Annotated in this window: 46 protein-coding genes, 6 tRNA genes and 2 rRNA genes (1 of these 54 only partly in view); 10 read left to right on the forward strand and 44 right to left on the reverse strand. The window is 43.8% G+C overall.

Features of this window, described 5'->3' with window-relative positions; genetic code table 11:
* Together WDV75_RS06850 and rrf are read left to right on the forward strand one after the other, a co-directional pair.
* Positions 1–2899: ribosomal RNA gene (locus WDV75_RS06850) — 23S ribosomal RNA — on the forward strand (it extends 12 nt beyond the left edge of the window).
* Positions 2900–2988: 89 nt separating this feature from the next.
* Positions 2989–3104, forward strand: a 5S ribosomal RNA gene (gene rrf, locus WDV75_RS06855).
* A 78-nt stretch (positions 3105–3182) separates the two neighbouring features.
* Here the strand turns inward: rrf and WDV75_RS06860 are convergent.
* The 4 genes from WDV75_RS06860 to WDV75_RS06875 form a co-directional block, all read right to left on the reverse strand.
* Positions 3183–3536, reverse strand: coding sequence for a YfiM family lipoprotein (locus WDV75_RS06860; protein WP_273558193.1), 354 nt, complete (start codon positions 3534–3536; stop codon positions 3183–3185).
* Positions 3537–3652: 116 nt separating this feature from the next.
* The gene (pssA, locus tag WDV75_RS06865; RefSeq protein ID WP_273558194.1) at positions 3653–5011 is read right to left on the reverse strand and encodes a CDP-diacylglycerol--serine O-phosphatidyltransferase; all 1359 of its coding nucleotides are present in this window, start codon (positions 5009–5011) and stop codon (positions 3653–3655) included.
* A gap of 206 nt (positions 5012–5217) precedes the next feature.
* Positions 5218–7860 (reverse strand): bifunctional acetate--CoA ligase family protein/GNAT family N-acetyltransferase, encoded by a 2643-nt coding sequence (locus WDV75_RS06870; RefSeq protein WP_273558195.1) that lies wholly within the window; start codon positions 7858–7860, stop codon positions 5218–5220.
* Between the two features lie 114 nt (positions 7861–7974).
* Positions 7975–8646 (reverse strand): tRNA-uridine aminocarboxypropyltransferase, encoded by a 672-nt coding sequence (locus WDV75_RS06875; RefSeq protein WP_273558196.1) that lies wholly within the window; start codon positions 8644–8646, stop codon positions 7975–7977.
* Between the two features lie 134 nt (positions 8647–8780).
* On the opposite strand from WDV75_RS06875, the gene WDV75_RS06880 reads away from it, so the two are divergent.
* Entirely contained in the window at positions 8781–9821 is a 1041-nt protein-coding gene (locus WDV75_RS06880) for a tRNA/rRNA methyltransferase (protein WP_273558197.1), read from the forward strand.
* 654 nt (positions 9822–10475) lie between these two features.
* Positions 10476–11243, forward strand: a complete 768-nt coding sequence (gene fhuF, locus WDV75_RS06885; RefSeq protein ID WP_273558198.1) for a siderophore-iron reductase FhuF — start codon at positions 10476–10478, stop codon at positions 11241–11243.
* A gap of 107 nt (positions 11244–11350) precedes the next feature.
* Here fhuF and emrB read toward each other — a convergent pair whose 3' ends face one another.
* The 8 genes from emrB to proV all read right to left on the reverse strand — a co-directional run bounded on the left by emrB (position 11351) and on the right by proV (position 19702).
* The gene (gene emrB, locus WDV75_RS06890; RefSeq protein ID WP_273558199.1) at positions 11351–12892 is read right to left on the reverse strand and encodes a multidrug efflux MFS transporter permease subunit EmrB; all 1542 of its coding nucleotides are present in this window, start codon (positions 12890–12892) and stop codon (positions 11351–11353) included.
* Between the two features lie 9 nt (positions 12893–12901).
* Positions 12902–14104 (reverse strand): multidrug efflux MFS transporter periplasmic adaptor subunit EmrA, encoded by a 1203-nt coding sequence (gene emrA / locus WDV75_RS06895; protein WP_273558200.1) that lies wholly within the window; start codon positions 14102–14104, stop codon positions 12902–12904.
* Positions 14105–14346: 242 nt separating this feature from the next.
* Entirely contained in the window at positions 14347–14862 is a 516-nt protein-coding gene (gene mprA / locus WDV75_RS06900) for a transcriptional repressor MprA (RefSeq protein ID WP_189760990.1), read from the reverse strand.
* A 129-nt stretch (positions 14863–14991) separates the two neighbouring features.
* Positions 14992–15327 carry an L-valine transporter subunit YgaH gene (gene ygaH, locus WDV75_RS06905; RefSeq protein ID WP_189760991.1) on the reverse strand — a complete coding sequence of 112 codons (336 nt, stop codon included), beginning with the start codon at positions 15325–15327 and terminating at the stop codon, positions 14992–14994.
* Positions 15328–15371: 44 nt separating this feature from the next.
* Positions 15372–16124, reverse strand: coding sequence for an AzlC family ABC transporter permease (locus WDV75_RS06910; protein WP_273558201.1), 753 nt, complete (start codon positions 16122–16124; stop codon positions 15372–15374).
* Between the two features lie 201 nt (positions 16125–16325).
* Positions 16326–17294, reverse strand: coding sequence for a glycine betaine/L-proline ABC transporter substrate-binding protein ProX (gene proX, locus WDV75_RS06915; RefSeq protein ID WP_273558250.1), 969 nt, complete (start codon positions 17292–17294; stop codon positions 16326–16328).
* Between the two features lie 118 nt (positions 17295–17412).
* The gene (proW, locus tag WDV75_RS06920) at positions 17413–18510 is read right to left on the reverse strand and encodes a glycine betaine/L-proline ABC transporter permease ProW (protein ID WP_273558202.1); all 1098 of its coding nucleotides are present in this window, start codon (positions 18508–18510) and stop codon (positions 17413–17415) included.
* Positions 18500–19702: a glycine betaine/L-proline ABC transporter ATP-binding protein ProV gene (proV, locus tag WDV75_RS06925; protein ID WP_273558203.1), complete on the reverse strand. Its 1203-nt coding sequence runs from the start codon at positions 19700–19702 to the stop codon at positions 18500–18502. The genes proW and proV overlap by 11 nt, the downstream gene beginning before the upstream one ends.
* Before the next feature lie 1411 nt (positions 19703–21113).
* Here proV and WDV75_RS06930 point away from each other — a divergent pair.
* Together WDV75_RS06930 and cspE are read left to right on the forward strand one after the other, a co-directional pair.
* Positions 21114–21599: a methylated-DNA--[protein]-cysteine S-methyltransferase gene (locus WDV75_RS06930; protein WP_189760551.1), complete on the forward strand. Its 486-nt coding sequence runs from the start codon at positions 21114–21116 to the stop codon at positions 21597–21599.
* 189 nt (positions 21600–21788) lie between these two features.
* Positions 21789–21998 (forward strand): transcription antiterminator/RNA stability regulator CspE, encoded by a 210-nt coding sequence (gene cspE, locus WDV75_RS06935; RefSeq protein WP_047769142.1) that lies wholly within the window; start codon positions 21789–21791, stop codon positions 21996–21998.
* A gap of 154 nt (positions 21999–22152) precedes the next feature.
* Here the strand turns inward: cspE and crcB are convergent, their stop codons facing one another.
* The 3 genes from crcB to lipB form a co-directional block, all read right to left on the reverse strand.
* Entirely contained in the window at positions 22153–22527 is a 375-nt protein-coding gene (crcB, locus tag WDV75_RS06940) for a fluoride efflux transporter CrcB (protein WP_273558204.1), read from the reverse strand.
* Positions 22528–22542: 15 nt separating this feature from the next.
* Positions 22543–23508 (reverse strand): lipoyl synthase, encoded by a 966-nt coding sequence (gene lipA, locus WDV75_RS06945; protein WP_273558205.1) that lies wholly within the window; start codon positions 23506–23508, stop codon positions 22543–22545.
* Positions 23509–23626: 118 nt separating this feature from the next.
* Complete coding sequence (gene lipB, locus WDV75_RS06950) at positions 23627–24262, reverse strand: lipoyl(octanoyl) transferase LipB (protein ID WP_273558251.1); 636 nt, start codon at positions 24260–24262, stop codon at positions 23627–23629.
* Between the two features lie 182 nt (positions 24263–24444).
* On the opposite strand from lipB, the gene WDV75_RS06955 reads away from it, so the two are divergent.
* Positions 24445–25905 carry a TrkH family potassium uptake protein gene (locus tag WDV75_RS06955; RefSeq protein ID WP_273558206.1) on the forward strand — a complete coding sequence of 487 codons (1461 nt, stop codon included), beginning with the start codon at positions 24445–24447 and terminating at the stop codon, positions 25903–25905.
* A gap of 152 nt (positions 25906–26057) precedes the next feature.
* On the opposite strand, the gene ybeD is transcribed toward WDV75_RS06955, so the two are convergent.
* From ybeD to miaB, 20 genes are all read right to left on the reverse strand, one after another.
* Positions 26058–26321, reverse strand: a complete 264-nt coding sequence (gene ybeD / locus WDV75_RS06960; RefSeq protein WP_189760555.1) for a DUF493 family protein YbeD — start codon at positions 26319–26321, stop codon at positions 26058–26060.
* A gap of 213 nt (positions 26322–26534) precedes the next feature.
* Positions 26535–27743, reverse strand: coding sequence for a D-alanyl-D-alanine carboxypeptidase DacA (gene dacA / locus WDV75_RS06965; RefSeq protein ID WP_189760556.1), 1209 nt, complete (start codon positions 27741–27743; stop codon positions 26535–26537).
* A 163-nt stretch (positions 27744–27906) separates the two neighbouring features.
* Positions 27907–28824: an endolytic peptidoglycan transglycosylase RlpA gene (rlpA, locus tag WDV75_RS06970; RefSeq protein ID WP_273558207.1), complete on the reverse strand. Its 918-nt coding sequence runs from the start codon at positions 28822–28824 to the stop codon at positions 27907–27909.
* Positions 28825–28836: 12 nt separating this feature from the next.
* Positions 28837–29949, reverse strand: coding sequence for a peptidoglycan glycosyltransferase MrdB (gene mrdB / locus WDV75_RS06975; RefSeq protein WP_273558208.1), 1113 nt, complete (start codon positions 29947–29949; stop codon positions 28837–28839).
* A 12-nt stretch (positions 29950–29961) separates the two neighbouring features.
* On the reverse strand, positions 29962–31884 hold the full coding sequence (mrdA, locus tag WDV75_RS06980; RefSeq protein ID WP_273558209.1) for a peptidoglycan DD-transpeptidase MrdA: 1923 nt from the start codon (positions 31882–31884) through the stop codon (positions 29962–29964).
* Between the two features lie 36 nt (positions 31885–31920).
* Complete coding sequence (rlmH, locus tag WDV75_RS06985) at positions 31921–32391, reverse strand: 23S rRNA (pseudouridine(1915)-N(3))-methyltransferase RlmH (protein ID WP_189760560.1); 471 nt, start codon at positions 32389–32391, stop codon at positions 31921–31923.
* A 2-nt stretch (positions 32392–32393) separates the two neighbouring features.
* On the reverse strand, positions 32394–32720 hold the full coding sequence (rsfS, locus tag WDV75_RS06990) for a ribosome silencing factor (protein WP_189760561.1): 327 nt from the start codon (positions 32718–32720) through the stop codon (positions 32394–32396).
* A 95-nt stretch (positions 32721–32815) separates the two neighbouring features.
* Positions 32816–33556: a nicotinate-nucleotide adenylyltransferase gene (gene nadD, locus WDV75_RS06995; RefSeq protein ID WP_273558210.1), complete on the reverse strand. Its 741-nt coding sequence runs from the start codon at positions 33554–33556 to the stop codon at positions 32816–32818.
* Positions 33549–34580, reverse strand: a complete 1032-nt coding sequence (gene holA / locus WDV75_RS07000) for a DNA polymerase III subunit delta (RefSeq protein WP_273558211.1) — start codon at positions 34578–34580, stop codon at positions 33549–33551. Before holA ends, nadD begins: the two co-directional genes overlap by 8 nt.
* Entirely contained in the window at positions 34577–35137 is a 561-nt protein-coding gene (gene lptE, locus WDV75_RS07005; protein ID WP_273558212.1) for an LPS assembly lipoprotein LptE, read from the reverse strand. Before lptE ends, holA begins: the two co-directional genes overlap by 4 nt.
* An 18-nt stretch (positions 35138–35155) precedes the next feature.
* Positions 35156–37738: a leucine--tRNA ligase gene (leuS, locus tag WDV75_RS07010; RefSeq protein ID WP_273558213.1), complete on the reverse strand. Its 2583-nt coding sequence runs from the start codon at positions 37736–37738 to the stop codon at positions 35156–35158.
* A 198-nt stretch (positions 37739–37936) separates the two neighbouring features.
* Positions 37937–38662 (reverse strand): amino acid ABC transporter ATP-binding protein, encoded by a 726-nt coding sequence (locus WDV75_RS07015; RefSeq protein WP_086108039.1) that lies wholly within the window; start codon positions 38660–38662, stop codon positions 37937–37939.
* Entirely contained in the window at positions 38662–39336 is a 675-nt protein-coding gene (gene gltK / locus WDV75_RS07020; protein ID WP_189760786.1) for a glutamate/aspartate ABC transporter permease GltK, read from the reverse strand. Before gltK ends, WDV75_RS07015 begins: the two co-directional genes overlap by 1 nt.
* 3 nt (positions 39337–39339) lie before the next feature.
* Positions 39340–40080, reverse strand: a complete 741-nt coding sequence (locus WDV75_RS07025) for an amino acid ABC transporter permease (protein ID WP_273558214.1) — start codon at positions 40078–40080, stop codon at positions 39340–39342.
* A 119-nt stretch (positions 40081–40199) separates the two neighbouring features.
* Positions 40200–41087, reverse strand: coding sequence for a glutamate/aspartate ABC transporter substrate-binding protein (locus WDV75_RS07030; protein ID WP_420497501.1), 888 nt, complete (start codon positions 41085–41087; stop codon positions 40200–40202).
* A gap of 523 nt (positions 41088–41610) precedes the next feature.
* A complete protein-coding gene (gene lnt, locus WDV75_RS07035; protein ID WP_273558215.1) occupies positions 41611–43140 on the reverse strand; it encodes an apolipoprotein N-acyltransferase in 1530 nt (509 codons plus the stop codon).
* Between the two features lie 11 nt (positions 43141–43151).
* Positions 43152–44030: a CNNM family magnesium/cobalt transport protein CorC gene (gene corC, locus WDV75_RS07040; RefSeq protein WP_273558216.1), complete on the reverse strand. Its 879-nt coding sequence runs from the start codon at positions 44028–44030 to the stop codon at positions 43152–43154.
* Positions 44031–44100: 70 nt separating this feature from the next.
* Positions 44101–44568: an rRNA maturation RNase YbeY gene (gene ybeY, locus WDV75_RS07045; protein WP_273558217.1), complete on the reverse strand. Its 468-nt coding sequence runs from the start codon at positions 44566–44568 to the stop codon at positions 44101–44103.
* Positions 44565–45542 (reverse strand): PhoH family protein, encoded by a 978-nt coding sequence (locus tag WDV75_RS07050; RefSeq protein ID WP_420497503.1) that lies wholly within the window; start codon positions 45540–45542, stop codon positions 44565–44567. The genes ybeY and WDV75_RS07050 overlap by 4 nt, the downstream gene beginning before the upstream one ends.
* A gap of 93 nt (positions 45543–45635) precedes the next feature.
* Complete coding sequence (miaB, locus tag WDV75_RS07055) at positions 45636–47066, reverse strand: tRNA (N6-isopentenyl adenosine(37)-C2)-methylthiotransferase MiaB (protein WP_273558219.1); 1431 nt, start codon at positions 47064–47066, stop codon at positions 45636–45638.
* 203 nt (positions 47067–47269) lie between these two features.
* Between miaB and ubiF the strand changes: the two genes are divergently transcribed.
* Complete coding sequence (gene ubiF, locus WDV75_RS07060; protein WP_273558220.1) at positions 47270–48457, forward strand: 3-demethoxyubiquinol 3-hydroxylase; 1188 nt, start codon at positions 47270–47272, stop codon at positions 48455–48457.
* Positions 48458–49239: 782 nt separating this feature from the next.
* On the opposite strand, the gene WDV75_RS07065 is transcribed toward ubiF, so the two are convergent.
* The 9 genes from WDV75_RS07065 to nagB form a co-directional block, all read right to left on the reverse strand.
* Positions 49240–49314, reverse strand: a tRNA-Gln gene (locus WDV75_RS07065).
* A 14-nt stretch (positions 49315–49328) separates the two neighbouring features.
* A tRNA-Met gene (locus tag WDV75_RS07070) sits at positions 49329–49405 on the reverse strand.
* Between the two features lie 41 nt (positions 49406–49446).
* Positions 49447–49521: transfer RNA gene (locus WDV75_RS07075), tRNA-Gln, on the reverse strand.
* Positions 49522–49605: 84 nt separating this feature from the next.
* Positions 49606–49680 (reverse strand) — tRNA-Gln (locus WDV75_RS07080).
* Positions 49681–49749: 69 nt separating this feature from the next.
* A tRNA-Leu gene (locus WDV75_RS07085) sits at positions 49750–49834 on the reverse strand.
* Between the two features lie 5 nt (positions 49835–49839).
* Positions 49840–49916 (reverse strand) — tRNA-Met (locus WDV75_RS07090).
* Positions 49917–50071: 155 nt separating this feature from the next.
* On the reverse strand, positions 50072–51295 hold the full coding sequence (nagC, locus tag WDV75_RS07095; RefSeq protein WP_273558221.1) for a DNA-binding transcriptional regulator NagC: 1224 nt from the start codon (positions 51293–51295) through the stop codon (positions 50072–50074).
* Positions 51296–51307: 12 nt separating this feature from the next.
* On the reverse strand, positions 51308–52465 hold the full coding sequence (nagA, locus tag WDV75_RS07100; protein ID WP_273558222.1) for an N-acetylglucosamine-6-phosphate deacetylase: 1158 nt from the start codon (positions 52463–52465) through the stop codon (positions 51308–51310).
* A 24-nt stretch (positions 52466–52489) separates the two neighbouring features.
* Positions 52490–53296: a glucosamine-6-phosphate deaminase gene (nagB, locus tag WDV75_RS07105; protein ID WP_273558223.1), complete on the reverse strand. Its 807-nt coding sequence runs from the start codon at positions 53294–53296 to the stop codon at positions 52490–52492.
* A gap of 372 nt (positions 53297–53668) precedes the next feature.
* Between nagB and nagE the strand changes: the two genes are divergently transcribed.
* Complete coding sequence (gene nagE, locus WDV75_RS07110; protein WP_273558224.1) at positions 53669–55699, forward strand: N-acetylglucosamine-specific PTS transporter subunit IIBC; 2031 nt, start codon at positions 53669–53671, stop codon at positions 55697–55699.
* A gap of 243 nt (positions 55700–55942) precedes the next feature.
* Positions 55943–57610, forward strand: a complete 1668-nt coding sequence (glnS, locus tag WDV75_RS07115) for a glutamine--tRNA ligase (protein ID WP_273558225.1) — start codon at positions 55943–55945, stop codon at positions 57608–57610.
* Positions 57611–57671 lie beyond the last annotated feature (61 nt).

Below are 57671 nucleotides of genomic sequence, written 5' to 3' on the forward strand. Positions count from 1 at the left end.
AAGCGTACACGGTGGATGCCTAGGCAGTCAGAGGCGATGAAGGACGTGCTAATCTGCGAAAAGCGCCGGTGAGCTGATATGAAGCGCTATCAGCCGGCGATGTCCGAATGGGGAAACCCGGTGCAATCCGTTGCACCATCATTAACTGAATCCATAGGTTAATGAGGCGAACCGGGGGAACTGAAACATCTCAGTACCCCGAGGAAAAGAAATCAACCGAGATTCCCCCAGTAGCGGCGAGCGAACGGGGAGGAGCCCAGAACCAGCATCAGTGTGTGTGTCAGTGGAAGCGTCTGGAAAGGCGCACAGTAAAGGGTGATAGTCCCGTACACGAAGAGACACAGGCTGTGAGTTCGATGAGTAGGGCGGGACACGTGTTATCCTGTCTGAATGTGGGGGGACCATCCTCCAAGGCTAAATACTCCTGACTGACCGATAGTGAACCAGTACCGTGAGGGAAAGGCGAAAAGAACCCCGGCGAGGGGAGTGAAAAAGAACCTGAAACCGTGTACGTACAAGCAGTGGGAGCCTTGATTTATCAGGGTGACTGCGTACCTTTTGTATAATGGGTCAGCGACTTATATTCTGTAGCAAGGTTAACCGTATAGGGGAGCCGCAGGGAAACCGAGTCTTAACGGGGCGTTAAGTTGCAGGGTATAGACCCGAAACCCGGTGATCTAGCCATGGGCAGGTTGAAGGTTGGGTAACACTAACTGGAGGACCGAACCGACTAATGTTGAAAAATTAGCGGATGACTTGTGGCTGGGGGTGAAAGGCCAATCAAACCGGGAGATAGCTGGTTCTCCCCGAAAGCTATTTAGGTAGCGCCTCGTGAATTCATCTTCGGGGGTAGAGCACTGTTTCGGCTAGGGGGTCATCCCGACTTACCAACCCGATGCAAACTGCGAATACCGAAGAATGTTATCACGGGAGACACACGGCGGGTGCTAACGTCCGTCGTGAAGAGGGAAACAACCCAGACCGCCAGCTAAGGTCCCCAAGTCATGGTTAAGTGGGAAACGAAGTGGGAAGGCTCAGACAGCCAGGATGTTGGCTTAGAAGCAGCCATCATTTAAAGAAAGCGTAATAGCTCACTGGTCGAGTCGGCCTGCGCGGAAGATGTAACGGGGCTAAACCATGCACCGAAGCTGCGGCAGCGACACAACGTGTCGTTGGGTAGGGGAGCGTTCTGTAAGCCGTTGAAGGTCCACTGTGAGGTGGGCTGGAGGTATCAGAAGTGCGAATGCTGACATAAGTAACGATAAAGCGGGTGAAAAACCCGCTCGCCGGAAGACCAAGGGTTCCTGTCCAACGTTAATCGGGGCAGGGTGAGTCGACCCCTAAGGCGAGGCTGAAAAGCGTAGTCGATGGGAAACAGGTTAATATTCCTGTACGGGCCCGAATTGCGATGGGGGGACGGAGAAGGCTAGGCAAGCCGGGCGACGGTCGTCCCGGTTTAAGTGTGTAGGTGGGCTGACCAGGCAAATCCGGTGAGCCACAACACTGAGGCACGATGACGAGGCACTACGGTGCTGAAGTTGCTGATGCCCCGCTTCCAGGAAAAGCCCCTAAGCTTCAGATTCGGGTCCATCGTACCCCAAACCGACACAGGTGGTCAGGTAGAGAATACTCAGGCGCTTGAGAGAACTCGGGTGAAGGAACTAGGCAAAATGGTGCCGTAACTTCGGGAGAAGGCACGCTGGCGTTAGGTGAAGGAACCTGCTTCCGGAGCCGAGGCCAGTCGCAGATACCAGCTGGCTGCAACTGTTTAATAAAAACACAGCACTGTGCAAACACGAAAGTGGACGTATACGGTGTGACGCCTGCCCGGTGCTGGAAGGTTAATTGATGGGGTTATCGCCTCGGCGAGAAGCTCTTGATCGAAGCCCCAGTAAACGGCGGCCGTAACTATAACGGTCCTAAGGTAGCGAAATTCCTTGTCGGGTAAGTTCCGACCTGCACGAATGGCGTAATGATGGCCAGGCTGTCTCCACCCGAGACTCAGTGAAATTGAACTCGCTGTGAAGATGCAGTGTACCCGCGGCAAGACGGAAAGACCCCGTGAACCTTTACTATAGCTTGACACTGAACATGGAGCCTTGATGTGTAGGATAGGTGGGAGGCTGTGAAGTGTGGACGCCAGTCTGCATGGAGCCATCCTTGAAATACCACCCTTGAATGTTTGATGTTCTAACGCCGGCCCGTTATCCGGGTTGCGGACAGTGTCTGGTGGGTAGTTTGACTGGGGCGGTCTCCTCCCAAAGTGTAACGGAGGAGCACGAAGGTTAGCTAATCACGGTCGGACATCGTGAGGTTAGTGCAAAGGCATAAGCTAGCTTGACTGCGAGAGTGACGGCTCGAGCAGGTACGAAAGTAGGTCTTAGTGATCCGGTGGTTCTGCATGGAAGGGCCATCGCTCAACGGATAAAAGGTACTCCGGGGATAACAGGCTGATACCGCCCAAGAGTTCATATCGACGGCGGTGTTTGGCACCTCGATGTCGGCTCATCACATCCTGGGGCTGAAGTAGGTCCCAAGGGTATGGCTGTTCGCCATTTAAAGTGGTACGCGAGCTGGGTTTAGAACGTCGTGAGACAGTTCGGTCCCTATCTGCCGTGGGCGTTGGAAGATTGCAAGGGGCTGCTCCTAGTACGAGAGGACCGGAGTGGACGCACCACTGGTGTTCGGGTTGTCATGCCAATGGCACTGCCCGGTAGCTAAGTGCGGAAGAGATAACCGCTGAAAGCATCTAAGCGGGAAACTTGCCTTAAGATGAGTCTTCCCTTACTCCTTGAGGGTACTGAAGGAACGTTCGAGACGAGGACGTGGATAGGCCGGGTGTGTAAGCGTTGCGAGACGTTGAGCTAACCGGTACTAATGAACCGTGCGGCTTAACCTGACAACACCGAAGGGGTTTTCGGGAGTGGAAAGAGAGAGACGGGTTTCAGCGTAGAAAAGCAGCTTGTTCGGGATTGAAAACAGGATTTGTCTGGCGGCAATAGCGCGGTGGTCCCACCTGACCCCATGCCGAACTCAGCAGTGAAACGCCGTAGCGCCGATGGTAGTGTGGGGTCTCCCCATGTGAGAGTAGGACACTGCCAGACATCAATTAGTCAGAGAAGCCATCCGTCACCGGATGGCTTTTTTGCGTTTGGGTGCCTTAGAAATAGAAGATTAAAAAATTACTTCACCGATTGATATAAACTATAACCTGCTATCGCTCCAGCTATATCATAAGCAATATCATGCCAACTCCAGCCTGTTCCTGATGGGCGGCTATCATAAAGTTCTTTTGCTGCACCAATACTAACGGATAACAATACACCAAATTGTGCACTTTCACGATGATCCCAATGCTGACGATCACCATAAGCATTACCCGCAGCAGCGACAATTGCAGAAAATAAGAAATGTTGCACTTTATCTTTTCCTGTCCAGTTGTCATTTGCCTGACGAATATTGGAACAAGAAGTATTCAATAGGATAGGAGAGATTATTAATATATTTCGTATCAGAGTGATGATGTTTTTTCTCATCGTAATTTACGCCATGATTTATTTTTTTAAATCATAGCTGTTTGATAAATAAGGTACAAAAATCCCCTCCGCCAATAGCGAGAGGGGATTCAAAAAAAGATAATTATTTATCTATTTTACAATATCCTGCTGATTAATCGGTCTACCCGAATACGGCGCAAGCGTCGTATCAGTTTGCGTACCTTAACAGGATAGAGCTGGATACTTTCCAGTTCCTGATAATTGTGGATAATTTTTGTATGGGTACGGATGCAATCCAACTCCATTGCACGTTGCTCTTGCATCTCTTGGTGGGGATCATGAATAAGAATAGCATTTTCCAGATCCAATCCCCATGCGCGAGGATTCAGGTTATTACCCGTAATTAATTGCCATTTATTATCAACCCAGATCCCTTTTAAGTGATAAGTATTATCTTGATCTTTCCATAATCGGATAGTTAATTGCTGGCTATCGATAAACTTTTGCAGCCGACTGGTGAATCGACGCAAGTTAATTTCATACAGATAAGGCAATGCACCAATGATCTTAAATGGTTCTTCGGGTGGAATATAAAAATCGTTCGCTGTTTTATCTCCGATGATGATCTCAACTTGCTTTCCTTGGCGGAGTAGGCGAGATATTGCACGCACTAATACTGCTGGTAAATTGAAATATGGTGTACAAATAACCAACTTGTTTTCAGTGCAAGACATGAGATGGCAAATTGTTTTATTCAGCAGATTTTTCTTGCCTAATCCCACAAGGGGAGTTACCGCCAATTCTTCATTGGATGCTTGATTTTCAATGTGATACTCGCTATTCCTCAATGAAGCACGAAATTGACGGATCAAATTTTTAATTTCAAGGCTACGAGGGCGATTGTGGCAGGCTAAATTTTTTACGGCTCCAGCGCTAATAATACTCTCGTCAATAAATTGCTTCATGATCGAGGCAAGTTTTGCATTATGCAGCAAATGATAACGATCGTAACGGTATTTTTCATGGCGGTGCAGATAGACATCATTAATACTTGCTCCACTGTAAATAACCGTATCATCAAAGATAAAGCCTTTCAGATGCAAAACCCCCAGTGCTTCACGTGTATTCACTGGAACACCCAAGATAGAAATATTGACATCAGGGTAGCTTTCAGCCATGGCGCAATACCAGTCTGCATTTGTTGCCACAGCTTCTGCACCAATACGGCCTCGTTGAGCACGATGCCAATCAACCAGGATTTTTATATCTAACTCAGGGCGTTTCTGTTTAGCGGCATATAATGCAGTCAAAATATCTTGTCCTGCATCATCGTTTTCTAAATATAACGCGGCGATATAAATATGCTTTTTGGCCTTTGCTATACGTTCCAATAAGGTGCTGCGAAACACTTTAGATTCATAAAGTGTTGCAATATCAGCAACTGATTGTGGTAGCTTAGGCAGTTGTGCAAGGTGTTGTTGGTGTTTTGCTTGTTTAAATTTGGACAACATCACAGTGCGTTTTTCTCTTAGTCTAAATGGTGTTAATACCATCATAAGGTGTATGAATCAAAATGATCCGGCGATGATACCATTAGTTTGGTCCATTGTGAGTATGAATTAACTCTCTTGAGCTGATTGCTTTAAGACTGTGCGATCTATCACGGAGTCAGCATTTTTTTAGTGTTCATTACAAGATGTATGTTGAATTTATTTTTTACTTAGAGTTTCAACATAAGATTAACAATGCCGTCTTCTAACTGTATATCAATAGTAAATCCAAGTTTTTTCGCAAGTTGGATCATGTTACGGTTTTCAGGCATGGTAATAGCTGTTAGTGCTTGAATACCATGTTCTCTTGTATAGTTAATCAGTTTAGTCATAAGTTGATAGCCTAACGTAATTCCCTTCAGATCTGATCGGACTAATATCGCAAATTCAGCCTCGATATTATCGGGATCAGCCATGGCACGAGCGACACCAATAATTTCAGGTGTTGTTGCTGGATGGCGGATCGCTACGAATGCCATTTCTCGGTCGTAGTCAATTTGAGTCATGTTTGCAAGATCATCATGAGTAAACTCGTTAATTTCACTGAAATAGCGATAATAAAGATCTTCCTTTGTTACCTGACCGATAAATGCTTTCAGCAAAGGTTCATCTTCCGGCAGGATTGGCCGTAGCAAACATTCAACATCATCTTTGATATAGATAGTTTCTTCCAGTTCATTAGGATAAGGCCGGATAGCCAGTCTCTTGCGGGGATCGCCTGTTACTGGCATTAACTCCATTGTCACATCCAATAGCGTGAACTCATTACCTGATGCAAGCAGTGGATGGATATTCATACGAGTAATTTGCGGGCAATCGATCAGAAGATTCGATACTCTGACCAATAACTGGCTGAGAGCAAGAATATCCAGCGGCAAAAGTGAACCACCAGATTTTATTTTGCCACTCTTAATTGCCTGAATAACCAGATAGCGTGCTAGTGCCATATTAAGGGGAGGAAGAGCGACAGCCGCCTGTGTTTCATGCATCCAATCGATATCTCCCTCACCTAGCATGATTAAGGGACCAAATATCTCATCTTGCTCAATAGCAATTCTCAGCTCTTGTGTGCCGGCCCGATTAGCCATGCTTTGTACTAATAATCCATGGATCCTGGCCTGCGGGAAGTTTTGTTTAACACGTTCAATAATCGCTTGTGTTGCGGCTTTAACTTCATCAGCATTGCGTAAATAAAGCATCACTCCCTGAACCTCTGATTTATGTAGGATATCAGGGGAGCGGAGTTTTAATGCTACGGGATAGCCAATTTTTTCTGCAATATCGACCGCATCATCACTGGTATGAGCGATCCAAGTTGGTAAAGTATTTAAACCGTAAGCATCAAGAATAGGTTGTACTTCATGGGTATCCAATCGAATATTCCCGTTATCAAGTGCCTTTTGTATACACTCATGGGCTCGAGCCGTATTCGATGTGATGCCAATGGGTAAAGATGGTGTTTCTTTTAGCTGTTTTTGGTTTCGCTGATATTCCACCATATGCATAAAGGCGGTAATGGCACCTTCTGGTGTCCGATAAGTTGGAATACCAGCCTCACTGAACAGACGTCGGGCTTCCAATGAAGAGTATTCTCCGCACCAATTAGTAAAAATAGTGAGCCATTTCCCACGAGGATGTTCTTTAATGGTTTGTATAACCTGAACTGCTGTAGTTTGGCTGTGGGATATGGCACTGGGTGAGTGGATTAACAGTAAGGCATCATAATCATGACTATCCAAAAGTAACCTGAGTGCAGAAACATATCGTTCGGTAGAAGAATCATCACCGATATCCAATGGATTACGTAAAAGCAACGTGTCTGGAAGTGTGCCAGACAACCCATTGATCGTTTCCTCACTTAATATAGCGAGTTTGCCGGTTCTCCTGAATAGTTCATCCAGTGCCATTGCCGCTGGTGCTGCTCCATTACTGACGATCAATAAACGTTCTCCACGCAATGGCCGCATAAAACTCAATGTTTCCACTGCGGAGAACATTTCGTGTGTATCCTGTACACGCAGTAATCCGGCTCGTTGAATTGCTGCGTCATAAGCCGCATCAAAATTTTGTTGTTCTCCCAGCAACTTCTGGACTTGCCGGGTACGACTGCTTTTCACGACCAGAATTGGTTTATTGCGTGAAGCGCTTCGGGAAGCAGAAAGAAAACGGCGGGCATCGCTGATATGTTCGAGATGCAACAAAATGGCACTGGTTTTACTGTCTCTTGCTAAAAAGTCGAGCAGGTCATCAATATCAATATCAACACTGTCGCCCAAGGCAATAAAATACGAAAAACCAATATTGCGATGGTTAGCCCAGTCCAGAATTGTGTTGGATATTGCTGCTGATTGTGAAATAAAGGCGAGTTTACCTTTAAGAATAGGGATCGGGGAAAAACTGGCATTTAGCCCACTCCAGGGGGCTAAGATACCAAGGCTATTTGGCCCCAGAATTCTAAGATGATGTTTTTGGCTGCACAGTTTCAATTCAGTAAATTGTGATGGCGGAGAAGATAAAATAATGACAGTTTTGCATCCGTGTTGGGCCAGTTGCTCTAGTAAAGACAAATTACGACTGTGATGAGTACAGATCACAGCCAGGTCAGGCGTTAATGGTAATTTATCGATAGCAGGATAGGCTAACACACCCAGAACGGCAGATTTGTGTGGCGTTACGGGGAGAATAGGTCCTGTAAACCCACCCATTAACAAATTTCTCATCAACACTGAACTGGCTTTTTCTGGTTTTTCAGAAGCACCAATAACGGCGATAGATTTAGGGCGTAATAATGCTTCAAGTCCGCGCTGGCTCATTTCTGGGGTTCCTTATCAGCTATCACATCAATAAACAATAACAATTACCATGAATAACTTTAGCCACCATCAGTGACTTTAGCGCGGATTGTCAAGCATTACTGTGAGTTATCCCTACAGATGATTGGATTTTCCGGCCAGATATTGTTCACGAAAGTGATTGAAATGATTCAATAATGATTGTGACGCTTTAATATCCCCGGCTAATTCTAATGCCGCAGCTGCAACTTCGGCGGTACAATGTTGTTCTGTTCTGGAGGGCACCCGAAGTAAATAGTCCATTTTGGCAATATTATTAATAGACAATAGGGGAATATCATCTAAATATGGGCTTTTGCGAAACATTTTTCTTGCTTCAGGCCAAGTACCATCCAATATAATGAACAGCGGTGGTTTTTGGTTGGCGGGGAGCTGCTGATACACCGTACGAGTAGGCGTAGCATAACTGTCTGGAAAGATCAGATAAGGTTGTCGGGTTGGATCACGCACGATTTCGAGCAGTTGTTGATCAGGCTCGGTTCTAGACCAGAGAAAAGCGCATGTATCAGGCAGAATATCTGCAATCAACTTTCCCGTATTACTGGGTTTCATCGGCTCCGTATCGAACATGATGAGACAGAAGCGGCTTTCCGCATTTACAGGTGAAATCATTTCACATAGACATTTATTTTGGGGTAATAAACAATGCAGGCAACGCTGCACTCGGCACCCCCTTGCCAGAAAAGGGCGGGTAGAGCGGGCAAGGCGGTGTTGGCGAAGCTGATAAACGGCGTTGTTATTTCTCATTTAAGAACTCAAACATGTTCGTGGATAGAACCAGTAAAAAATTAGCGGATATTTTAATGGATTGTCGTTACCGGAGGTAGCTTCGGACGCGTACATCGGGTAATCTTCGCGCCATAACGCAGTTGGAGAAATAAATGAACGATTCCTATAGTGGTAAGAACGGCAAAGTCAAAGTAATGTATGTCCGTAATAATGAGGACAATAACGATAACCGTAAAGGCGGCGATCGTCGTAAAAACAGTGACAGCCGTAAGAGTGATAACCGGCCGTTTGGTAAAGGGCGCGATCAGGGTGACCGCCGTCGTGGCAATGAACGCCCAGTGCGCTCAGGCGATCGTTCTCCGTGGAGAACAATCTCCCGTCCAGAGGATGAATCTCTTAATCCAGAGCACCAGGGCATTAGCGGCAAAAGCAACATTGATCCTGAACAGCTTCGTCGTCAGCGTTTGGAAGAAACTCGCATCTATGGGGAAAATGCTTGCCAGGCAATGTTCCAGCACCGTCCTGATGCGATTGTTCGGGCCTGGTTTGTTCAATCGGTCACGCCGCGTTTTCGCGATGCCTTGAAATGGATGGCGGCAAATCGCAAAGCTTACCATGTCGTTGACGACGAAGAGCTATCCAAGGCATCAGGTACAGAGCACCACGGTGGTGTCTGTTTCCTGATTAAGAAACGTAATGGTTTGGATGTGGAAACCTATTTGCAGCAGGCGCCCGCAAAAGATTGTGTCTTGGCATTGGAAAATGTAGGTAATCCACATAATCTTGGCGCAATTATGCGTAGTTGTGCGCATTTTGGCGTACAGGGGGTCATTTTGCAGGATACAGCGCTGTTGGAATCAGGTGCCGCTGTTCGTACAGCAGAAGGCGGCGCTGAGCACATCAAAGGCATTGATGCGGATGGGTTCACGACTACGCTAAATCAATTCCGTAACCAAGGCTACACAATTGTGACGACATCAAGTCATAAAGGCAGCACAACACTGGCGCAAGCAACATTGCCAGAAAAAATGGTCTTGGTATTAGGGCAGGAAAGTGACGGACTAAGTGACAGCATTTGGGAAGATGGTGACATTCGTCTTTCTATTGGTGGAACGGGACGGGTAGAAAGTCTGAATGTTTCTGTTGCAACAGGTATTATGCTGGCGGAATGGTGGCGTCAGAATAAGGTTTAATCTATCTCTATCGCAAGTTACCATTTAGTCAAAGAATAGTGACTTGGAAATAGATAGTTTAAGTTTCATTGTTAATAAGGCCCTGTCTATTTAGTCAGGGCCTTATTTTATTTCCTGTAATTTATTAAGTTTATTTTTATTATTACACTGCAAAATCAAATAAAAACATTTGTTATTATTTTAAACGGAAGTATTGATTTAAATTTTTATTCTCTCTAAATTCGTTACTTTTCCATTATTGCTAATAACAATCATTTTCATTATCATTTGATAAAAAAGAAAAATCATATACGCATTAAACTTCAAGTTGCAATTTACAACACGATATGAAACCTGATTTCTCCCCCGTTTCGCGGGGATAAATCACACGCATCTTGAAGTTAGATTGATATATCCTTAATGAGCCAGAATAAATACCCCATTATTGGATAGTTATGTCCAGAGATTTCAGTGATATATCAAATTATCAACTAATGCTTATATATAGAAACAGGTGGAAACTATCAATCACAATATTTATATCAGATGGATATATTCTGCAAGTTTGAATTGTTTAAGTATGATGAAAGTGTGCCTGTCTGAATTGTCTGTAAGTGGATGAGCGTAAGAAGAATTTACATTTAGGGCTGATAATAGGTGTTAGGAGAATAGGGAATGACAAATAAAAGTAATCAAGGCTCCATTGAGTTGGCTTCTGAAATAACGATTGAAGATATCACTAACCTATTTGATGGGGCATTTAGCCATTTCAATTCATCAGTAAAGATCAATTCAGACAATGTGCCATCGGAAAGTATGGGGTTTTATCAATGGTCGAGTGATGAAAAATTGCCATTATTGATAAAAAGCTACCAGGATTCATATTATAGTGACAACGAATTAAAACCAAATCAGAAAGCGCTCTATTCTTTATGGACACAATGGTATTTTGGCTTAATTGTCCCACCAATGATGTTAATGTTATTAGAATATCCTCAGGCTGTTGATACGGATTATCATCTTTTTCAAATTGAATTTCATGAAACTGGCAGGCCAAATGTTGCTTATTATCAGCTAACATGGTTGGACGAATCAATATCGTTATTGGCGCGTTATCATTCTATGCTGGATCGGCATATTATACCGGTATGTGAAAAAATTGTATCCTATCGTGGAATAAATGGGCGCTTATTGTGGAATAACATTGGCTATGTTATGCATTGGTACTTAAATAATTTCAGGGAAAGAATGGAATCGGATCAGTATGATACATTAATACAAGATCTTTTCTTTACACAAACGTTGCCTGATGGCAGGGACAACCCACTTTATCGTACAGTGATTATGAAAAATAATGTAATACAACGCCGTTGTTGCTGCCAAAGAAATAAATTACCCGGAGTCGGGAATTGTCACGATTGTCCTCTTGAACCTACAGCGTAATCCTTTTAATCGTAAGTAATACTTTATGATGAGAGAATTGTGGCGAGTAGCCTTTTTTCACGGGAGCAAATACTCCCGTGAAAATCCGTATATTGAATGTAATAAGCTTAATGCGCTCCCCCGTGGTCTTTACCTCCGGCAGAGAAAGGTGGTTTTGCCAGCCAGATCAATAACGTCAAGACAAGAAATATGCCCGCTGAAAGCCAAAAGATCTCATTGGCAGAGATAATTAACCCTTGATGAGTGATCTGTTTTGCCAGATAAGCTGATATTTGTTCATCATTCATGCCCAATTGGGCTAATTGCTGATGTATTTGCTGATAATTCGGGTTATATGGGTTGATGTATTCCGTAAGGTTCGAGTGGTGTATAGATTCACGTTGTGTCCACATTGTGGTTGTGAGGGATGTCCCGATTGAACCCGACAATATACGGGTAAAGTTCGACAAGCTGGAGGCTGAGGCCATTCGTTCTGGTGCTAGCCCTGATAATGTAATGGTTGTCAACGGCATAAAGAAACATGCCATGGCAAGTCCTTGAACAAACTGAGGCCATGCAGTTGCAGCGAAATCCATGTCTGGTTCAAAGGTATATGCCCGCCAATAGAAGCAAATCGCATAAGTGATGAAACTAAATGTCACGATATAGCGCATGTCTATCTTATGGCCAAACTTGCCAATGACGGGTGACAATAACAGTGGCAGCAATCCTATCGGTGCGGCCGCAAAGCCAGCCCAGGTTGCGGTATAGCCATAAACTTCTTGTAATAGCTGCGGCAATAAAACAATTGAACCGAAGTACATCATAAAGCCGAGACTAACACTCAGTGTACCAATGGAAAAATTGCGTAGCTTAAACAGGGAAAGATCGATGATCGGATGATCATCAGTCAGTTCCCATATGATCAGAAAAATAAGTGAGATAACCGCGGTAGCAGTAAGGATAATAATCTCTGTAGAATTAAACCAATCAAGTTCCTTGCCTTGGTCAAGCATAATTTGCAGGCTGCCAATACCAATCACCAGCAAGAACAACCCAGTAACGTCAATGGGACGGATTTCTGTTTTCGTTTCTCGGCCACGCAATAGCTGCATAATAGTAAAAATAATTGCGATACCAAGGGGGATATTGATGTAAAAGATCCATCCCCAGTGGTAGTTATCACTGATATAACCGCCAAGGATAGGCCCGCAAATAGGAGCAACAACAATCATTATCGACCATAGTGCCAATGCCATATTTCGTTTTGCCAATGGATAGTTATTTAGCAATAAACTTTGGCAAAGGGGAAGTACGGGGCCGGCGGCCAATCCTTGCATCACACGGAAGAAAATTAACATACCGAGGCTATTGGAGAGGCCACATAACCAGGATGAAAGAGTAAAAATTGCGGTAGACCAGAGGAACAATTTCACCTCACCGAAACGCTTCGCTAACCAACCGGTAATAGGAATGGAAATTGCGTTTGCGACGCCGAAGGAGGTAATTACCCACGTTCCCTGTGAGCTTGACGCACCTAGATTACCCGCGATCGTCGGTATGGCGACATTGGCAATGGTAGAGTCGAGAATAAGCATGAAAGTCGCCATTGAAAGAGTAATGGTCAAAAGGGCGAGTTTCGTACCTGTAAGCGGTTCTCTTGTTACCATGGCTCCCCCTTAAATTTGGTTGCCTGAATTACTATTAATAATGTCAGTAACTATTTTGTTTGCAGGAGTCATATCTATCGTCAATGCCTTGGTTTGATAGGCCGGAAGGGGACGTTCAGTGGTTGCCAGTACAGTTCCATCAGTGTTCGTGGTGTTCACGGTGACTTTTGTTGATAACCCAATTCGCAAGGGATGTTGTTTTAATTGTTCAGGATCAAGTTCAATACGAACCGGTAAGCGTTGTACAACCTTAATCCAATTTCCACTGGCATTTTGCGCGGGCAACAGAGAAAAGGCGCTACCGGTTCCCATATCAATGCCTGCAACCTTGCCGGTATAGACAACATCGTCACCATAGAAATCGCTGATGATTGTCGCGGGTTGTCCAATCCGCATGTTTGCCAGTTGGGTTTCTTTGAAATTAGCCTCAATCCACATATTGTTAGCAGGCACGATCGCCATCAATGGTGTTCCTGAGTTGATACGGGAACCTACCTGAACGCTACGGCGAGCGACATAACCATCAACAGGGCTGACAATATTGGTTCTCTGCAAGGCGAGCCAGGCATCACGAACACCGGAAGCCGCTTTTTCGATAGCTGGCTGTTTTTCCAGTGGAGTCGTTAAAATAATGGCTTGGTTGCTTTGATATTGAGCTATAGCGACATCCAGATCCGCTTGGGCAGCAGAGACGGTTTCGCGCATATGTTGCAATTCTTCTTTGCCAATTAAATCTTGAGTTCCCAATATCTCCCTGCGGTTGAGATCATTTTGGGCTTTTCTGAGAGCAATTTTTTTCAGTTCAATGATGGCTTGATATCTTTTACTGTCGATCATGTGTTGATGAGTGAGTCGGACAGTATTGGCTAATTCATTTTTAGCTTTTTCCAGAGCCAATTCAGCGTCACGGGGATCGAGTTGAACAAGAGGCTGACTACTTTTCACCAAATCAGTATTGTCAAAATTAACAGTCACGACACTGCCTGCAATTTGCGACATGATTTGTATTTGATTACCTGTAACATAGGCATTATCGGTTTCTTGGTAGTAACGTAAAGTGAGAAACCAGTAAACGCTATAGCCAGCCCCAAGCAGAAGGAAAAATAACGTCAATAACGTAATGATATAGTGGCGTTTTTGTTTTTTAGTTTTCACCTTTGCAGGAGAGTGTTTTTCGCTAGACGGCAGTGATGCTTTCTCACTAATACTCATGGAGAGTCCCCATATTTGTTTTTAGCTTATTATTGATTGTGTGGCCCTGAACAGGACAAACACGTTTCCAGTAGTGTGCGTTTACACTACTGGAAGAGACGAACGATATGGATTTCAGTATTATCTGAAGATAATAGTCAGCCATACGAAGTATCTGATGATACAGGCTAGTAGAAAAGTTTTTTTAGATCATGTTGCTATAACATGTTTTCTTAGTTCAAAACCGTCCAGAAGAAAGGCAATCAGTTACTTAAACAATCACCAATATTATCTAATTGTCCCAAAACTTTTCTCATCAATTTTTCTAACTGTTTTTTCTCCTCTGAATCCAGGATAGACCAAAGCTTAACCAGGCACTCGTGCTGTGGTGGAAGCAAACTATTCAAGAAATTTGAACCTTTTTCTGTAAGATGGAGATGGAGACAACGACGATCATTATGGCTCTCCTTTCTCTCTATCCAGCCCTGCTTTTCTAATTCATCAGCAATTCGGGTTGCATTTGTACGGGAAGAGCCTAATGCCGCACTGAGTTCTGATGGCTGAATGCTACGGCTTTCTTTGGTATCCAGAATCATTAGAGCCATAAACAAGGTTTCATTGATTCCTTGTGCTTTCAGCATGTTGTTGCGATTTTCCAGAAGCCTGCTCTGGACATGCATGGATAAGCGAGTCAGTAATATCTCTTGATAGGGTAAACTTTTTTGCTGTGCTACACGGCAATTAAGTAACTCTTCTGTGGGAGTGAATGAACTTTCCATTGTTTAGATACCTTATTAGTTTCAACCGGTAAAGTAACTTTTGTCAAAAACCCTACAAATACTATATTAAAAGTTAAATTTAGCAATTATAGTTATTTATTATCATCATATTTCTTTTAATATTGATACCTAATTCATAAATAGCTTGAATATTACTCCAAAAGCTATGGCACCAGACAGTGTTGAAATAATGATGCTTCGAGTTTTGTAGAAAAACAGACAGATGGTCAAGCAGCCAATGAGAGTTGGAAAAAGTTTGCTGTGCTCTTTCATGACATCAGGAATGCTTGAGACGATAAGGAGTGAGCAAATTGATGCAATACCAATGCTGTCGAGTATGACGCCCATTTTTCCTTTTTTTTCTGTCGGTGAGCGATTGACGCCCAGACGAAGAGGAAGATAGCGGAATAGAAAGTTGGCCGCACCTACAATAAGTCCGATAAGAAGTATTTTATTATCAATCATATAATGAGTTAATTATGTAATATATTAATTATGTAAGGTACTAATCATGCATTTTTAGTTTGCAAAAGTGCTGCTAAACATCCACTCATGATCCCCGCGAGAATGGCGATGGGGATTGAAAAAAATGTGATTCCCATTAGTGCGCCTGATAAAGCAGCGGCAACACAGTAGGTATTTTGTCTTTTGAAAGAGGCTAACAAAAAACTTAAGAATAAAGCTGGAAGCATAAATATCATGGCAGCTTCAATGGCGGGATAAGCGCTTAAATAACCGTTACCCAATATGGCCCCAGCTACAGTACCTAACACCCAAGAGAGCCAGGAACAGGTTGCAATGGCGACCATCCAATTTTCACTCCAACTTCGTTGGTCTTTAATCAATTTGGCGGTTGCTGCGGCAAAAACTTCATCAGTCAGGCCAAAGGCCCAAATTATGGTTTTCTTTTCCGATAATTTTTGTTTGATGCGATAACGTAAAGCAGGGCCATATAAAATGTGGCGGATATCCATTGCCATTACGGTGAGTGCAGAAAACCACAATGACATTCCTGCGCTCAGTAAAGCGGTGATGACAAACTGGCTGGCACCCGCATAAATGACGCAGGAAAAAAATATGGCTTCTATGGGAGTAAATCCCAATTTAGTGGCACTTAAGCCAAATGCAAAAGAGACGGGAATGTAGCCAATGGCGATTGGGAGGCTATCCCAAATACCTTCTTTAAATGACGAAGCCTTGTGTGGTAGCGGACTCTCGGATTCTATTGGTATATCAGATGCGGATTTATCAGGCATTGGCATAGAGTATTTTATTTTTTTGTTAACAGATGAAACAACATTAACAAAATATGATGAAAGTGAAAATATAAAATATATAAATTATTTAAATAATATCATTGAGAACAAAAGGATTGATAGTGATCGGAAGGAGAATACTGGATAGCCGTGAATTTTTGTTAATGTCTTCACGGCTACCAGATGCAGAATAAAGGAAAGGTGAATTTATGCTTTGTGAGCGGCTTTTCTGGCGGCTTTTAGCCATCCATCTACCGTTTTCTGATGTGTTTTGATCCAGTCTTTAGCTTGGCGTTCAATATCAGCTTCTGAAATTTTAGCATTATGCATGAGCCTATTTTGAGCACTGATATCCGCAATAGGTAGGGTCATCACAGCAAAAAGTTTCGCCGCAGCGGGGTTCTTTTCCGCCCACGCTTTGTTTGCCACGATACGCATGGAACTGGGAGGGAAACCATAGTTACGTCCGTTAGGCAATTGGGTGTTGATGGTATCTCCCTCACCGATTGCAGAGAAGGGGACTTGCAGCCAAACGACATCTTTTCCGGGTTTCAGTACATCACTGACCCAATAAGGTGTCCAGGTGTAATAGAGGATAGGCTTACCTGCCCGATAACGGGCAATCGTGTCAGCCATCATCGCCGCATAATTGCCTTGGTTTTGTTCCACGGTATTTTTTAATCCATAAGCAGCTAAATGATGATTAATTGCACTTTCACACCCCCATCCAGGGTTACAGCCTGTCAAATCTGCTTTTCCATCGCCATTACTATCAAACAGCTTGGCAAGTTTGGGATCTTTTAATTGAGCAATATTGGTGATGTGATATTTTTCTGCGGTTTTTTTATCAATAAGATACCCTTGAGCCGCATTTACGACATAACTTCCCTTGCGATAGAAGATGTTATCTCCTCCAGCAGCCTTGTACGGGGCATCATGGAGTGGCACCCAATTGACGGCCATAAAAGTGGCATCACCAGAAGCAATGGAAGTGTAAGCAACGTTATAATCAACTTCTTTGATCGGTTTGACGTCGTAGCCGAGTTTTTCTAATGTCTTGCAGACAATCAACGTCTGAAATGTTTCCTCAGTGATTGTACTTTGTAGCGGTTGTACACTGATCCCTTTGCCGGGCAGGTCAGTTGCAGAGGCTACTGATGATAATGAAAGGCTCATGAATACTATAGAGAGCGCTGTAAAAATTATCCCCTTATTCATGATCTCTTTGCATAAGGTGATTATGCGCATGGTTGTTTCCTCCTTTTGTTGCCAGGTCGGATATTGTTGGGGGGTATTATTTTGACTGGCATGATTTTGATGGACGATTTTTTTTTCTTATTGAGCAAATTGAGAGAAAAAATAGGCGCAGTAAGCCTATTGGCCCAGAGCAATACCAATGTCCTCCTCTGGTTCGATGATTTTTACCCAAGGATTGAGTCAGGCGATCAAGGATAATGGCGAGAATGACAATGCCTGTACCGCCAACGGCGGCTAATCCTATATCAAGGCGGCCAATACCGCGCAATACCATCAGCCCCAAGCCGCCAACGGCAATCATGGAAGCGATGACGACCATGGAAAGCGCTAACATCAATGTTTGATTCACTCCTGCCATGATTGTAGGCATCGCCAACGGCAGTTGCACTTTGAACAGCATCTGCCGTGGGCTTGCGCCGAATGATCTGGCGGCTTCAATTAAATCTGATGGAACCTGTTTTATGCCCAAAATTGTCAGGCGAATAATCGGTGGTAATGCAAAAATAATGGTGACGATAACGCCGGGTACATTACCTATGCCAAACAGCATTACGATGGGAACGAGATAAACGAAAGCAGGCGTGGTTTGCATAGCATCCAGTAAGGGACGAACAATTTTGGCTAGCCGTTCATTACGAGCCAACCCGATCCCAAGAGGAAGCCCAATGATAAGGCAGAAAAATAGGGCAGTGAGCACCAGAGCCATAGTTATCATCGCTTCTGACCATGCCCCAATTGCACCGATCATGATCAGTGAAATGAAAGCGATCACGCCTATTCCTGCTCCGGCAATTTGCCAGGCCAGTAATGCAAAAAACAAAATGGTGATGGGAGGAGGCAGTGTCGTCAGAAACTGTTCAAAACCACTGAGGACAATATCTACCGGAACGCGGATGACTTGAAAAATAGGTCGGAAGTGCACAACAATCCAATCAATGATATTGGTCACCCATGAGTCAAACGGAATGAGCTTATGCTGAAAAGGTGACATGAAATCAAAATGTGCTGGAGGCGTATTGGTTGCAGAAGTATTCAGCCAATCGTGGTTTGATGCAGGAGCAGCAGTACCACTGTCCATCCAGGGATCACTGTTGTTGGAGGGATCAGTGACTGTCTGTGGAGAATTATTGTCCATTGGGTGCCTCCTTATCTAAGGCCTGTAGCAATATTCCTTTGGAAATGACACCTAAATAACGGCTATTGTTATCTATGACAGGAATGGCACAGGGAGATTGCGCGACAGTGGATATCAATTCGTTTAGCGGAACATCTGCTGAAACGGCGGTGGGTTTTTCCAATATGGCATGTTCAATGGATTTTTTTTCTGTCAATGCTTGTTGCAGGGAATTGACAGATACCACGCCAATAAATTTCTGGCCTTTTTCGATTAAATAGCCATAGTTTCTGTCTTCATTATCCAGTACTTTCAATGCAGAGCGGGGACCAAAACCTGCTGCGGCATGAAGCAACGTTTCTGGGCGGCGGCGGGCAATGTCTTTGGCTGAGAAGACATGCCCAACATCCACACCACGGAAGAATGTTTTGACATATTCATTAGCAGGGCTATTCATAATCTCATCAGGTGTACCGACCTGAACGACAATACCGTCCTGCATGATGGCAATGCGATCACCGATACGCATGGCTTCATCCAAGTCATGGGAAATAAAAACCACGGTACGTTGATGTTCCCCTTGCAGGCGCAGTAATTCATCTTGCATTTCGGCACGGATGAGAGGATCGAGGGCCGAGAAAGCTTCATCCATTAACAGAATATCGGGATTGTTAGCCAAAGCTCTGGCTAACCCAACACGTTGCTGCATCCCACCGGAAAGTTCATCGGGATATGATAGCGCGTAGTTTTCGAGATTGACTTGTTGCAGTGTTTCAAGTGCTTTTTGATGACGCTCTTCTTTGGGGACACCCGCAAGTTCCATACCAAACGCCGTATTCTCCAGAATATTCAAATGTGGCATCAGTGCAAATGACTGGAAGACCATGCTGATCTTGCTGCGACGAACGTCTCGTAGCTGAGTTTCTGTGATGGTGGAAATCTCTTCGTTGTCGATAAGTACATGACCTTTGGTCGGTTCTATCAGACGATTGAGAAGACGTACTAGTGTGGATTTACCTGAACCAGATAATCCCATGATCACAAATATTTCGCCTTCTTCAATGGCCAGATTGACATCTTGAACACCGACGGTAAGACCTGTTTTTTCAAGTATTTGTTCTTTGCTGAAACCAGATGCTAATAAATTAAATGCTGGCTCAGGATTATTACCAAATATTTTATAGAGATTCTTAACTTCAAGTTTAACAGTCATGGAATAATATTTTCCTGTTGTTGATGATATATTGTGTTTAATTACTCCGGTGCTATTTTATCAACATATACCCTAACATATTAAAATGTACTGACAACCCCTTATTTTAAATCATTAATAAAAATTTATGTTTTTCCATGACATAATATGGGAAGGATAAAGTAAGTTTTTGGGTGTTAATTTAATGAAATTCAACCAGGTAAATGACTTTTCTCATAAAACAAAAAAGTCATTATTATGCATAAATTTAATTGGGTTTTTATTTTTGGTGTATTGCATTGGTTTTTATGATCTTTTGGTTTTTTATGCTTATTTTTTAGTTGCATATACCAATCGTTTTTCAAGATGCGTCTTATTATTTATACGCATTAAGCTTCAAGTTGCAATTTACAACACTATATGAAACTTGATTTCATTTTTCCCCGCTCCGCGGGGAGAAATTGCACGCATCTTGAAGTTAGATTGATATAACAATAGCATATGTCATTTATAATTATTGTTTTTTATAATTAATTAACCACATGGTATGGAATTGAAATTTAATGCTCAATATTAATTTTATGTATTTTCTATGTATTGAAATTTTACAGATGAATTTTCAATGAGTATTTATACTCATTAAACTTCAAGTTGCAATTTACAACACGATATCTCACTTCAAAATGCATTGTTGTCTTATAATGAGCAACTTGAAAGGTAATGCGTATAAATAGCGTTTCAAAATGATAGGCGTATTCCTTACCCTTCGCACCGTGCGGGGTAAGGAACCTTAACATCTGATACTCTCAGTATTATGAAAACCTATTTAATCGATATGGAATTTAATATCCAATAATTGGTGAAATAACGAATTGAAATTCATTATGCCTGATTCATCATTTCACATCTTAGTGCCTGGGCGATGCTCTTCACGCAGTTTGTGAGTGAACGCGGTTAATGCTTGGGTATAACTGGCTTTTTCGCACCATTGAGTTGATTGGCCGCAGTGTAGTGTATCTCTTTTAGGGAAATTAGCTCCCTTTAACCTGGAATCGACGGATGATATGCCACTGTGTTTACTATAAATAATAACACTTCTAGTAAAATTTCTGGGTGCTATATTATTTAGTAATAATAAAAACTAACATATGTGTATTATATTGAGATAATTTAATTGTGAAATTTATACTATATATGGTTGTTAATTTAATTAGTTTGCCTATATGTAGTGTTTTAATCTTTTTTAAAGAGGTAACATTAAAAATAAAGTATTATAACTTATTGGCAGAGCCATAATTTTAATTGTCAGAGGGCGCGATGGTTTCTTTATCAAATTGTCAGATGTGTAACCGAATTCATCATTGCAAATTGATGAATGAGAGATTTAGGCTAGTACAGAAATTTTCAATAATAAATTAAATGGAGGTAGTTTATGTATCATCATTACCTGAATACTCCAGAAGGATTTCCCAAGCCTTATGTACATATCACTGCGGACGATGAAGGAGTAACCAGTATCTATTTCGTCAATGAAAAGAAAGAATTAGAATCGAAGAGTGTGATAACCAGGCAGTGCACGAAAGAGTTGCAGGAATATTTTAAAGGAAAACGGCTAACATTTACCGTTCCCTTAAGTATGCAGGGAACTGAATTCCAAAAGCGTGTTTGGCAGAAACTGTGTAAAATTCCTTATGGAGAAATGTGGAGTTATAAACAGTTGGCGCTAACATTGGGATCGGTAAATTATTGTCGTGCGGTCGGTATGGCGAATTCACGCAACCCTATTTCTTTGATTGTGCCTTGTCATCGGGTGATTGGACATGATGGTAAATTGGTTGGCTACACCGGTGGGCTGGATATCAAAAGGTGGCTACTCGATCATGAAAAGAATAGAAAGGTAAAAAGTAAACAGAATTAAAATAAAACGCTAATTTATTTGTGAAATCACCATTGGCGTATAAAATCAATCAGTGTAATTAAACAAAAAGTGTGTTTTTTTACATTCGGTTATATGTTTCGTGATCTATGTTGCAGACAGTGGACTATATTATTTGCTGTACTGTACGTGACACAGAGTTCGTGTCTTTTTTATTAAAGGTAAGTTTTAATGTCAAAAATTAAAGGTAACGTTAAGTGGTTCAATGAATCCAAAGGATTTGGTTTCATCACTCCAGAAGATGGTAGTAAAGATGTTTTTGTGCACTTTTCCGCCATTCAGTCTAGCGGATTCAAGACTCTGGCTGAAGGCCAAAAAGTAGAGTTTGAAATTACTGAGGGTGCGAAAGGTCCATCTGCTGCAAACGTTGTCGCAATCTAATTTCGAATCCCGTATTCTGAAAACCCGTTTTGATAACGGGTTTTTTTATTAGCTTTTAGGCTAATCGTCTTTCAAGATACGTCTTATATCTCCTACTACGCGGGGAAATATAGACAAGCAAAGCTGCAACTTGAAGTTGGATTAGTATAGATAGTTACAGTTTGTTCATCATGGCAAAAGCCAATATTGTCATCAACAATGAGCCGATTATATTCACCAAAATACTAAACAGTGCCCAACCTATTTTTCCGACCTGCAATAAGTGAACGACTTCAGCGGAAAAGGTGGAAAAGGTCGTTAGCCCACCGCAAAACCCTGTCGTTAGCATCATCTTCCAAACCGGATCGAGATGTGTGGCTTTGTTAAAATAGGCCAAACCCAATCCAATGATAAAGGCACCAAGACAATTTGCCGTCAGCGTACCAACGGCAATAGGGGAAGCAGGTGTATTTAGGCGAAGGCTGATGAGCCAGCGTAGTACACTACCCAAGCCACCACCAATAAATACAGCAAATATAATATTCATCATGATGGTGGCAACAGATTATTTGATCTCTACGCCCTTGGCCTGCAAGTCAGCATGGTATGAAGAGCGAACAAACGGACCGCAGGCAGCATGGGTAAAGCCCATTTCTAACGCGGCTTCTTTCATTTCATCGAATTCAGCGGGGCTGACATAACGCTGTACTGGCAGGTGATGGCGGCTTGGTTGTAAATATTGCCCCAAAGTCAGCATGGTAACACCGTGGCTACGCAAATCACGCATGACCTCTAAAATTTCTGCATTAGTTTCACCTAATCCCACCATCAAACCTGATTTGGTCGGAATATCTGGATGTGCTTCTTTGAATTTTTCCAGTAGTTTCAACGACCAGTCATAGTTAGCACCAGGACGAACTTGACGATAAACCCGTGGTACGTTTTCCAAATTGTGGTTGAACACGTCAGGGGGAGTGGCAGTCAGTATTTCCAGAGCACGATCCATACGTCCGCGGAAATCTGGTACTAACGTTTCAATCTTAATTGACGGATTTTTTTCACGAATAGCCGTGATACAGTCAGCAAAATGTTGCGCACCACCATCACGCAGATCGTCACGGTCAACCGATGTAATAACGACATAACGCAGCCCCATGTCCTGGATAGTCTGCGCGAGCTTGATAGGTTCATTTGCATCAGGTGCATTTGGGCGACCATGAGCGACGTCACAGAATGGACAGCGACGAGTACAGATGGCGCCAAGGATCATAAAAGTGGCGGTTCCGTGGTTAAAACACTCAGCAAGGTTAGGGCAGGAGGCTTCTTCACAGACAGAATGCAACCCATTTTTGCGCATTGCCGCTTTGATACCCTGAATGCGGCTGGAATCCGCAGGAAGTTTGATTTTCATCCACTCAGGTTTACGCAAAAGTGCTTCACGTTCTGTGGCAATTGTTTTCACAGGGATCAAAGCCATCTTGTCTGCGTCGCGGTATTTGACACCTCGTTCCATCTGAATTGGTTTACTCATAATCGTGCTTCTTCCAGTTATATTCTTCAGATTTTGACTTACTGCCTGATGGTTATGAGAAAAATATCGAGGGCAATAAATCCATTCAAATTTTTTTGAAAAATGTTAAAAAATTATATCATCTTTCATCGATGAGTTGGAATCCCAAGAGCTGACAGAATTTTTCCACCAGAATGGGTTGTACATCTTCAATGGTCACTCCGGTGACGAAGTCACTGAGTTGGACCATTTGCATTCCTGCATAACCACAAGGGTTTATGCGTAAAAATGGTTGTAAGTCCATTGCAATATTCAGTGCCAGACCGTGGAAAGAGCATCCTTTTCGGATACGCAACCCAAGGGAACATATTTTGTTACCTGCGACATAAACTCCGGGAGCATCTGGGCGGGCATATGATTCCACGCCAAAATGCGCCAGCGTTTCGATGACGGTATTTTCGATTGAAGTGACCAATTGCCGCACCCCAATTTTTGACCGTTTTAAGTCAATCAAAACATACATGACCTGCTGTCCGGGACCATGATAAGTAATCTGTCCTCCTCTGTCTGACTGAACGACAGGGATATCACCAGGTGCAAGTATATGTTCAGCTTTGCCGGCTTGGCCTTGCGTAAATACTTTTTCGTGCTGGACAAGCCAGATTTCATCAGGTGTTTCCGTTGTACGTTGCTCGGTAAACTGGTGCATAGCATCAGAAACCGGTTCGTAGGGTTGAATACCTAACTGGCGTAAAATAATGGTGTTATGTTGCAATGGAAATTTCACATTCATTAACAAAAAGTGCCCGCCAGTATAACGCTGTAATATGATTCCCACCAGTTTGAGAATGCCTTAATGCAACAATATTGTTCATTAGGCGAATATATTTTTATTTTATATTATCATGGTTATATATTTTGACGATTTTCCCTTTAATCTCCTGTTTGAGCTAGCAGATGGTCAAAAAAAACCAATTCCTGATTGTGGGGCATCTTTGTAGTTTCCTGGTGCTCCTTTACAGCCTCTCAATGTTGCTGCCTACTTTTGTGGCTCTGTTTTATAAAGAAAAAAGTGTTTTTGCTTTTTTTGAGACATTTGTCATTGGCTTGGTTACAGGTGGAATAGGCTGGTACTTTACCCGTAAAACCAAGGCACAGCCCAGTACACAAGATGGATTTCTTATCATTGTACTTTTCTGGCTGTTGTTCTCATTGCTGAGTGCTTTGCCTTTTGTACTCGATAAAAGTTTAAACATCAATTTGGTAGATGCAATGTTTGAAGGGATATCTGGCATTACGACTACCGGAGCCACGGTATTGAATGATGTTTCAGCCCTGCCCAAATCCGTGCTCTATTATCGCGCTCAGCTCAATTTTATTGGTGGTTTGGGAGTCATTGTCCTTGCTGTTGCCATCTTGCCTTTATTGGGGATTGGTGGCGCCAAACTCTATCAATCAGAAATGCCTGGCCCTTTCAAAGAAGAACGGTTGACTCCCCGGCTTGCGGATGGTGCCAAGAGTTTATGGGTAGTGTATTTGCTGCTGGGCGGACTCTGTTCAGCCAGTTTTTGGGCCGCAGGAATGTCGTGGTTTGACGCTATCTGTCATGGGATCTCAACGGTTTCTTTGGGCGGATTTTCTACTCGCAATGAGAGTCTTGGTTATTACGACAGTGCAGCCATTGAAATGGTGGGCGGTATTTTTTCAGTTCTGTCAGCCGTCAACTTTACGCTCTATTTTGTTGCCCTGACGGGGAGGAGTTTAAAACCGCTGCTAAAAAATGCTGAATTGCAATTTTTCTTACTGGTATTGGCGGTGATCGTTGGCATTATCTGGTTAGAATTATACCGTTCAGGCATGTATGGTGTGACAGAAGCCTTTGTTCACGGCTTTTTCATGACCAGCTCTATGATGACGGATAATGGTTTAGCAACCTCTGATTATGCTCAATGGCCTCCCCATACAATATTGTTATTGCTGGCAGTGAGTTTTTTTGGTGGCTGCGTGGGATCAACGTGTGGGGGCATTAAAGCTCTCCGTTTCATGATCCTGGCAAAACAGAGTGTTAGTGAGATTAACCAGCTTATTCATCCCAATGCCATTTCGACGATTAAAATTGGCAAATCTGTGGTTCAGGAAAGAGTGCTGCGTTCTGTCTGGGGATTCTTCTTTCTCTATGTCTTTTTTAGTTGTTTTTTTATCTGGGCCTTGAATTTGCTCGGTTATGATTTGATGACGTCATTTGCCACTGCGGCTGCTTGTATTAATAATATGGGGATAGGATATGGCGCGACGGCGCAAGGATTCGGTGATCTTGATCCTATAGCGAAATGGATGATGTGTGCGGCCATGCTGTTGGGAAGGCTAGAAATTTACCCAATATTGATTTTATGTTCAAAAACGTTTTGGCGTTTTTGATCAGAATGTTAGAGCGAACATCAATTAATTTTATGGTGTATTGGGCTAAGTCTCCACGAAATAATCATCTTTGCATTTGACTCAATGTTTTTTATTAACAATGCGCTGACGTGTATCAGCGCATTGTATTTTAATGAATCGAGATTGGACTATTACAGTACAACGCGAACCAACTCTAACTGCCCCAATTCTTCATACAGCGTTTCAACTTGCTCAATATGTGTCGCATTGATGGTAATAGAGACGGAATGGTAATTGCCTTTGCTGCTGGGTTTCACGGCTGGAGAATAATCGCCAGGGGCATGGCGTTGAACAACTTCAATCACTTGATCCACCAGCTCAGGTTGAGCCAAGCCCATCACTTTGTAGGTGAATGAGCAAGGAAACTCAAGCAGTTCATTTAATTTCGTTTTCATGGGTATTCCTAAAATATCTTTGCCACGACATCATGGTTGATTTGCCGTGGCGTGGTAATTTTCTAACGGTATGTAATTAATGTACGCGTCAAACTTCAAGTTTCAATTTACAACACGCTATGAAGCCCTGATATCTCCCCGCGAAGCGGGGAGATATCATATGCATCTTGAAGTGAGATTGGTATATAGGCTCAATATCTGGCTTTCAAGAGATTAGCCGAACCAATGATGGAACATCAGCCGGATATAGTCGATCATACGGCTAAAGAAGCCACCTTCTTTGACTTCCTGCATCACAACTAATGGACGTTGTTCAATGGTTTTACCATCAAGCTGGAAGTTGATAGTTCCGACAACTTGATTTTTAGCGAGTGGTGCGTGCAGTTCGGTATTGTTCAATACATAGCTGGCTTTCAGGTCTTTCAAACGGCCACGGGGGATAGTCAGGTAAACGTTTTTGTCAACACCCAATTGCACCTTATCAGTATCGCCATACCAGATTGGCTCTGACGCAAATTCTTTACCAACTTGTAGTGGTGAAACCGTTTCGAAGAAGCGGAAACCCCAAGTCAATAATTTTTTGCTGTCGGTTTCACGTCCCTTAAAGGTTGGGCTGCCCATTACGGCAGAAATCAAGCGCATATTGCCTTCGGTAGCAGAAGCAACAAGGTTATATCCCGCACCACTAGTATGGCCCGTTTTAATACCGTCAACATTCAAGCTCTTATCCCATAACAAGCCATTACGATTAGGCTGACGAATGTTGTTGTAAGTAAAATCTTTTTCTTTGTAGATAGCATATTCATCCGGTACATCACGGATCAGGGCTTGGCCAATCAATGCCATATCATGAGCAGAGCTATATTGGCCGGGGGCGTCCAGGCCATGAACGGTTTGAAAATGGGTATTTTTCAGCCCCAAATTTTGCACATATTGATTCATTAAGCTAACGAATGCGTCTTGACTGCCTGCTACATAGTCTGCCATCGCAACGCAGGCATCGTTGCCAGATTGCAAGTTGATACCGCGGGAGAGCATAGCGACAGAAACTTGGTCACCGGGTTTTAAAAACATCAGGGACGAGCCTTTAAAGACCGGATTACCCGTTGCCCAGGCATCTTTACCTACAGTAACAATATCATCTGGTTTGATTTTTCCTGACTTAATGGCCTGACCAATGACGTAGCTGGTCATCATTTTGGTCAGACTGGCCGGATCGCGGCGGACATCTGCATCTTTTTCAGCTAATACCTTTCCTGAGTTGTAATCAATCAGAATATAGGCTTCTGAATCCAGTTCTGGTACACCAGGGATCATGGTTTTGAAATTATCATCCGCGTAGGCAGATGCGGAAATGCTGGCAGCCAGAGCAATGCCTAATGTGGCTCTTTTAATAAAACGGGAAGTAACTATGTATTTCATGATTGATTAGATAACATCCGTGAGAGAAGGATTGATAATAAATGACATAATAACAAATGAAAAAAAGCTGACATTAAACAAAACTGAGTGCAGCAGATTTATCTGCCTGCTGACAGGAAAATATCAGCAGGCGGTGATGTTATTTATCGCTGTGTTTAAGGGATCAGGGAGCAACAATAAACGAAGATTGCTGCATCTGATCTGTCAATTTCTTTTGTAATTCCATAGCTTGCTGGCGGCTATTGAATGGGCCAAGCTGGACGCGATAAACATTACCAAATGGGATAATACGTCCTTGAACATTAAAGCGCTGGCTCAAGGTTTGCTGCCATTCTTTGGCTTTTTGTTCAGCACTGATTGCACCTACTTGCACCATGTAACCGTTTGTTGATTCAGGTGCAGGGGAGGTAATAGCTTGTTCAACGGGTGGTTGTTGCTCTGTCTTCTCGTCAGCAGAATTGCTTGTTACAGCAGGAAGCATTGATGATTGAGAGCTAAGATTAGGTCTTTCAGGTAAAGCAAAGCTCTGTTTAACAATCGTCGATCCTTCTGTTCCCAAACCAGAAAGTGAGCCATCAGGTGAAACGAGAATACCATCCAGTTTCACTTTGCTCTGTGGCATCAAATTGAGCCGCTCTGCTGCTGCATGAGATAACTCAATGATTTTTCCAGGCTTATTGTAAGGGCCTCGATCATTGATCCTGACAATCATCATGCGTCCATTGCTTAAGTTAGTGACACGAACATAACTTGGAATAGGCAGTGTCGGGTGCGCTGCCGCTAAAGCATAGCGATTCGCTCGTTCACCAATTGCTGTCAGCTTTCCATTGGATTCTTCACCGAACCAACTGGCATAGCCTGTCTGGGTAAAGTGAGCAAGGTCTTGCACTATGTGATAGGTTTGCCCATCCCGCTGATAATCTCGGTTAGCACTTGGATGGTAAGGCTCATATTGAGGCTCCGCCCCCAAAACATCACGTGTTGGAACTGGGGGAAGAGAAGATGTCTGATCGTTACCGGTTATGTTACAGCCTGACATCAGTACCGCTACGATGCTAAGTATAAGCCACTGTTGACGCATGAAACTTCTTCCTCATAAACTTTTGGACAATAATTTACGATGCGTATGTATCGACATGATAATGCCGAACCCCGCCATTAGGACAATTAATGCTGATCCCCCATAACTAATCAACGGCAGGGGAACACCGACTACCGGCAGGATACCGCTTACCATGCCGATATTGACAAAAACATAGACAAAGAAAATCAGTATTAATCCTCCGACCATAACTCGGCCGAAAGTATTTTGTGCTTTGGTTGCAATAAACAGACCACGCATAATGACCAGCAAGTAGAGTGCCAGCAAAACTAGGACGCCAATTAACCCCAATTCTTCAGACAGAACGGCGAAAATAAAGTCAGTGTGTCGCTCCGGCAAGAATTCTAACTGCGATTGGGTACCTTGTAGCCAGCCTTTTCCAAATATTCCCCCTGAACCAATAGCAATTTTGGATTGAATGATGTGATAGCCTTTGCCCAATGGGTCACTTTCTGGGTCCAATAGCATCATAACGCGGGCGCGTTGGTAATCATGCATCAGGAAGAACCACAATATTGGGATGAAACAGGCAAGCAGCAAAACAGCAACGCCAATAAGTTTCCAATTCATCCCCGCCAGAAATAGGATGAATATCCCAGAAGCCGCAATCAAAATAGATGTACCTAAATCCGGTTGGGCTGCTACCAGTAGCGTAGGGGTGAAAATCAAAACCAGTGCAATGCCCGTATTTTTCAGCGAAGGTGGACAGAGATCTCGGTTCATAAAGCGAGCCACCATCAAAGGTACAGCGATTTTGGCAATTTCTGACGGCTGAAAACGTACAATGCCCAGATCTAACCAGCGTTGCGCTCCCTTACTGATCTGCCCAAAAACATCAACGAAGATGAGCAGGATAACACAGGCAATATAGAGGTAAGGCGCCCAATTTTCGTACATGCGTGGCGGAACTTGAGCCAGGGCGAGCATCACGATAAGGCCCATGATGACTTGTCCTATTTTCCGTTCCATCATATCCACGTCTTGCCCACTGGCGCTCCACATAATGAAAAGGCTATAGACCAGTAATGCCAGAACGCATAGCACTAATGGAATATCTATATGGAGTCTGGTCCAGAAAGGAACCTTGTTTGGTGAATCTGTCATGATATTACTCAATTAGTTTCTGTTCTGGGTAGTTTGTGTTTTGGTCGTATTGACTCCTGTTTCAGCAGCGGCGCTGGCAGGAGAGGGATTTTTGTTATCCCTGAGTAAAATATGATCCAGAATTTGACGCACAATAGTGCCGACAGGCGGCCCAGATCCACCATTTTCAAGAATGATGGAAACGGCAACCTTTGGGTTGTCATAAGGCGCAAAGGCAATCATCAGCTTATGGTCACGTAGATGTTCAGCAAGCTTACTTGCATTGTAAGTTTCGTAACTGAAAACTTGGGCTGTACCTGATTTAACGGCCGCCTTATATGGCGTACCGGCAAAGAACCTACGCGCTGTGCCATTCGGAGCATTGGCAACCCCATACATACCATCTTTAGCTATTTCCCAATACCCAGAATGAATATCCCCAATCGGTTTGCTGGCAGGGGGCTGGTAAGGCAGCATTTCGCCATTTACACGCGTATTCATCAAAAAATGGGGTGTTTTTACTACGCCATCATTAATCAAAATCATTAAAGCTTTTACCATCTGCATAGGGGTTGCAGTCCAGTATCCTTGGCCGATACCAACGGAAATCGTATCGCCTTGATACCACGGTTTTTTATAGCGTTTAAGTTTCCATTCACGGGTCGGCATATTACCAGGATTTTCTTCTTTCAAATCAATACCAGTAAATTGACCATAGCCGAATTTCGTCATCCATTCGGAGATCTTATCGATACCCATATCATAGGCGAGTTGATAGAAAAAAGTATCCGCTGACTCGACAATCGATTTGTGCACATTCAGCTTGCCATGTCCCCAGCGTTTCCAATCACGGTAGCGTTTCTCTGAACCTGGCAGTTGCCACCACCCAGGATCATTGATAGTCGTGTTCTTGGTAATGACATCACTACTAAGGGCGGCAACGGCAATAAAAGGCTTCACGGTTGATGCTGGTGGATAAGCGCCTTGTGTGGCACGGTTAATTAAGGGGCGATTAGGATCATTGAGCAGAGATTTATAGTCTTGGCTCGAAATACCATCGACAAATAGATTCGGATCGTAGCTTGGGTTGGATACCATAGCCAAAACTTCCCCTGTACGGGGATCGGTAACAACCACACCTGCCCGGCTGGTCGTCAGTATCTCTTCGATATAGGTTTGCAACTCTAAGTCAATGGACAGGTAAATATCTTTGCCAGCTTGTGGTGGTTGTTCATGTAGCTGGCGGATCACTTTACCGCGGTTGTTGACTTCGACTTCTTCATAACCCGGTTTGCCATGCAGAACGGATTCATAATAACGTTCAATACCTAGTTTTCCGATATCATGGGTGGCTGCATAATCTGCAAGAATACCTTCTTTTTCTAGTCGCTCTACATCTTTGTCGTTGATTTTAGCAACATAGCCGATCACATGAGTGAGAGCGGAACCATAAGGGTAATAGCGGCGTTGGTATCCTTTGATTTCCAATCCCGTAAAACGGTATTGGTTAACGGAGAACCGAGCAACCTGAACTGGAGTCAATGAGGTTTTTAGCGGAATAGAGGTAAAACGGCGTGCGCGTTGGCGCTCTTTTTTGAAGGTTTCAATATCTTCATCAGTCAGTCCAACGACGGAGCGCAGATCATTTAATGTCTTATCAAGGTCAGCGACTTTTTGTGGCACGATTTCTAACTGATAAATAGTGCGGTTAGCTGCCAGTGGTGTGCCATTACGGTCATAAATAATGCCCCTGCTTGGGGCTATGGGAACGAGCTTAATACGATTTCCATTCGAACGGGTCTGGTAATCTTCGTGGCGTGTGATCTGGAGATGATAGAGATTGGCAAACAGGATGCCCGTTAAAATAATAATGCCTATAAACGCCACGAGTGCGCGGCGTATGAATAAGGCCGATTCAGCCGAATGATCGCGAAAAGGGGTTCGTTGATTCTTCATCCCATTGCCAGAATTCACGGTGTCAGATTACCCAATTTATTCCCGATGATAAGGGTGGTTAGTAGTGATGCTCCACGCCCGATAAAGGCTCTCCGCAACCAGAACTCGTACAAGAGGATGTGGCATGGTTAAAGGAGAGAGTGACCAGCTTTGTTCCGCAGCTGCTTTACAGGCAGGGGCCAAACCTTCAGGACCACCAATTAACAGGCTGACGTTTCTGCCATCCAACTTCCAACGTTCAAGCTGTTGTGCCAATTGTGGGGTATCCCAACGAGAACCAGGGATATCCAGAGTCACAATGCGATTTCCTTTACCGACGGCAGCCAGCATCTGTTCGCCTTCTTTTTCCAGAATGCGCTTGATGTCAGCATTTTTGCCCCGTTTTCCCGCTGGAATTTCAATAAGCTCAAAAGGCATATCTTTGGGAAAACGATGCAAATAGTCCATAAAGCCGGTCTGTACCCAGTCCGGCATTTTTGTTCCTACAGCGACCAGTTGTAACTTCAAACTCAGCTCCAGAGTTTTTCCAGTTCGTACATACGACGGCTGTCTTCTTGCATCACATGGACCATGATTTCGCCGAGATCGACGACTATCCAGTCTGAAATGCCTTGTCCTTCAACACCTAAAGGCATAATGCCGGCTTGGCGGCAGTCATCCACCAGATGATCTGCCACAGACATCAAATGGCGATTTGATGTTCCGGTGCAGATAACCATGCAGTCAGTAATGCTGGATTTTCCACGAACGTCTATAGAAACAATATCTTGTGCTTTGGAATCTTCAAGTCTATCAATAACAAATTGTTGTAGTTCTGTGCCTTGCAAAAGGATCACCTTTATTTCATCAAATTGGTTAAGTAACGCAGAATAATAGCACGCCAATCTCTATAAAAGTAAGCGAGTTAGCTGCAAATCACCGCATGGTTTCGTTATTTCTTATATAGTCCCTGTGAATCGATATAATTTTGTATCGATGGGGGCAGCAAATCATCACAGCTTATCCCTTGCTGGTGACGTTGACGAATATCCGTTGCTGAAATGTTTAACAACGGAGTGGCTGCCAGATGAATATAACCATATGGTTTTTGGCTCAGTGGGAGTGGAGAACCAATTTGGTGCTTTTCAAGCCACAATTGCATTCCTGGAGCCGTAAGTTGGCTTTGATAACCCGGACGGGAGCAGACCAGCAGATGACAAATATCGAGCAACTCTTCCCACTTATGCCAGGTATGAATAGCTTGTAATGAGTCCTGGCCAATGATGAATGCCAATGGAAGTTGTTCACCGATTTCCTGACGAAAGGATTTCAGCGTTTCTATGGTGTAAGAAGGTGCTTGCCGCTCTAGCTCACGGGTATCTACAGTAAACAGAGGATTATCCCGCACGGCCAGACGCACCATTTCCAATCGTTGCTGGGCAGTTGCCTCCGGTTGAGGGCGATGTGGGGGAACGTGATTCGGTAATAAGATAACCTGCTTAAGTCCCACTAGTTGGGCTAATGCTTCCACAGGACGTAAATGACCATAATGGATGGGATCAAATGTGCCACCGAATAAAGCCTGAATAACCGGAGAATTCCCATTGGTTACAGAATCAGTGGCATTGATTGGGGTAATATTCGTTGAGTCAATATCTTGATCGATATTGATTGGATCAATAGATTCAGGCATTCAGGAAGCTCTCTGGTAATGATTTTCCGCATAACAACATGGAAAGCGTTTCCAGGTCAGCCCAAATGGATTGGCTATAATCCTGTTTGACGCGCAGTTCCATCTGGGTCAACAAATGTATGGCAGATTGCAGTTCTCGCTGTGACAGACGCTGTAGTGCAGTTGACAGCAATGCCCTACGATTTTGCCAAATCTTGTGTTGATCAAACAAAGTTTTCAGAGGGACGGTCGTATATTGACGCTTAAGTACCAACAGTAGCATGAGTTCCCTCTGTATAGTACGGAGCAAAATGATCGTCTCGGTATCTTCTTGCCGAAGTTGTTTCAATATATGCCATGCTCGCTTTATTTTTCCTGCCAGCAAAGCATCAACCCAATGATAGGGAGAAAAGTGAGCCGCATCGTTGACTGCTTCTTCTACGCGAGGAAGTGTCAATCGATTGTCGGGATAGAGCAGGGAAAGACGTTCCAGGGCCTGAGCCATTGCCAATAGGTTTCCTTCATAGCAATAGCATAGTAATTGATTGGCTTCATTTTCCAGTAATAGCCCCAGGTTTTTGGCACGTTGTGCCACCCATTGTGGCAGGCGATTTTGCTCAGGTGTCAAGCAACTGACATATACCCCATTTTGCCCAATCGCTTTGAACCACGAGCTATTTTCTTGTGCTTTAGTCAGTTTGTGCCCGCGCAATATCAGTAAAATATCTGAATGCAGCAACGCTGACAGCTTGGTCAGCCGCTCTGCCATTGTGGTATTAGGGCCATTTTCTGGAAGCAGCAGAGTGAGAGACTGACGGCTGGCAAACAGGCTAAGTGACTGACATAAGCTAAAGATTTCATCCCAATCGGTATGGTTATCCAATGTAAAGGTGAAATGCTCCATAAAGCCATGTTGTTCAGCCACCTTGCGGATGCTGTCTTGACTTTCCTGCAATAGTAATGGCTCATTGCCCCACAACAGGTAGTTGCCTCGCAGCCCTTCATTGAGCTGCGAGAAAAGTTGTTCAGGATACAGTCGGATCATTGCTTCTGTGTTGCCGCAGCTTTTTGTTTTGCTTCAGCTTTCAAGAGTTCTGCGCCATGAACGGTTAACAATTGGCGCATAAGCTGACGAGCAGCCTGTTCGCGCATTTCCTGTTTAACCAATTCATCTTCTGCATCTTTTGCCAGTGCTTCCAAAGGATTATCGAAGAACGAACGATCAACCTTTGCCCGCAATGGATAGATGCTACCATTTGGCATTAGAACTTGCGCATCAACATTCAGTACCAACAGACGCTCAGCCGCTTTACCATCCTGAAAGATAGAAACTGTCTCTTTGTTTTCATTAGAGCTAACCAGTTTCAGGATAGGTAATGAAGCATCACCATTTTCCACAATTTTGACATCGTTTAGCCGAAGTTGCTGACGTACTGCTCGTGCCAGAGGACCATAAGGATCTCCAGAACTTAATTGCAATGTTTGCAGCTCCTTTGGTACTTGTGTTGTGCCGCGAAGATGAAAACCACAGCCAGCGGTGACTAGCACCGCTAACCCGAGCAAAAACGTGCAAATATGATGTCGTAGATTATTTTCTACCACAAATAGGGTCTCCTGTTATCAGCCGACAACCAGGTTCAGTAACTTACCTGGAACATAGATGACTTTGCGGATACTGACGCCTTCAAGATATTTCTGCACACCGTATTCTTGCATCGCCATCTCTTGGACATACTCTTTTGTTGCATCTGCCGGTACCGTGATACGACCACGAACCTTACCGTTAATTTGGATAATGACCAGTTTAGTATCGTCTACCATTGCCTGCTCATCTGCTTGTGGCCATACCGCAGTGTCAATGTCATCTTCATTACCAAGCGCTTTCCACATGACAAAGCAAGCGTGTGGTGTAATCGGTGAAAGCATACGTACAATCGCTGTTACTGCTTCTTGCATCAGAGCGCGATCTTGCTCTGTTTCCTGTGGCGCACGAGTCAGTTTATTCATCAGCTCCATAATGGCCGCAATGGCAGTATTGAATGCTTGACGGCGACCAACATCATCAGTGACTTTCGCAATGGTTTTGTGCAAATCACGGCGCAGATCTTTCTGTTCTGTCGTCAGGTTGCTGATATCCAGTGGCTGGGTTGCTCCTTTGTTGCTGTGCTCGTAAACCAGACGCCAAACACGTTTCAGGAAGCGGTTAGCACCTTCCACGCCAGATTCTTGCCATTCCAGAGTCAGTTCTGGTGGTGCAGCGAACATCATAAACAGACGAACGGTATCTGCACCGTATTTATCGACCATAATTTGTGGATCGATACCGTTGTTCTTGGATTTCGACATCTTGCTCATGCCGGTATAAACCAGCTCATGGCCGTCTTTATCTGTTGCTTTGACAATACGGCCTTTCTCATCGCGCTCAACAATGGCATCAGCTGGAGATACCCAGACTTTCTCGCCGCTGTTGCCGGTATAGTAGAAGGCTTCGGCCAGAACCATGCCTTGGCACAGCAGGCGCTTGGCAGGTTCATCAGAGTTGACCATGCCAGCATCACGCATCAATTTATGGAAGAAACGGAAGTACATCAGGTGCATGATAGCGTGTTCAATACCACCGATGTATTGATCCACTGGCAACCAATAGTTAGCCGCTGCCGGATCCAACATGCCTTTATCATAATCTGGACAGGTATAGCGTGCGTAATACCATGAGGATTCCATAAAGGTATCAAAGGTATCAGTTTCAAGCAGTGCAGGTTGGCCGTTAATGGTCGTTTTTGCCCATTCAGGATCCGCTTTAATTGGGCTGGTGATCCCATCCATCACGACATCTTCTGGCAAAATTACCGGTAATTGATCTTCTGGAACAGGGACAACAGTGCCATCTTCCAGTGTTGCCATTGGAATTGGCGCACCCCAATAACGTTGACGAGAAACGCCCCAATCACGCAGGCGGTAATTGACTTTACGCTGTCCGACGCCCATTGCAACCAGTTTGTCTGCGATAGCATTGAAGCCTTCTTCATGGCTCAGGCCACTGAATTCACCGGAATTGACCAGTACATTTTTATCAGTAACTGCTGCTTCTTGAACGTTTGGTATATTGCCATCGTTGTCCAGAATAACGGCTTTTATTGGCAGGCTGTATTTAGTGGCAAATTCCCAGTCACGTTGATCGTGTCCTGGAACAGCCATCACCGCACCAGTGCCGTATTCCATCAAGACAAAGTTAGCAACCCAGATAGCGAGTTTTTCATTGGTTAATGGATGAATGACAAACATGCCAGTTGACATGCCTTTTTTCTCCATCGTTGCCATATCAGCTTCGGCAACTTTGGTATTACGGCATTCGTCAATAAATTTCACCAGTTCAGGATTATTTTCCGCAGCTTGCTTTGCCAGAGGATGACCTGCTGCCACTGCGACATAAGTGACTCCCATGAAAGTATCAGGGCGTGTGGTGTAAACGGTGAGTTTTTCCTGGCTGTCAGCAACATTGAACGTGATTTCGACACCTTCAGAACGGCCAATCCAGTTGCGTTGCATGGTCTTGACCTGTTCCGGCCAATCTTCCAGTTTATCCAGATCGTTTAGCAGCTCTTCTGCGTAAGCGGTGATCTTAATGAACCATTGTGGGATCTCTTTACGCTCAACCTGGGTATCACAACGCCAGCAACAGCCATCAATAACCTGCTCGTTAGCGAGAACAGTCAGATCATGTGGGCACCAGTTAACAGCGGAAGTTTTTTTGTATACCAGACCTTTTTCGTACAATTTAGTGAAGAACCATTGTTCCCAGCGATAGTATTCTGGCGTACAGGTCGTGACTTCACGCTCCCAATCATAGCCAAAACCCAGTTGCTTTAACTGGTTTTTCATGTATTCAATGTTGGAATACGTCCATGGAGCTGGGGCGGTATTATTCTTGACCGCAGCGCCTTCTGCTGGCAAACCAAACGCATCCCAACCGATAGGTTGCAATACGTTTTTGCCCAGCATGCGCTGATAACGGGAAATTACATCACCAATGGTGTAGTTACGGACATGGCCCATATGTAGTCGGCCAGAAGGATAAGGTAGCATGGACAGGCAATAGTATTTTTCTTTGCTGCTGTCTTCTGTCACTTTGAACGTTCGCTTCTTTTGCCAATGAAGCTGGACTTGTTGTTCTATGTCTTCTGGACGATATTGTTCTTGCATGGCACCGATAATCCTATGGTGAGTAATAAAGCTACGCCTTTAGCGCGTTTAGTTTGTTTATGAAATCTAAGGTTCCATAGCATAGCTGATAAGGGATAGGGGCAACAACTCTTGTTAAAGGCGGAATGCGGAAAATTACTTATTTTTAGGGAAAATTTAAAATCGGCGGTAGTTTTGCCTGCCGCCGACAAGGAAAAATCAGTGCAGAATTTTCGCCAGAAAATCGCGGGCACGCTCCGATTTTGGGTTAGCAAAGAAATCTTCTTTCTTACTGTCTTCGACAATTTTGCCTTCATCCATGAAAATAACGCGATGTGCTACTTTCTTGGCAAATCCCATTTCATGGGTGACGACCATCATGGTCATGCCTTCGTTCGCCAATTCCACCATGACATCTAGCACTTCATTAATCATTTCAGGATCAAGGGCAGAAGTAGGCTCATCAAATAGCATTGCAATCGGGTCCATACAGAGCGCCCGGGCAATGGCAACACGTTGTTGCTGACCACCGGAGAGTTGTGCAGGAAATTTATCCGCATGGCTGGCTAACCCAACTCGTTCCAGCAGTTTTAAGCCTTTTTCAGTCGCTTCTTTCTTGTCGCGCTTTAACACTTTAACCTGAGCCAGTGTCAGGTTTTCAATAATCGATAGGTGAGGAAAAAGTTCAAAGTGCTGAAACACCATCCCCACCTTGGAGCGCAATTGTGCCAGATTAGTGCTCTTGTCATTGACTTTTGTGTCGTTTACTCGAATTTCACCTTGCTGGACAGGTTCAAGACCATTGACCGTTTTTATCAGTGTGGATTTGCCGGAACCAGATGGTCCACATACCACGACTACTTCGCCTTTTTTGACTTCAGTTGAGCAGTCAGTAAGAACCTGAAATTGGCCATACCACTTGGATACATTTTTCAGGGAAATCATCAAACAGTCCTTTTCTTCAAATAGTTAACCAGCATAGAAGCGGAAAAACTAATCACAAAATAAACAAAGCCGGCAAACAGAACCATTTCAATTTGGGTTCCATCGCGCTCACCAATATTCGTTGCTGTACGGAAAAAATCCGCCAGACTCAATACATATACCAGAGAAGTATCCTGGAATAATACAATGCCTTGTGTTAGCAGCAATGGGATCATTGCCCGAAATGCTTGTGGCAGTATGACCAACCGCATGCTTTGCAATTGAGTCATACCCAGTGCCAGCGCAGCAGAAGATTGCCCGCGGGAAATACTCTGAATACCTGCCCGAATTATTTCGGCGTAGTAAGCTGCCTCAAAGAGCGAAAAAGCTACCATTGCAGAAATTAAACGGATATCGGTTTTTGGTGAAATACCTAGAATATTTTGTAATAAGTTAGGCACAATCAGATAAAACCACAGTAATACCATCACCAGTGGAACTGAGCGGAACAGGTTAACATATAGGGCGGCAAACCAGCTCAACGCTTTGATGGATGAGAGGCGCATTATCGCCAGCATGGTTCCCCAAACAATGCCTATGATAACGGCTGTCACGGTAATTTTTGCCGTTATCAACAATCCATCCAGAAGGAAGGGCAAGCTTGGTACAATTGAACTCCAGTCAAACTGATACATTTTTTATCGCCCTCCCAGGTTGCCGGGTAAACGTACTTTTTTCTCCAGTATGCTCATGGCAAGCATGATCACCAGGTTGATACCTATATAAGCCAGTGTGATCGCTGTGAATGATTCATAGGCGTGAGCGGAATAATCCAGCAATTTATTGGCCTGAGCAGCCATATCAACCAACCCGATTGTGGACGCAATGGCAGAATTCTTCACCAAATTGAGCATTTCTGAGGTCATGGGGGGAATTATCACTCGGTAGGCGTTTGGCAGCAGAACGTAACGGTAGGTTTGTGGCAAGGTTAATCCCATTGCCAGACCTGCGGCTTTTTGCCCCCTTGGGAGTGACTGAATTGCCGCGCGAACTTGCTCACATACACGGGCCGCGGTGAATAAACCTAAGCAGAGGACTGAAGAGATAAAAAACTGGATATTGGGGTCCAACTCCATTTTGAACCAATCGCTCAAATTTTTGGGCAGGAATTCAGGAACCACCAGATACCAGGTAAAAAATTGGACAATAAGAGGAACGTTGCGAAATAACTCCACATAACACGTCCCAAGTCCGGCAAGGAATTTATTCGGGACTGTGCGAAGAATACCGAACAATGAGCCGACAACGAATGCAATGATCCAGGCACAGGCGGAAAGTGCCACCGTTACCTGAAAACCAGAAATAAGCCACCCCAGATAGGTGGTATTACCAAAAGGGGCTGCTTGTAAAAAGATGCCCCAATCCCAATTAGCGGACATAATCGAACTCCCTGATATGGGGTTAGCTGTCATTCATCGAATTTAAATCTGGAAAAAAATGAGGTAGGGAACGACTACCTCATACCCGTTATTGCCAATGAAATCGGGATTTTGCTTGCTTAATTCAACGCCTTATCGTTTGGTGACTTAAACAAATCTCTCATTTCATTTGACATAGAGAAGTTTAAATTCAGGTTCTTAGGTGGAATGGGTTCTTTAAACCAGCGATCAAACATTTTTTCTGCTTTACCGGAGGTTTGTGTTTTGGCAATAACGTTATCAATCAATTTCTTGAATTGGAGATCATCTTTGCGCAGCATACAGCCGTATGCTTCTTCCGATTGTGGTTTGCCAACAATGATCCATTGATCGGGTTTTTTAGCTTTCGCGCGTTCACCAGCGAGTAAAGCATCATCCATCATAAAGGCGACAGCACGGCCTGATTCCAGAGTACGGAATGAATCACCGTGGTCTTTGGCACTGATGATACGCATTTTCATTTGCTTCTCATCATTGAGCTTATTCAACAAGATTTCGGAAGTTGTGCCGGAAGTCACAACGACATTTTTTCCTGCCAGATCATCAAACCCCTTGATACCTGAATCTTTTTTGGTCAGCAAGCGAGTACCGACGGAAAAGATGGTATTGGAGAATGCTGCTTGTTTCTGTCGTTCAATGTTGTTGGTGGTGGAGCCACATTCAAAATCGAAAGTACCATTTTGTAGCAGGGGAATGCGGTTCTGGGAGGTAATCGGGATCAGCTTAACTTGCAAATTAGGCATATCCAGCTTTTTCTTGACTGCTTCAACGATCAGGTTGGAATAATCCTGGGAATAACCCACGACGTTTTGTTGATTATCGTAGTAAGAGAATGGAACCGACGATTCTCGGTGTCCAACAACGATAATGCCGTTATCTTTGATTTTTTTCAGTGTTCCTGTCAATTCCTCAGCATGGGCAGCCCCGACTGCGCTAAGCAACATCATAGTTAACATCAACTTACGCATATACAGCTCCTTTATCTGGTTATTTTTTGTGAAATTGGATTTGCTTACAGATAATTGTGTTTTTGCATGTTTCTATACCAATCCAACTTCAAGTTGCAGATTAAAAATCAATGTGATTGTTTATATCTCCCCCGCTACGCGGGGAGATATAAGACGCATCTTGAAAGACGATTGGTATACATAAATAAGACTGCCGAAACGATTTTTCTGGTTTCTTTGTTTATGTGATGTAAAAAAATAATTCATAATGTTACTTTTTTGAAACCATAATGTTTCCGTTTCGCGACACACATCGCACTATAAATAAACAATTTCATTTATGTGTGATTAAAAAGTGAATAATATTGAATATTGTTCACACTTTGCGCTATTTAAAATAATGTTCTGTTTTAGCGGGTATTTGATGGTGATATATGTGAGGAATTATTGTTATTTCGGTGATGAAATCGATAGTTAAATGAAATCAGGACATAAGTAATATGCCCTGATCACTATTAACGTTTAATTACAGAAAAATAGAAAATCAAGATTTGCGGCGTTTTTTTATCAAAGCAAAGATAAAAAACAGGGCACTTGCTCCCCATATTGGCCAATTTCCGAAGCGAAAATAAGGTGTTATCCCTGTGGCTGGGGTTACTTTGGTTTCCAATACCTGTCGGGTAAATTGTGGAAGTTCAGCCTGAATGGAACCATCCGGGTTAATTACTGCGGTAATGCCGTTATTCGTTCCTCTTAGCAGAGGACGCCCCAATTCAAGAGCGCGCATTCGTGCCATTTGGAAATGCTGCCAAGGGCCAATGGAACGTCCAAACCAGGCATCATTAGAAACGGTCAAGAGGAACTCGGTGTCAGGTTTGAAATTATCACGCACCTGTTCACCCAAAATAATTTCGTAGCAGATAGCGGCAGTAATATTGTGTCCGGCAACAGAAAGTTGAGGCTGGATGTAATTACCTTGGCTAAAAGAAGACATCGGCAAATTGAATAAAGGTGCCAATGGCCGCAGTATTGATGCTAGTGGCACAAACTCACCAAACGGTACCAGGTGATGTTTGTCGTAACGGGTTAACGCTGGGTATTGGTAAGGTATCTTATCCCCTAATACGATGATGCTGTTATAGAATTTATAACCTTCCAATGTCGGTCGGGCGTCCACAATGCCAGTGATCAAACTGGTATTATGTTTTCTCAGCACGGTATCCAGTTTAGTCAGAAAATCACGCTGGTTATATTCATTATCAGGAATAGCAGATTCCGGCCAGATGATGATTCGCGTTTTACCAATGAAAGGACGACTGTTGTCCAAATAAATATCCAGTGTTTTTCCAAGAGCGCTGGATTCCCACTTAATGGCTTGGGGAATATTACCTTGAATCAAAGCAATATCAGTGGCTTTTTCTGGTTGTAGGGTATACCACTGGTAGTGCCTCATTGACCACGGTAACAGTAACAGGATAATGGCGAAAATAGCCGCGGAAATTTTTTTCTGGGTGACAGCAACAACCAACAATCCGCTGATCATCATCAGTAAAAAGGTAATACCTTCCACACCCAGAATAGGCGCAATGGCTTTCATCGGGCCATCAATTTGGCTGTAACCAAATTGTAACCACGGAAACCCAGATAACACCCAACCACGCAAGAATTCTGTCAATTGCCACATCGCTGGGCTGGCTATAACCAGCCTGATGCTATTAGAAGCCGGAAAAAAGCGGTTCAATACACCAGTAAATAAAGCGGGATAAAGGGCAAGATAGGCAGATAGCAAGATCACCAAAAAGATATTGATAGCGGTTGGCATGCCACCAAAGTCGGCGATACTGACATAAACCCAGTTTGCGCCACTGCCAAATAAGCCAAGGCCCCAGCATAAACCAATAAAGCAAGCCTGGCGGGTTGTTCTGTTTAAGGAAAGAATTTGCAGGCCAAAAAGGGAAACAAGAGCAGCAGGCCAGAAATCAAAAGGTGAAAAAGCCAGCGTTCCACTGGCTCCGAAGAAAAGTGCCAGCACGGCACGTAACCGCTGGCAACTCATTAATGAGGCTTTGTTCATCCAGATCCTATTTATTGTTTATCAAGGCCAGGAACATCAGCATCATCCGGTATTTTTACATGAACCTGAATGATCTTACGGCTATCAGACATTGCCACTTTGAAAAGGTAACCATCAATGGTGATGGATTCCCCACGTGAAGGCAGATGCCCAAATGCTTGCATGACTAGCCCACCAATAGTATCAACCTCTTCATCGCTGAAATTAGTGCCAAAAACGTCATTAAAATCCTCGATTTGAGTCAACGCCCGCACTGAATAGGAGTGGCGACTTAGGGTACGAATATCGTTATCTTCATCATCATCGTATTCGTCTTCTATTTCACCCACAATCAGTTCAAGAATATCCTCAATGGTGACCAGCCCCGAAACGCCGCCAAATTCGTCGATCACAATCGCCATATGGTAGCGTTGGGAACGGAATTCTTTCAGCAGGCGGTCAACACGTTTACTTTCCGGCACGACAACAGCCTGACGAAGAACTTTATCAATGCTGAAAGGTTCTGCATTTGTACGCATGAAGGGTAGCAGATCTTTCGCCATCAATATGCCTTCGATGTGATCTTTGTCTTCGCTGATCACAGGAAAGCGTGAGTGAGCCGAGTCGATAATAACATCCAGACATTCGTCCAGAGATTGGTTGCGTTTTAAGGTAACGATCTGTGAGCGTGGGATCATAATGTCACGCACGCGTTGATCAGCAATATCCATGACACCTTCGAGCATCTCGCGGGTATCAGGATCGATGAGGTCGTTCTGCTCAGAATCACGGATCAGTTCAACCAAATCATCACGGTTTCTCGGTTCACCGTGAAAAAGCTGATTAAGAAGTGCAAAAAAGCCTTTCTTAGGGCCAGGGTTATCGTTACTTGAAGGATGGTCGTCGCTCATGGCGTTTTAATGAAAATTCCCCATATAAAATCGTAGACTATTATGTTTAACATAAAAATGTTGACAGTGGTTATTCTTTTTCCGCGAGATAGGGATCAGTATAACCCATTTTTTTTAGGAGCTCTGTTTCCAGCGCTTCCATTTCTTCCGCTTCATCGTCTTCAATATGATCATATCCCAGAAGATGAAGGCTGCCGTGAACCACCATATGTGCCCAGTGTTCTTCGACCGTTTTTTGTTGCTCATCTGCCTCTTTTTCAACAACTTGACGGCAGATAATTAAATCACCGAGTAAGGGTAATTCAACTTCAGGTGGCGCTTCAAATGGGAAAGATAACACATTAGTTGGTTTATCTTTCCCTCGATAAGTGAGGTTTAAATCGTGGCTTTCTGCCTCATCGACCAGGCGAATAGTCACTTCACTTTCGGTCTGAAATTGTGGCAAAACACCTTCCAACCAGCGTTGGAAAAGGGCTTCTTCGGGTAGCCCTTCGGGGTTTTCACAGGCAATTTGCAAATCTAATATCACTGAACTCATTGTGCTTCCTGTCTGCGTTTCTCATTGAGCGCTTTTTTGCGTTCTTGTTCTGCTGCTTCCCATACTTCATAGGCGATAACCACTTTTGCCACCACAGGATGGCGAACAATGTCTTCACTATGTAAGAAGTTAAAACTCAGGTCATCAACATCAGATAACACTTCTATTGCATGACTCAGGCCTGATTTTTGCCCTCTTGGCAAGTCAATCTGGGTTACGTCACCGGTAATGACGGCCTTGGAATTAAAACCAATGCGAGTCAGGAACATTTTCATCTGTTCAATGGTCGTATTCTGGCTTTCGTCGAGAATAATAAAGGCATCATTGAGGGTACGTCCACGCATATAAGCCAGTGGCGCCACTTCAATAACGTTTCTTTCGATAAGCTTCTCAACTTTTTCAAATCCCATCATTTCAAACAGAGCATCATAAAGCGGACGCAGATAAGGGTCGACTTTCTGGCTAAGATCACCAGGCAGAAAGCCCAGTTTTTCTCCGGCTTCAACCGCAGGACGGGTCAGCAGGATACGGCGGACTTCCTGGCGTTCTAGTGCATCAACCGCCGCAGCAACGGCCAAATACGTTTTCCCTGTACCAGCAGGCCCCACCCCGAACGTAATATCGTGATCAAGGATGTTAGCAATATATTGCGCCTGATTGGGAGTACGGGGTTTTACAACACCCCGTTTAGTTTTGATGTTGACAGCCTTACCATATTCAGGGACGCTTTCTGCTGCTTGTTCCAGCACCCTGCTCTCAGTAATAGCGAGATGCACCTGCTCAGGCTCAAGATCAGGTATGACGCCGCGTATAGGCGCGGTTTCGACATAAAGGTGGCGTAAGATCCCTGCGGCCGCATTAACACACAATGGCTTACCAGCCAGTTTGAAACGGTTATCACGGCGATTGATTTCAATACCCAAACGACGTTCAAGTTGTTTCAGATTATCATCAAGTGGTCCACACAGACTCATCAGACGTTGATTGTCAGCAGGCTCCAGAAAGATTTCTTGGGTTGCTACTTGTGGGTTTATTTGTGTCACTGATTATCTCTATGTTAGGGCCTGTTAAGGCTGATAAAAGCCAACGCCGAACTCATCTTCCTTGCGAGTACGGGCAATGACTGATTCAGGTGACTCATGAATGCGCAGATCCATCTCATCTTCAGTACGAATGACTTTACCTCGCAGGGAGTTGGCGTATACGTCAACAATTTCGACATCAACAAATTTACCAATCATGTCAGGCGTTCCCTCGAAATTAACCACGCGGTTATTCTCGGTACGGCCAGAGAGCTCCATGATATTTTTGCGTGATGGGCCTTCAACCAGAATGCGTTGCGTACTGCCAAGCATTGCGCGGCTGTAGCTCATAGCTTGCTGGTTAATGCGCTGCTGGAGCAGGTACAAGCGCTGTTTCTTTTCTTCTTCGCTAACGTCATCTGGCAAATCGGCTGCGGGTGTACCTGGGCGCGCTGAATAGATGAAGCTAAAACTCATGTCGAAGTTAACATCGGCAATCAGTTTCATGGTTTTTTCAAAATCATCCTGTGTTTCACCTGGGAAACCGATGATGAAGTCAGAACTGATCAGAATGTCAGGGCGTGCCTTACGTAAACGACGAATAATGCCTTTGTATTCTAGCGCAGTATGGGCACGTTTCATCAGGGTAAGGATGCGATCAGAACCACTCTGGACTGGCAGGTGCAGGAAGCTCACTAACTCAGGGGTATCTTCGTAGACTGCAATAATATCGTCAGTAAACTCGATTGGATGGCTGGTTGTGAAGCGAATGCGGTCGATACCGTCAATAGCCGCAACCAGACGCAACAGTTCGGCAAATGTGCAGATACCGCCATCAAACGTTGCGCCGCGATAGGCATTAACGTTTTGACCAAGCAGATTCACTTCACGTACACCTTGCGCAGCAAGTTGGGCAATTTCGAATAAAATATCATCACAAGGACGACTGACTTCTTCCCCACGGGTGTAAGGTACGACGCAGAATGTGCAGTACTTATTGCAGCCTTCCATGATGGAAACGAATGCTGTTGGGCCTTCGGCACGAGGCTCTGGCAGACGGTCAAATTTTTCAATTTCAGGGAAACTGATGTCAACAACAGGGCTGCGGGTGCCTTTGACATGATTAATCATTTCGGGCAGGCGGTGCAGGGTTTGTGGCCCAAAAATAATATCGACGCTAGGTGAGCGCTGGCGAATGTAATCCCCTTCCTGGGAAGCAACACAACCCCCCACACCGATAATGATTTCAGGATTTTTATCTTTCAGGCCCTTCCAGCGGCCAAGTTGGTGAAAGACTTTTTCCTGAGCCTTTTCACGGATTGAACAAGTATTCAGGAGTAAGATATCTGCTTCTTCGGCGACATCGGTTAACTGATAACCGTGAGTGGTTTCCAGCAAGTCGGCCATCTTGGATGAATCGTATTCGTTCATCTGACAGCCCCAGGTTTTGATATACAGTTTTTTTATCGTCGACATTTTGTGTATCCGGTGTTTCCAGTGGAATGATGCTTCAACACTGAAAAGCGCAATATATTGCACGTAGTGTATTTAGCATAATATTGTTAGCTATTGTAGTCATTTGAGGCACCAGTGACCAGACTGTAATAGCGGATATTCTCAGCCGGAAAGGGAAAATTCCGGTAGACTGTTTTAATCAATAAGTTAATGACGTGATGAATATGAATAATCCACAACAAAAATTCGATATCGTTGTCGTTGGCGCAGGTATGATTGGTGCAGCGACAGCATTGGGATTGGCGCAGGAAGGTTGGCGTGTTGCATTGTTGGAGCACCAGCCTCCTGCACTTTATGATGCAGAGTGTGAACCGGATGTTCGTATATCTGCGATTAGCTGTGCTTCGGTGGATTTATTGAACCAATTGGGAGCATGGGAAAACGTCTTGCAAATGCGCAGTGCTCCTTATCGAAAGCTGGAAACATGGGAGCAAAATGATTCGAATGTCATTTTCGATGCTGCAAGCTTGGGACTGCCAGAGTTAGGGCATATGGTTGAAAATCGTGTCTTGCAGCTGGCATTGTGGCAGGAATTTGCACGTTATCCAAACCTGACATTGATTTGTCCCACTGTTTTGCAATCTATGCAGCGTCAGCATGAGAATAAAACGTGGCGGGTGACGTTGGAAGATGGCGTGGAAATTAACACACGACTGATTATTGGTGCAGACGGTGCCCGTTCTCAAGTCCGTCAATTGGCGGGTATTGGCAGTAACGGGTGGCAATATCGCCAGTCATGTATGCTGATAACGGTCAAGACTGACCAGCCTCAACAAGATATAACCTGGCAACAATTTTTTCCTTCTGGCCCTAGGGCCTTTCTGCCGTTGTTTGATCAATGGGCTTCGTTGGTTTGGTATGATTCTCCTGCCCGTATTCGCCAATTGCAGTCAATGACGATGGCACAACTTGAACGAGAAATTCTTCAGGCATTTCCTGCCCGCTTAGGTACAGTTACCCCGATTGCTGCTGGCTCATTCCCGCTGACTCGTCATCATGCCAGCCATTACGTACAAGAAGGGTTGGTTCTGCTGGGAGATGCGGCTCATACCATCAATCCGTTGGCAGGGCAGGGAGTGAATTTAGGTTATCGGGATGTTGATGTGTTACTCAAGGTACTAACCAATGCTAAGGAATTGTTGCAAGAGTGGGATTCTTTGCCAGTTTTGATGCGTTATCAACGCCGCAGGATGCCGGATAATTTGGTGATGCAGGCAGGAATGGATTTTTTCCATACCACATTCAGTAATGATTTGCCGGGGTTAAAAACGGTACGAAATCTGGCATTAATGGCTGCGCAACGTGCAGGAGGCATGAAAAATCTTGCTCTGAAATATGCATTGGGGTTGTGATGGATATTGTTTCCTATTAGCCCCTTATGGGGCTAATTTGGTTTTATTATTCACAGGCTATTTTGCCTAACCATCCTGGGTGTGTAGCTTCGCACTGCGCAATACATTTTTCACGTATTTGAGGGATTACCCAAATCGAGCAGACCACAGCATAAGTTTGCATTGAAGCTAAAAGTGTCGTGCCTGCTAGCAGGCAAAGAAGAATGAACTTTTTCATTTTACTCACCCCATTTCACTGACAACAACAAAAACTAATTTACCCTGTAAACCTATTTTCACCCAATAACAAGCGAATAATGTTTAACAATTAGTTACCCTCTGAAACTAAACCCAATATTTTTGTATCCATTCCCTGAGTGGCTACAGAAATAACCCATGCTGCCACCCGTTTCTATCGCGTACCTAACGCACACGGGTTGGTGGCATTTTTATTTTCACTGCGCATTCGCACGCGCAAATTTAATCCAAGATCGTATACCAAATAAGGTTCAGGGGCATCACGCCCCTTTCTGACACTGTAGATTAGACGTCTGTGTTCAGATGCTGGAAGATTCGGTGTGGAATTTGAGGCAGGGGGAGGTAGATCTATAATTTCAATTGTATAAAATTACAAACCTAAATTTATTAGATTATCTAATTGGTGAGAGGGTGGGAAAGTTTATTTTTATGAGATAAATGCGAAAAAACCACCCTTAATGGCGGTTTCTATATCAAAGAATATTCTGTATATTCTTTCTCTGCTCTTTTTCAATTCGCTACATCATGTAACTCGTTGAAAATATTGGCTGGGGTACCAGGATTCGAACCTGGGAATGCCGGAATCAGAATCCGGTGCCTTACCGCTTGGCGATACCCCAACTGAATTTTTAAATGGTGGCTACGACGGGAATCGAACCTGTGACCCCAGCATTATGAGTGCTGTGCTCTAACCAGCTGAGCTACGTAGCCATTTACGATAAACGTAAGAGTTGTGATAAACCTCAGTAATATGGCTGGGGTACCTGGATTCGAACCAGGGAATGCCAGGATCAAAACCTGGTGCCTTACCGCTTGGCGATACCCCACCTGAGTGTTATCTAATGCAGCCTTTGTTATTCCCAGAATGCGCTGTTAACCATATACCGTTTTAATCCATTGTTCCAGTTAAATGGCTGGGGTACCTGGATTCGAACCAGGGTATGCCAGGATCAAAACCTGGTGCCTTACCGCTTGGCGATACCCCACCTGAAACAATACACTAAAACTTAAAATCGTTACTAAAATACATTCTAAGTACAACCCGATAAAGAAAATGGTGCGGGAGGCGAGACTTGAACTCGCACACCTTGCGGCGCCAGAACCTAAATCTGGTGCGTCTACCAATTTCGCCACTCCCGCAAAGATGGTGGCTACGACGGGAATCGAACCTGTGACCCCAGCATTATGAGTGCTGTGCTCTAACCAGCTGAGCTACGTAGCCATCTTTTTTCGCTTTGCCTTCATCGGCGGTGCGGGGCGCATTATGCGTATATCAGACAGATGCGTCAACTGCTTTTTTAAAGAAATATGCACAAAATCGTTTGTTTGTTTGTCTTATAAGCGTTTTGTCGACAAAGTCGGCTAAAACGGTTGAAATTATCCGCCAAGAAGATGTTGCAACAGTACACCATTAAGCATTGCGCGTTTCGTTAGGGCGAATGCCCCAATTGCTGAACAGTGATTTAACTCAGAAATCACTATAGGAAGGTCTTCACGGAATGCTTTTAATACTTGGGTATTGATGCTGCTCTTGATGGTTGGCAACAATACCTGTTCTGCTTCAGTGATTTCTCCGGCAATCACCACCTTCTGAGGGTTAAACAGGTTAATCGCGATTGAGATAGCCTTGCCAAGGTAGAGCCCTACATGTCTGATGACTTCTGTGGCAAGGGGATCGCCCGCATTGGCTGCAAGGCAAATTGCATGGATATTGCAATTATTCAAGGCAAGCTGACTTGGGAACCCTTGGCGTAATTGTTGTTGTACTTTAGTTTCGATTGCTGAATTGGCAGCGATAGTTTCCAGACAACCAAAATTACCGCAATGGCAGCGTTCACCGAGAGGATCGATTTGAATATGGCCTATTTCACCCAGATTGCCGCGTTTGTTGAGCAAAATGTTGTTGTTAACAATGACACCAGCCCCTGTACCACGATGGACGCGTACCAGAATGGAATCTTCACAATCGCGTGTTGCCCCGAAATAATTTTCTGCCAATGCCAGGCTGCGAATATCATGACCAATAAAGCAGAAGGTGTTGAAATGTGTTTTGATATTCTTCACCAGAGGCCAGTTATCTACCTTAATATGTGGCATATAGCGGATAATACCCAGTTCAGGATCAACCAGACCGGGAAGAATAACTGAAATTGCGATCAACTCACGGATCCGGCGTTGGTTTTTGTTGATGAAACTTTCAATGGCGTAAATAATTCGTTTCTCGACTTCCTGCTGACTATTTTCCCGTACAGGGTAATGTGCTTCCGCTAACGTCTTGCCACTCATATCGAACAGTGCCACAGTTGCATCATGGCGCCCAAGTCGGACTCCGATCGTATGGAAATGGCGTGTTTCGCTAATTATGGAGATTGCACGTCTTCCGCCAGTGGAAGCCTGATGTTCGACTTCTTTTATCAGGCCACGCTCCAATAACTGACGAGTAATTTTAGTTACACTGGCAGGAGCAAGTTGGCTCTCTTCTGCAATTTGGATGCGTGATATTGGCCCATGCTGATCAATCAGCCGATAGACCACAGCACTATTTAGCTGTTTGACTAGATCAATATTACCAATTTGCTTCTGTGCGTTTTCGTTACTCATCAGTCTTTATACTCACGGTAGTTTGATTTCGTTTCCGTTAACAATGGTTTTGCAGATTTTGAAATCGTGAGTAAATGCGGTCAGGTTCGCTACCTTGCCGGATTCAATCGTACCGAGGTGTTTATCAATACCGATTGCGCGGGCTGGGTAAAGCGTTACCATTCGCAACGTTTCATCCAAAGCAATACCAACATGTTCCACACTATTTTTGACACAATCAATCATTGTGATTGATGAGCCGCTCAGTGTGCCATTTTCATCAACACATAAACCATTTCGATAATATATTGTTTTATTAGCAAAGGTAAATTGATCCATGGCATCGGGAGCAAGCCCGGCAGGAGCGATGGCATCCGTTACCAAGATAAGTTTTTCATTTTTTAATCTCTTGGAATTGCGGACATTTGGCCATGATACATGCATTCCATCACAGATTATGCCGGCATAGACTTCTGGGGAATCATAAATGGCACTCACCAGCCCAGGCTGGCGGCCAGAAATTGCAGGCATGGCATTATATAAATGGGTAGAAAAAGTAATACCATGTTGGAAGCCATGACGAGCTTCTTCATAAGTCGCATTAGAATGGCCCGCAGAAACAGTAATGCCGGCTTCGGCGAATTGCTGAATATATTGGCTTTCTACCATTTCAGGAGCGAGAGTGATTTTGGTAATTACATCAGCATTCTGGCATAGGTAATTAACCATTTCAGGGGTGGGTTTGCGGATATAAGCTGTATTATGAGTTCCTTTTTTTATTGGATTAATATAAGGCCCTTCCAGATGCAGCCCTAGTGCCTGATGAGGATTTTTTTGTAGATAAGCGCGCATGACTTCAATGGCTTTTATCATTAATTCATCGGGGCTGGTGATGAGGGTAGGTAAAAAACTGGTACAACCGTAGAGCTGGTTGGTTTTCTGCATAGTATGCAGAGTTTCTTCTGAAAGATTTTCCAACCGTTCATTAAACTGGACTCCCCCACAACCATTCACTTGTAGGTCAATAAATCCTGGTGCGAGATTTGCGCCATGTAAATTGTGTTTTTCTATCTCTTCTGGCAGCTCGTTTACCGGACAGACTTGTTTAATCAAACCATCTGCAATGACAACTGCATGGTTATCGAGTCTGTCATATCCGGTATAAATAATGCCATTGGTTAACGCGTACATTGATATCTTGACTCCTAAATCAGTTTAGCTGGCAAATTCATTAACGATATCGGCCTCTAACTGGTGAAAATACTTCACTGTCTTTACCTTCAGTTCCATGGTGGCAGGTTCATCACAGACAATCAGTGATTTTGGATGCATCTGGAGGCAACTGATAGTCCACATATGGTTGATATTCCCTTCTACCGCGGCTTGTAAGGCTTGCGCTTTATTCATTCCAGTTGCCAAAATCATAATTTCTTCGGCATCCATTAAAGTTCCCACTCCAACAGTTAATGCATATTGGGGGACTTGTTTTATATCATGGTTGAAAAAACGGGAATTGGCAGTCCGCGTTTCAATGGTCAGTGTTTTAATTCGTGTGCGTGAAGAAAGAGAAGAGGCCGGTTCATTAAAGGCAATATGTCCATCATTACCAACACCTCCCATAAATAAATGTATTTTGCCATAGGATTTGATTTTATTTTCGTAACGTTGGCACTCAATATCAATATCTTTCGCATTTCCATTTAACAAATTGATGTTCTCTTTGGGGATATCAATGTGATTAAAGAAATTTTGATACATGAATGAGTGGTAGCTTTGAGGATGATCTTCTGGCAGGCCAACATATTCATCCATATTAAATGTCACAACATGCTTGAAGCTCACTTTTCCGGCTTGATACAGGGAAATAAGTTCTTTGTAGGTTGCCAATGGGGTACTGCCTGTGGGAAGTCCGAGTACGAAAGGGCGCTCTGCAGTAGGATTGAACTCATTTATCTTGCTTACAATATAGTGAGCAGACCATCGGCCAACATCACTTGCCGTAGTTAGGGGGATAAGCCTCATGATTACCTCTTAAAAAACATTCAATAAATTAATTATGAGAATTATGCACGATACACATGATTTTGAGATATCAAAGTGGTGCGTGATAGCAATGTGACAAGACGACACGTGGCCCTTTCTCTAAGTGGGGTTTTGTCGCATCCAATGCAATATACATATTTTTCATAATAAAATAAGTTTTGCGTGATAGCTAGATTTTTGATTAAAAATTTATCAAATCAAGTGACTTTAATCACATATCAGACGGATTTAATTTGCGATGAAAAATATTTTTTTTAGACTAAAAACGTTTTAACAATAAATACATAAGTGATGACATAACGTCATTAATTAACTAAAAGACTCCATTAGCAGAGCTTTAAGGGGGCATAAGTGAATATTCTGAGCTACTTACAACGAATTGGCCGGGCATTAATGGTGCCGGTGGCAACATTGCCCGCAGCGGCAATATTGGTTGGTGTAGGTTATTGGATTGATCCAACGGGATGGGGGGCTGATAATGAGTTGGCGGCACTGTTTATCACGTCAGGTACTTCCATTCTCAACAATATGGGAATGTTGTTTGCGATTGGGATAGCCTATGGAATGTCGAAAGATAAAGATGGCGCTGCTGCACTGTCAGGTCTTATCGGATTTATTGTTGTCATGCAACTATGTTCTCCGGCCGCGGTGGCAATGATTAAGGGGATTCCGATTGAGGAAGTCCCAAAAGCATTCGGTAAGATTAATAACCAATTTGTTGGGATTTTGGTGGGTGTCTTCTCTGCTGAGTTGTATAATCGTTACAGTAATGTGGAGCTACCACAAGCACTGTCTTTCTTTAGTGGCCGTCGTTTAGTCCCTATCTTGAACTCTTTCCTGATGATTGTTGTGTCTTTTATTTTGATGTTTATTTGGCCAGTAGTTTATGGCTGGCTGGTAGCATTCGGTGAAAGCATCACCAATCTGGGTTCTGTTGGGGCGGGTTTGTATGCCTTCTTCAATCGTCTGTTGATACTGATTGGTTTGCACCATGCTCTGAATTCCGTATTTTGGTTTGATGTCGCTGGTATCAATGATATTCCTAACTTTCTTGGTGGACAGAAATCCATTGAAGCAGGCACTGCTGTCATGGGGATCACTGGTCGTTATCAGGCGGGTTTTTTCCCGATAATGATGTTCGGTTTGCCAGGGGCAGCATTAGCGATTTACCACTGTGCTCGTCCGGAGAATAGAGCCAAGGTTGCCGGTATTATGATGGCTGGGGCATTTGCGTCCTTCTTTGCTGGCGTAACTGAGCCACTTGAATTTTCGTTCATGTTTGTTGCACCAGTACTTTATGTGTTACATGCGGTCATGACTGGGATTTCGGTTTACATCGCGGCTACCATGCATTGGATTGCCGGTTTTGGCTTTAGTGCTGGGCTTGTCGATATGTTACTTTCCTCCCGTAACCCGTTGGCGGTTCATTGGTACATGTTGATCCCGCAGGGTTTGGTATTCTTCTGCCTTTATTATGTGGTTTTCCGTTTCACCATCAAAAAGTTTAATTTGATGACGCCGGGACGTGAGTTATCGGCCACGGATGAAACTGATGGTTATGATATCGATATGACGAAAAAAGAGAGTCATTCAGCGGGGAGTATTCATGAAATGGCTCATCAATACGTTGCTGCTGTTGGCGGTTCAGACAACTTGACGAGTGTTGACTCTTGTATTACTCGCTTACGTTTATCAGTGAACGATTCCAGCCTGGTCAATGAACAATTGGTAAAACATCTTGGTGCTACAGGTGTTATCCGCCTGAACAAGCAGAGTGTCCAGATTATTATTGGTACACGTGCAGAATTGATATCCAGTATGATGAAAGAAATTCTGAAAAAAGGTTATGTTGCAGCGGCAAAAGTCACTCTCAAATCTGAGGCTGATGTTTTGGTGGAAAAAGAGGACAAACAAGCAGGTAAACCTATTTTGACTTTAATTGCTCCTGTCACAGGTGAATTGGTCAAATTGGAAGATGTTCCTGATGAAGCCTTTTCCAGCAAATTAGTCGGTGATGGGATTGCCATAAAACCCACATCGGATACTGTTTTTGCTCCTGTTGCGGGTAAGGTTGTGAAGATATTTGATACCAACCATGCGGTATGTATTGAAACGGATAGCGGTATTGAGATCATTATTCATATCGGCATAGATACAGTCTCACTGAATGGCACAGGATTTGAGCGTTTGGTGGAAGAAGGAGAGCAAGTGAAAATAGGGCATCCTCTATTGAAGTTAGATCTTGATTACTTAAATGCACATGCCAAATCGATGGTCAGTCCTGTGATTATCAGCAATATTGATGATTATGCGGGCGTTAAAATTCTGACTAAAGGAAATGTAATCGCTAATAAGTCAGACTTATTTCAAGTAATGCAATAAGTGAATGCACATAATATTCTATGTCATAAAGAGTTAACAAACTGAGTTGAGACATAAATAAACAATTTCCCGGGAACATAGCTAATTATGTTTCTGGGAGTCGTCATCTGGGGTTATTCTCGCTTTTCCGCACTAACTTTATCCATTCCGCCATTTCCCACGAACAAAGTATTGTTTCTCGGTTCAGCTTATTAGATTATAGAGGGTTATGTTAAAGCGCTTTTTGCATTGAGGAAAAAAACGATGAGTGAGGCAGATGCCCGCCCGACAAACTTTATTCGTCAGATTATTGACGAAGATCTGGCAACTGGTAAACATACATCCGTACATACCCGTTTCCCACCTGAACCTAACGGTTATCTGCATATCGGCCATGCCAAGTCGATCTGCCTGAATTTCGGCATCGCTCAAGACTATCAGGGACAATGCAACCTACGTTTTGACGATACAAACCCCGTCAAGGAAGATATCGAGTACGTTGAGTCGATTAAAACTGACGTTCAGTGGCTGGGATTCCAGTGGAGTGGGGATATTCGCTACTCTTCTGATTATTTTGATACCCTGTATCAATATGCCATTGAATTAATCAATAAAGGCCTGGCGTATGTCGATGAACTGAGTCCTGAAGAGATCCGTGAATATCGCGGTACTTTAAAAGAGCCAGGTAAAAACAGCCCGTATCGTGATCGCAGCGTAGAAGAAAACCTGGCTCTGTTTGAAAAAATGCGTGCCGGTGAATTTGCTGAAGGTAAGGCATGTTTACGTGCCAAAATTGATATGGCATCCCCGTTCATTGTTATGCGTGATCCGGTCATCTACCGTATCAAATTCGCAGAGCATCATCAGTCAGGTAATAAATGGTGCATCTATCCGATGTATGATTTTACGCACTGCATTTCCGATGCGCTGGAAGGGATCACACATTCCATCTGTACGCTGGAATTCCAGGATAACCGCCGTTTGTACGATTGGGTATTGGATAACATTACGATTGATTGCCATCCACGTCAGTACGAGTTTTCTCGCCTGAACCTGGAATATACGGTGATGTCCAAGCGTAAGCTTAACCAGTTGGTGACAGAAAAGATTGTTGATGGTTGGGATGATCCACGTATGCCAACTATCTCTGGATTGCGTCGTCGTGGTTATACTGCGGCTTCTATCCGTGAGTTCTGCCGCCGCATTGGTGTGACTAAACAGGATAACAACGTTGAAATGGCGGCACTGGAATCCTGCATTCGTGATGATTTGAACGAAAATGCCCCACGCGCGATGGCGGTGCTTGATCCGGTGAAACTGGTGATTGAGAACATGCCAGAAGGTGAAGTCATTCTGACAATGCCTAACCATCCGAATAAGCCAGAAATGGGCAGCCGTGAAGTGCCGTTCAGCCGTGAACTGTATATTGACCGTGCGGATTTCCGCGAAGAAGCAAACCGCCAATATAAGCGTCTGGTTCTGGGCAAAGAAGTTCGTCTGCGCAATGCTTATGTGATTAAAGCAGAGCGGGTTGAGAAAGATGCAGAAGGTAATATCACTACGATTTATTGCCAATATGACGAGCAAACCCTGAACAAAGATCCTGCTGATGGTCGCAAGGTTAAGGGCGTCATTCATTGGGTCAGTGCTGCACACGGTGTAGCAGCGGACTTCTATCAGTATGACCGTCTGTTCAGCGTGGCAAATCCAGGGGCAGAAGATGACTTCTTGTCTACTATCAATCCAGAATCGCTGGTGATCCGTAAAGGATTTGTCGAACCAGGGTTGGCAAATGCATTGCCAGAAACAACCTATCAGTTTGAGCGTGAAGGCTATTTTTGTGCTGATAGCCGCTTGTCAAGTGCGGAACATCTGGTCTTTAACCGTACGGTTGGTCTGCGTGATACTTGGGCGAAAATCTCACAAGAGTAATCATCTCACTAAGATAATGTGACCTCGTACACAAAAAAGCGTGATTATTTTCACGCTTTTT

Origin of the sequence: Xenorhabdus griffiniae, assembly GCF_037265215.1 — a bacterium.
Classification (GTDB): Bacteria; Pseudomonadota; Gammaproteobacteria; order Enterobacterales; family Enterobacteriaceae; genus Xenorhabdus; species Xenorhabdus griffiniae.

What these genes read in the sequence shown, in the direction of transcription:
- WDV75_RS06860 (WP_273558193.1), bottom strand. Translation starts at nt 3,536, where the DNA reads ATGAGAAAAAACATCATCACTCTGATACGAAATATATTAATAATCTCT.
- WDV75_RS06870 (WP_273558195.1), bottom strand. Translation starts at nt 7,860, where the DNA reads ATGAGCCAGCGCGGACTTGAAGCATTATTACGCCCTAAATCTATCGCC.
- WDV75_RS06875 (WP_273558196.1), bottom strand. Translation starts at nt 8,646, where the DNA reads ATGAGAAATAACAACGCCGTTTATCAGCTTCGCCAACACCGCCTTGCC.
- WDV75_RS06880 (WP_273558197.1), top strand. Translation starts at nt 8,781, where the DNA reads ATGAACGATTCCTATAGTGGTAAGAACGGCAAAGTCAAAGTAATGTAT.
- fhuF (WP_273558198.1), top strand. Translation starts at nt 10,476, where the DNA reads ATGACAAATAAAAGTAATCAAGGCTCCATTGAGTTGGCTTCTGAAATA.
- emrB (WP_273558199.1), bottom strand. Translation starts at nt 12,892, where the DNA reads ATGGTAACAAGAGAACCGCTTACAGGTACGAAACTCGCCCTTTTGACC.
- emrA (WP_273558200.1), bottom strand. Translation starts at nt 14,104, where the DNA reads ATGAGTATTAGTGAGAAAGCATCACTGCCGTCTAGCGAAAAACACTCT.
- mprA (WP_189760990.1), bottom strand. Translation starts at nt 14,862, where the DNA reads ATGGAAAGTTCATTCACTCCCACAGAAGAGTTACTTAATTGCCGTGTA.
- ygaH (WP_189760991.1), bottom strand. Translation starts at nt 15,327, where the DNA reads ATGATTGATAATAAAATACTTCTTATCGGACTTATTGTAGGTGCGGCC.
- WDV75_RS06910 (WP_273558201.1), bottom strand. Translation starts at nt 16,124, where the DNA reads ATGCCAATGCCTGATAAATCCGCATCTGATATACCAATAGAATCCGAG.
- proX (WP_273558250.1), bottom strand. Translation starts at nt 17,294, where the DNA reads ATGAGCCTTTCATTATCATCAGTAGCCTCTGCAACTGACCTGCCCGGC.
- proW (WP_273558202.1), bottom strand. Translation starts at nt 18,510, where the DNA reads ATGGACAATAATTCTCCACAGACAGTCACTGATCCCTCCAACAACAGT.
- proV (WP_273558203.1), bottom strand. Translation starts at nt 19,702, where the DNA reads ATGACTGTTAAACTTGAAGTTAAGAATCTCTATAAAATATTTGGTAAT.
- WDV75_RS06930 (WP_189760551.1), top strand. Translation starts at nt 21,114, where the DNA reads ATGTATCATCATTACCTGAATACTCCAGAAGGATTTCCCAAGCCTTAT.
- cspE (WP_047769142.1), top strand. Translation starts at nt 21,789, where the DNA reads ATGTCAAAAATTAAAGGTAACGTTAAGTGGTTCAATGAATCCAAAGGA.
- crcB (WP_273558204.1), bottom strand. Translation starts at nt 22,527, where the DNA reads ATGATGAATATTATATTTGCTGTATTTATTGGTGGTGGCTTGGGTAGT.
- lipA (WP_273558205.1), bottom strand. Translation starts at nt 23,508, where the DNA reads ATGAGTAAACCAATTCAGATGGAACGAGGTGTCAAATACCGCGACGCA.
- WDV75_RS06955 (WP_273558206.1), top strand. Translation starts at nt 24,445, where the DNA reads ATGGTCAAAAAAAACCAATTCCTGATTGTGGGGCATCTTTGTAGTTTC.
- ybeD (WP_189760555.1), bottom strand. Translation starts at nt 26,321, where the DNA reads ATGAAAACGAAATTAAATGAACTGCTTGAGTTTCCTTGCTCATTCACC.
- dacA (WP_189760556.1), bottom strand. Translation starts at nt 27,743, where the DNA reads ATGAAATACATAGTTACTTCCCGTTTTATTAAAAGAGCCACATTAGGC.
- rlpA (WP_273558207.1), bottom strand. Translation starts at nt 28,824, where the DNA reads ATGCGTCAACAGTGGCTTATACTTAGCATCGTAGCGGTACTGATGTCA.
- mrdB (WP_273558208.1), bottom strand. Translation starts at nt 29,949, where the DNA reads ATGACAGATTCACCAAACAAGGTTCCTTTCTGGACCAGACTCCATATA.
- mrdA (WP_273558209.1), bottom strand. Translation starts at nt 31,884, where the DNA reads ATGAAGAATCAACGAACCCCTTTTCGCGATCATTCGGCTGAATCGGCC.
- nadD (WP_273558210.1), bottom strand. Translation starts at nt 33,556, where the DNA reads ATGCCTGAATCTATTGATCCAATCAATATCGATCAAGATATTGACTCA.
- holA (WP_273558211.1), bottom strand. Translation starts at nt 34,580, where the DNA reads ATGATCCGACTGTATCCTGAACAACTTTTCTCGCAGCTCAATGAAGGG.
- leuS (WP_273558213.1), bottom strand. Translation starts at nt 37,738, where the DNA reads ATGCAAGAACAATATCGTCCAGAAGACATAGAACAACAAGTCCAGCTT.
- WDV75_RS07015 (WP_086108039.1), bottom strand. Translation starts at nt 38,662, where the DNA reads ATGATTTCCCTGAAAAATGTATCCAAGTGGTATGGCCAATTTCAGGTT.
- gltK (WP_189760786.1), bottom strand. Translation starts at nt 39,336, where the DNA reads ATGTATCAGTTTGACTGGAGTTCAATTGTACCAAGCTTGCCCTTCCTT.
- WDV75_RS07025 (WP_273558214.1), bottom strand. Translation starts at nt 40,080, where the DNA reads ATGTCCGCTAATTGGGATTGGGGCATCTTTTTACAAGCAGCCCCTTTT.
- WDV75_RS07030 (WP_420497501.1), bottom strand. Translation starts at nt 41,087, where the DNA reads ATGCGTAAGTTGATGTTAACTATGATGTTGCTTAGCGCAGTCGGGGCT.
- lnt (WP_273558215.1), bottom strand. Translation starts at nt 43,140, where the DNA reads ATGAACAAAGCCTCATTAATGAGTTGCCAGCGGTTACGTGCCGTGCTG.
- corC (WP_273558216.1), bottom strand. Translation starts at nt 44,030, where the DNA reads ATGAGCGACGACCATCCTTCAAGTAACGATAACCCTGGCCCTAAGAAA.
- ybeY (WP_273558217.1), bottom strand. Translation starts at nt 44,568, where the DNA reads ATGAGTTCAGTGATATTAGATTTGCAAATTGCCTGTGAAAACCCCGAA.
- WDV75_RS07050 (WP_420497503.1), bottom strand. Translation starts at nt 45,542, where the DNA reads ATGAGTCTGTGTGGACCACTTGATGATAATCTGAAACAACTTGAACGT.
- miaB (WP_273558219.1), bottom strand. Translation starts at nt 47,066, where the DNA reads ATGTCGACGATAAAAAAACTGTATATCAAAACCTGGGGCTGTCAGATG.
- ubiF (WP_273558220.1), top strand. Translation starts at nt 47,270, where the DNA reads ATGAATAATCCACAACAAAAATTCGATATCGTTGTCGTTGGCGCAGGT.
- nagC (WP_273558221.1), bottom strand. Translation starts at nt 51,295, where the DNA reads ATGAGTAACGAAAACGCACAGAAGCAAATTGGTAATATTGATCTAGTC.
- nagA (WP_273558222.1), bottom strand. Translation starts at nt 52,465, where the DNA reads ATGTACGCGTTAACCAATGGCATTATTTATACCGGATATGACAGACTC.
- nagB (WP_273558223.1), bottom strand. Translation starts at nt 53,296, where the DNA reads ATGAGGCTTATCCCCCTAACTACGGCAAGTGATGTTGGCCGATGGTCT.
- glnS (WP_273558225.1), top strand. Translation starts at nt 55,943, where the DNA reads ATGAGTGAGGCAGATGCCCGCCCGACAAACTTTATTCGTCAGATTATT.